The 57,671-nt window shown below is 56.7% G+C and carries 45 protein-coding genes and 10 pseudogenes (2 of these 55 cut by a window edge); 23 read left to right on the plus strand and 32 right to left on the minus strand.

The window, feature by feature from the left end; all coding sequences use genetic code 11:
* A protein-coding gene (locus tag AC0L7U_RS06155; RefSeq protein ID WP_473694617.1) for an ATP-binding protein crosses the window boundary here: on the plus strand, window positions 1-1,244 show its 3' portion. It extends 151 nt beyond the left edge of the window; 1,244 of the gene's 1,395 nt are visible here — the last part of the coding sequence; its start codon lies off the left edge, out of view; it ends in the stop codon at window positions 1,242-1,244.
* Between the two features lie 15 nt (window positions 1,245-1,259).
* Here the strand turns inward: AC0L7U_RS06155 and AC0L7U_RS06160 are convergent, their stop codons facing one another.
* From AC0L7U_RS06160 to AC0L7U_RS06180, 5 genes and pseudogenes are all read right to left on the minus strand, one after another.
* Complete coding sequence (locus AC0L7U_RS06160) at window positions 1,260-1,571, minus strand: tRNA-binding protein (protein ID WP_473694619.1); 312 nt, start codon at window positions 1,569-1,571, stop codon at window positions 1,260-1,262.
* A 166-nt stretch (window positions 1,572-1,737) separates the two neighbouring features.
* Window positions 1,738-2,463: a TetR/AcrR family transcriptional regulator gene (locus AC0L7U_RS06165; protein ID WP_473694621.1), complete on the minus strand. Its 726-nt coding sequence runs from the start codon at window positions 2,461-2,463 to the stop codon at window positions 1,738-1,740.
* A 152-nt stretch (window positions 2,464-2,615) separates the two neighbouring features.
* On the minus strand, window positions 2,616-3,437 hold the full coding sequence (proC, locus tag AC0L7U_RS06170) for a pyrroline-5-carboxylate reductase (protein ID WP_473694622.1): 822 nt from the start codon (window positions 3,435-3,437) through the stop codon (window positions 2,616-2,618).
* Window positions 3,434-3,936, minus strand: a pseudogene (locus AC0L7U_RS06175) (type III secretion system chaperone family protein). The gene proC and the pseudogene AC0L7U_RS06175 overlap by 4 nt, the downstream one beginning before the upstream one ends.
* Window positions 3,937-4,213: 277 nt before the next feature.
* Window positions 4,214-4,480: an accessory factor UbiK family protein gene (locus AC0L7U_RS06180; RefSeq protein ID WP_473694624.1), complete on the minus strand. Its 267-nt coding sequence runs from the start codon at window positions 4,478-4,480 to the stop codon at window positions 4,214-4,216.
* A gap of 191 nt (window positions 4,481-4,671) precedes the next feature.
* Here AC0L7U_RS06180 and lgt point away from each other — a divergent pair, with 191 nt between their 5' ends.
* From lgt to AC0L7U_RS06245, 13 genes and pseudogenes are all read left to right on the plus strand, one after another.
* Window positions 4,672-5,502, plus strand: a complete 831-nt coding sequence (gene lgt, locus AC0L7U_RS06185; RefSeq protein WP_473694625.1) for a prolipoprotein diacylglyceryl transferase — start codon at window positions 4,672-4,674, stop codon at window positions 5,500-5,502.
* Between the two features lie 5 nt (window positions 5,503-5,507).
* Window positions 5,508-6,620 (plus strand): class I SAM-dependent methyltransferase, encoded by a 1,113-nt coding sequence (locus AC0L7U_RS06190; protein WP_473695687.1) that lies wholly within the window; start codon window positions 5,508-5,510, stop codon window positions 6,618-6,620.
* 29 nt (window positions 6,621-6,649) lie between these two features.
* The gene (pgeF, locus tag AC0L7U_RS06195; protein ID WP_473694627.1) at window positions 6,650-7,426 is read left to right on the plus strand and encodes a peptidoglycan editing factor PgeF; all 777 of its coding nucleotides are present in this window, start codon (window positions 6,650-6,652) and stop codon (window positions 7,424-7,426) included.
* Window positions 7,423-8,581 (plus strand): annotated as a pseudogene (locus AC0L7U_RS06200) (M24 family metallopeptidase). Before pgeF ends, AC0L7U_RS06200 begins: the two are co-directional and overlap by 4 nt.
* A gap of 277 nt (window positions 8,582-8,858) precedes the next feature.
* Window positions 8,859-9,230, plus strand: a complete 372-nt coding sequence (locus AC0L7U_RS06205; RefSeq protein ID WP_473694628.1) for a hypothetical protein — start codon at window positions 8,859-8,861, stop codon at window positions 9,228-9,230.
* Window positions 9,231-9,467: 237 nt separating this feature from the next.
* On the plus strand, window positions 9,468-10,400 hold the full coding sequence (locus tag AC0L7U_RS06210) for a ribose-phosphate pyrophosphokinase (RefSeq protein WP_473694630.1): 933 nt from the start codon (window positions 9,468-9,470) through the stop codon (window positions 10,398-10,400).
* A gap of 292 nt (window positions 10,401-10,692) precedes the next feature.
* Window positions 10,693-11,316, plus strand: a complete 624-nt coding sequence (locus AC0L7U_RS06215; RefSeq protein WP_473694632.1) for a 50S ribosomal protein L25/general stress protein Ctc — start codon at window positions 10,693-10,695, stop codon at window positions 11,314-11,316.
* Window positions 11,317-11,422: 106 nt separating this feature from the next.
* A pseudogene (gene pth, locus AC0L7U_RS06220) lies at window positions 11,423-12,182 on the plus strand (aminoacyl-tRNA hydrolase).
* Window positions 12,183-12,305: 123 nt separating this feature from the next.
* Window positions 12,306-13,337, plus strand: a complete 1,032-nt coding sequence (locus tag AC0L7U_RS06225) for a ribonuclease T2 family protein (RefSeq protein WP_473694634.1) — start codon at window positions 12,306-12,308, stop codon at window positions 13,335-13,337.
* A 210-nt stretch (window positions 13,338-13,547) separates the two neighbouring features.
* Complete coding sequence (locus AC0L7U_RS06230) at window positions 13,548-14,414, plus strand: mechanosensitive ion channel family protein (protein WP_473694636.1); 867 nt, start codon at window positions 13,548-13,550, stop codon at window positions 14,412-14,414.
* A 151-nt stretch (window positions 14,415-14,565) separates the two neighbouring features.
* On the plus strand, window positions 14,566-15,666 hold the full coding sequence (gene ychF, locus AC0L7U_RS06235) for a redox-regulated ATPase YchF (protein WP_473694638.1): 1,101 nt from the start codon (window positions 14,566-14,568) through the stop codon (window positions 15,664-15,666).
* Window positions 15,667-15,709: 43 nt separating this feature from the next.
* Window positions 15,710-16,397: pseudogene (locus tag AC0L7U_RS06240) on the plus strand (fumarylacetoacetate hydrolase family protein).
* A gap of 152 nt (window positions 16,398-16,549) precedes the next feature.
* Window positions 16,550-17,453: pseudogene (locus AC0L7U_RS06245) on the plus strand (NAD-dependent epimerase/dehydratase family protein).
* Window positions 17,454-17,545: 92 nt separating this feature from the next.
* On the opposite strand, the gene AC0L7U_RS06250 reads toward AC0L7U_RS06245, so the two are convergent.
* From AC0L7U_RS06250 to AC0L7U_RS06295, 10 genes and pseudogenes are all read right to left on the minus strand, one after another.
* On the minus strand, window positions 17,546-18,031 hold the full coding sequence (locus AC0L7U_RS06250; protein WP_473694641.1) for a GNAT family N-acetyltransferase: 486 nt from the start codon (window positions 18,029-18,031) through the stop codon (window positions 17,546-17,548).
* 234 nt (window positions 18,032-18,265) lie between these two features.
* Window positions 18,266-18,814 carry an adenine phosphoribosyltransferase gene (locus AC0L7U_RS06255; protein ID WP_473694643.1) on the minus strand — a complete coding sequence of 183 codons (549 nt, stop codon included), beginning with the start codon at window positions 18,812-18,814 and terminating at the stop codon, window positions 18,266-18,268.
* 97 nt (window positions 18,815-18,911) lie between these two features.
* The gene (locus tag AC0L7U_RS06260) at window positions 18,912-19,730 is read right to left on the minus strand and encodes a phosphorylase family protein (RefSeq protein WP_473694644.1); all 819 of its coding nucleotides are present in this window, start codon (window positions 19,728-19,730) and stop codon (window positions 18,912-18,914) included.
* A 395-nt stretch (window positions 19,731-20,125) separates the two neighbouring features.
* Complete coding sequence (locus AC0L7U_RS06265) at window positions 20,126-20,983, minus strand: cytochrome c1 (protein WP_473694646.1); 858 nt, start codon at window positions 20,981-20,983, stop codon at window positions 20,126-20,128.
* A gap of 22 nt (window positions 20,984-21,005) precedes the next feature.
* Window positions 21,006-22,277 carry a cytochrome b gene (locus AC0L7U_RS06270; RefSeq protein ID WP_473694648.1) on the minus strand — a complete coding sequence of 424 codons (1,272 nt, stop codon included), beginning with the start codon at window positions 22,275-22,277 and terminating at the stop codon, window positions 21,006-21,008.
* 14 nt (window positions 22,278-22,291) lie between these two features.
* Window positions 22,292-22,852, minus strand: a complete 561-nt coding sequence (gene petA, locus AC0L7U_RS06275; protein ID WP_473694649.1) for a ubiquinol-cytochrome c reductase iron-sulfur subunit — start codon at window positions 22,850-22,852, stop codon at window positions 22,292-22,294.
* Window positions 22,853-23,379: 527 nt separating this feature from the next.
* Window positions 23,380-25,239: pseudogene (locus AC0L7U_RS06280) on the minus strand (ABC transporter ATP-binding protein).
* A 687-nt stretch (window positions 25,240-25,926) separates the two neighbouring features.
* A complete protein-coding gene (locus AC0L7U_RS06285) occupies window positions 25,927-27,246 on the minus strand; it encodes a methyl-accepting chemotaxis protein (protein ID WP_473694651.1) in 1,320 nt (439 codons plus the stop codon).
* Window positions 27,247-27,400: 154 nt separating this feature from the next.
* Window positions 27,401-27,805 carry a DUF2177 family protein gene (locus AC0L7U_RS06290; protein WP_473694653.1) on the minus strand — a complete coding sequence of 135 codons (405 nt, stop codon included), beginning with the start codon at window positions 27,803-27,805 and terminating at the stop codon, window positions 27,401-27,403.
* 68 nt (window positions 27,806-27,873) lie between these two features.
* Window positions 27,874-29,610 (minus strand): ABC transporter ATP-binding protein, encoded by a 1,737-nt coding sequence (locus tag AC0L7U_RS06295; protein WP_473694655.1) that lies wholly within the window; start codon window positions 29,608-29,610, stop codon window positions 27,874-27,876.
* Between the two features lie 552 nt (window positions 29,611-30,162).
* On the opposite strand from AC0L7U_RS06295, the gene AC0L7U_RS06300 reads away from it, so the two are divergent.
* On the plus strand, window positions 30,163-30,642 hold the full coding sequence (locus tag AC0L7U_RS06300; RefSeq protein WP_473694657.1) for a tRNA (cytidine(34)-2'-O)-methyltransferase: 480 nt from the start codon (window positions 30,163-30,165) through the stop codon (window positions 30,640-30,642).
* Window positions 30,643-30,752: 110 nt separating this feature from the next.
* Complete coding sequence (hemF, locus tag AC0L7U_RS06305) at window positions 30,753-31,691, plus strand: oxygen-dependent coproporphyrinogen oxidase (RefSeq protein ID WP_473694658.1); 939 nt, start codon at window positions 30,753-30,755, stop codon at window positions 31,689-31,691.
* 21 nt (window positions 31,692-31,712) lie between these two features.
* Here the strand turns inward: hemF and AC0L7U_RS06310 are convergent, their stop codons facing one another.
* The 5 genes from AC0L7U_RS06310 to AC0L7U_RS06330 all read right to left on the minus strand — a co-directional run bounded on the left by AC0L7U_RS06310 (window position 31,713) and on the right by AC0L7U_RS06330 (window position 35,734).
* Window positions 31,713-32,837: an HD-GYP domain-containing protein gene (locus AC0L7U_RS06310; protein ID WP_473694660.1), complete on the minus strand. Its 1,125-nt coding sequence runs from the start codon at window positions 32,835-32,837 to the stop codon at window positions 31,713-31,715.
* A gap of 136 nt (window positions 32,838-32,973) precedes the next feature.
* Complete coding sequence (locus AC0L7U_RS06315; RefSeq protein WP_473694662.1) at window positions 32,974-34,191, minus strand: CCA tRNA nucleotidyltransferase; 1,218 nt, start codon at window positions 34,189-34,191, stop codon at window positions 32,974-32,976.
* Window positions 34,192-34,231: 40 nt separating this feature from the next.
* Window positions 34,232-34,492, minus strand: coding sequence for a DUF6111 family protein (locus AC0L7U_RS06320; RefSeq protein WP_473695689.1), 261 nt, complete (start codon window positions 34,490-34,492; stop codon window positions 34,232-34,234).
* Window positions 34,492-35,142: a CoA pyrophosphatase gene (locus tag AC0L7U_RS06325; RefSeq protein WP_473694664.1), complete on the minus strand. Its 651-nt coding sequence runs from the start codon at window positions 35,140-35,142 to the stop codon at window positions 34,492-34,494. The genes AC0L7U_RS06320 and AC0L7U_RS06325 overlap by 1 nt, the downstream gene beginning before the upstream one ends.
* Window positions 35,135-35,734: a DUF1285 domain-containing protein gene (locus AC0L7U_RS06330; RefSeq protein WP_473694666.1), complete on the minus strand. Its 600-nt coding sequence runs from the start codon at window positions 35,732-35,734 to the stop codon at window positions 35,135-35,137. The genes AC0L7U_RS06325 and AC0L7U_RS06330 overlap by 8 nt, the downstream gene beginning before the upstream one ends.
* 284 nt (window positions 35,735-36,018) lie before the next feature.
* Between AC0L7U_RS06330 and AC0L7U_RS06335 the strand changes: the two are divergent.
* The 4 genes and pseudogenes from AC0L7U_RS06335 to AC0L7U_RS06350 all read left to right on the plus strand — a co-directional run bounded on the left by AC0L7U_RS06335 (window position 36,019) and on the right by AC0L7U_RS06350 (window position 43,052).
* Window positions 36,019-37,047: pseudogene (locus AC0L7U_RS06335) on the plus strand (AAA family ATPase).
* A 78-nt stretch (window positions 37,048-37,125) separates the two neighbouring features.
* On the plus strand, window positions 37,126-38,055 hold the full coding sequence (locus AC0L7U_RS06340; RefSeq protein WP_473694668.1) for a DUF58 domain-containing protein: 930 nt from the start codon (window positions 37,126-37,128) through the stop codon (window positions 38,053-38,055).
* A 1-nt stretch (window position 38,056) separates the two neighbouring features.
* Window positions 38,057-40,945: pseudogene (locus tag AC0L7U_RS06345) on the plus strand (DUF4159 domain-containing protein).
* 28 nt (window positions 40,946-40,973) lie between these two features.
* Window positions 40,974-43,052: a hypothetical protein gene (locus AC0L7U_RS06350; protein ID WP_473694670.1), complete on the plus strand. Its 2,079-nt coding sequence runs from the start codon at window positions 40,974-40,976 to the stop codon at window positions 43,050-43,052.
* A gap of 39 nt (window positions 43,053-43,091) precedes the next feature.
* On the opposite strand, the gene AC0L7U_RS06355 is transcribed toward AC0L7U_RS06350, so the two are convergent.
* Window positions 43,092-43,589: a GNAT family N-acetyltransferase gene (locus AC0L7U_RS06355; RefSeq protein WP_473694672.1), complete on the minus strand. Its 498-nt coding sequence runs from the start codon at window positions 43,587-43,589 to the stop codon at window positions 43,092-43,094.
* A gap of 391 nt (window positions 43,590-43,980) precedes the next feature.
* On the opposite strand from AC0L7U_RS06355, the gene AC0L7U_RS06360 reads away from it, so the two are divergent.
* Together AC0L7U_RS06360 and AC0L7U_RS06365 are read left to right on the plus strand one after the other, a co-directional pair.
* Entirely contained in the window at window positions 43,981-44,961 is a 981-nt protein-coding gene (locus AC0L7U_RS06360; RefSeq protein ID WP_473694673.1) for a glutathione S-transferase family protein, read from the plus strand.
* A 619-nt stretch (window positions 44,962-45,580) separates the two neighbouring features.
* A pseudogene (locus AC0L7U_RS06365) lies at window positions 45,581-46,511 on the plus strand (metallophosphoesterase family protein).
* Window positions 46,512-46,605: 94 nt separating this feature from the next.
* Here AC0L7U_RS06365 and AC0L7U_RS06370 read toward each other — a convergent pair.
* Together AC0L7U_RS06370 and AC0L7U_RS06375 are read right to left on the minus strand one after the other, a co-directional pair.
* Window positions 46,606-47,217: a hypothetical protein gene (locus AC0L7U_RS06370; protein WP_473694675.1), complete on the minus strand. Its 612-nt coding sequence runs from the start codon at window positions 47,215-47,217 to the stop codon at window positions 46,606-46,608.
* Between the two features lie 276 nt (window positions 47,218-47,493).
* Window positions 47,494-48,105 carry a GNAT family N-acetyltransferase gene (locus tag AC0L7U_RS06375; protein ID WP_473694677.1) on the minus strand — a complete coding sequence of 204 codons (612 nt, stop codon included), beginning with the start codon at window positions 48,103-48,105 and terminating at the stop codon, window positions 47,494-47,496.
* Window positions 48,106-48,175: 70 nt separating this feature from the next.
* On the opposite strand from AC0L7U_RS06375, the gene AC0L7U_RS06380 reads away from it, so the two are divergent.
* Window positions 48,176-48,505 carry a hypothetical protein gene (locus AC0L7U_RS06380; protein WP_473694679.1) on the plus strand — a complete coding sequence of 110 codons (330 nt, stop codon included), beginning with the start codon at window positions 48,176-48,178 and terminating at the stop codon, window positions 48,503-48,505.
* A gap of 57 nt (window positions 48,506-48,562) precedes the next feature.
* Here the strand turns inward: AC0L7U_RS06380 and flhA are convergent, their stop codons facing one another.
* From flhA to AC0L7U_RS06425, 9 genes and pseudogenes are all read right to left on the minus strand, one after another.
* On the minus strand, window positions 48,563-50,716 hold the full coding sequence (flhA, locus tag AC0L7U_RS06385; protein WP_473694681.1) for a flagellar biosynthesis protein FlhA: 2,154 nt from the start codon (window positions 50,714-50,716) through the stop codon (window positions 48,563-48,565).
* A gap of 95 nt (window positions 50,717-50,811) precedes the next feature.
* Window positions 50,812-52,171 (minus strand): annotated as a pseudogene (gene flbD, locus AC0L7U_RS06390) (sigma-54-dependent transcriptional regulator FlbD).
* A 17-nt stretch (window positions 52,172-52,188) separates the two neighbouring features.
* The gene (gene fliN, locus AC0L7U_RS06395) at window positions 52,189-52,524 is read right to left on the minus strand and encodes a flagellar motor switch protein FliN (protein WP_473694682.1); all 336 of its coding nucleotides are present in this window, start codon (window positions 52,522-52,524) and stop codon (window positions 52,189-52,191) included.
* Window positions 52,517-53,230 carry a FliH/SctL family protein gene (locus AC0L7U_RS06400; RefSeq protein WP_473694684.1) on the minus strand — a complete coding sequence of 238 codons (714 nt, stop codon included), beginning with the start codon at window positions 53,228-53,230 and terminating at the stop codon, window positions 52,517-52,519. Before AC0L7U_RS06400 ends, fliN begins: the two co-directional genes overlap by 8 nt.
* A 27-nt stretch (window positions 53,231-53,257) precedes the next feature.
* The gene (gene fliG, locus AC0L7U_RS06405; RefSeq protein ID WP_473694685.1) at window positions 53,258-54,307 is read right to left on the minus strand and encodes a flagellar motor switch protein FliG; all 1,050 of its coding nucleotides are present in this window, start codon (window positions 54,305-54,307) and stop codon (window positions 53,258-53,260) included.
* Window positions 54,308-54,309: 2 nt separating this feature from the next.
* A complete protein-coding gene (locus AC0L7U_RS06410; RefSeq protein WP_473694687.1) occupies window positions 54,310-54,453 on the minus strand; it encodes a hypothetical protein in 144 nt (47 codons plus the stop codon).
* Between the two features lie 19 nt (window positions 54,454-54,472).
* Entirely contained in the window at window positions 54,473-55,942 is a 1,470-nt protein-coding gene (gene fliF, locus AC0L7U_RS06415) for a flagellar basal-body MS-ring/collar protein FliF (protein WP_473694689.1), read from the minus strand.
* Window positions 55,943-56,521: 579 nt separating this feature from the next.
* Window positions 56,522-56,797: a CtrA inhibitor SciP gene (sciP, locus tag AC0L7U_RS06420; RefSeq protein ID WP_008194991.1), complete on the minus strand. Its 276-nt coding sequence runs from the start codon at window positions 56,795-56,797 to the stop codon at window positions 56,522-56,524.
* A gap of 329 nt (window positions 56,798-57,126) precedes the next feature.
* Window positions 57,127-57,671: the 3' portion of a flagellar hook assembly protein FlgD gene (locus AC0L7U_RS06425; protein ID WP_473694692.1), read on the minus strand. The gene runs 115 nt beyond the window's last position; 545 of the gene's 660 nt are visible here — the last part of the coding sequence; the start codon falls outside the window, past its right edge — the gene reads right to left on this strand; its stop codon occupies window positions 57,127-57,129.

The raw sequence follows: 57,671 nt of genomic DNA on the forward strand, positions 1-57,671 counted from the left end.
TGGTGATCCTTCAGTCCGTGCTCGTTCTGGTGTTCATGGATCGCCATTATGAACTGGTGTCGCGGCGGATGTCCGAGGCCATTGTCCGCGAGATCGCCGCTCTCGCTTTTGTGGCTGAAAATTATCCTCTTGATAAATCGCAAGACAAGCTCAACACGTTGGCAGGTCCGATCATGGAAATGTCAGTGTCGCTGCTGCCCTTGCAGCCTCTACCCCCGCCTGTGCCGAAGCCCTATTTCGACATCATTGATCAAGGCCTCAGCACCGCGATCCAGGAGAAGATCGGCAAGCCATTCTGGATCGACACAGTCGGTAGCTCCAGATATGTCGAAGTGCGCATCAAGCTGAAAGATCATGTCCTGCGTGTTGTCGCCAGACGGTCTCAGACCTATGCATCGAACTCACATATCTTCCTCGTCTGGATGTTCTCGACGTCGCTGTTCCTGATTGTCGTTTCGATCATTTTCCTGCGCAACCAGATCCGCCCGATTGTTCGCCTGTCCAGCGCGGCTGAGGCCTTTGGCAAGGGTCGCCCGGCAGAGAACTTCCGAGCCCAGGGCGCGCGCGAAGTCAGACAAGCTTCGCAGGCCTTCATTGAGATGCGACGACGTATTGAACGACAGATCGAACAGCGTACCACCATGCTGGCAGGCGTCAGTCATGATCTGCGCACCATCCTGACCCGCTTTCAATTGCAGCTCGCTCTTTTGGTCAAGACCCCGGAAAGCAAGGCGATGCAAAAGGATGTCGACGAGATGAAACACATGCTTGAAGACTATCTGGCCTTTGCCCGTGGGGACGTGGACGAAGAGGTCACGGAAACCGACATGGTGTTGTTGTTCGAGGAGATTGAAGAAGAGGCTGAAATTTCCGGCATCGACATTCGTGCCTATTTTGATTGCGAAGATCTGGTGAAGACCCGGCGCCTGTCGATGAAACGGTGCCTATCGAACCTGGTGACCAACGCCAGCAAGCACGGCACCAAAGTGCGTGTCGAGGGACTGATCGCAAACGGCTGGATGACGATTGTCGTGGATGACGATGGCCCCGGCATTCCCGCAGACAAGCGTGAAACAGCATTTCGAGCGTTTCAGCGTCTGGATACCGCACGCAATCTGGATCAACCGGGAAGCGGATTGGGTCTGGCGATCGCACGCGACATTGCGCGCGGCCACGGTGGAGACATTTTTCTGGAAGACAGCCCGATGGGCGGTCTGCGCGCCCGAATTCGCATTCCCGTCTGAGAGAGGATTTAAGCGCTAGAACAGACGCCCGCCAATCGGCACATCCTTGTCGGGAACCACCAGAACCACTTCACCATCCTCGTCAGGAACACCCAAGGTCAGAACTTCCGACATCATCGGCCCGATCTGGCGCGGCGGAAAATTGACAACAGCCATCACCCGGCGGCCAACCAGCTCTTCCGCTGAGTAATGTTTCGTGATCTGCGCAGAGCTTTTCTTGAGGCCGATCTCCGGGCCAAAATTAACCACCAGCTTGTAGGCCGGTTTACGTGCCTCGGCGAAGACAGCCGCCTGCTCGACAAGGCCAACACGAATGTCGACCTTCATAAAATCCCCAAAATCGATTTGCGTCGTCACAAGACACCTCGGCTATTTCTGACTATACGTCAGAGTGCATAACCTCTGGCGGCAAGGCAAGACAGAAGATCGGACGATCCGTTCCGCCAGCTGAAAAGGGTAGTGACTGCGAACACCCGACCTGAGACGAGCAGCGTCACAGCGCAGGTCCCTCGGTGGCGGCGGGCGTTTCTGCAGCAAATGGTGCATCTGCGCCGGGTCCTGAGCCACCGGGCGATCTATGAGATCGCTTTGAGCGCGCAAAACGCCCCAGACTGTCCAGACGATCGCAAACACGGCTCGCAAGTCCTTCAGCCCGGTCAAGCCGCTTCATCCAGGCCTCACCTTGCTCGATCTCGCGATCCAGCCGAGCCATAGTCCGTGGCATCCCCTCATCAGTCTCATGGATCCAGACACCAAGAACCCGCGCAAATGAAACAGCCAGGCCTTGCAGGATAATTTGTGTTCGCGGACCGGAAGCCTCAATGTCGGAGGCCACCAGCATCCAGCGCTGTGACCGCTTCGACAGGCAGTTCAACTCCAGCGCAAACCCAGGGTCACGACGCGCTGTCTGCATCAACGCCGCAATCGATTTCTTGTAAGGTGACAGCGCATCCAACCGGCTCATCAGCACGTCAAAGAGCCGCTCACGTGCTGGCTGATCCGCCATGGACGCGTCCTTCTCTGCCAGAACCTGCTGATCGATGCTTTCATAGAAACCAGCCAAAATAGCCATCTTCGAAGGGAAAACCTCCCGCAGCTCAGGTAGGGTCACATCAGCAGCTTCCGTCAGAGACGACAGCCGCACATGATGAAAAGAGGTTTCCTCAAGCTGAGACATGAACGCTGCAATAATCGAATTGCGCTTCTTCTGCGACACCATGGATTGTTCTCCCGAGTATGCGGATTTCTCTGGACTCTACATGGGGACCGGACAAGCGCCCGGCAAGCCGCCCTGTCGGAGCGACAAAAATAAAAAACCCCGCAATCAGGACTGATCGCGGGGTTCGAAAAACAGCGATGATACCCGGACACTCAATCCTTGGCCAACTCCTGAGAGCGCTCGACGGCGGCCCGCACGGCCTTTTCGACCAGCGGCTGCATCGCGTCCGGCGCCATCAGCACCTGAAGGGCGGCATAAGTCGTGCCATTGGGCGACGTCACATTTTCACGCAATGTCGACGGATCATCACCACTCTGGTGCATTAACTCTCCGGCACCGGTGACTGTAGCCTTCGCCAGTTCAAGTGCCATGTCTTTCGGCAACCCCATAGCTTCGCCAGCCTTGGCCATGCACTCCGTCATCCAGAAAACATAAGCTGGACCTGAGCCACTGACACCCGTGACCATGTCGATCTGCTCTTCGGCATCCAGAAGCACCACCTTGCCGACGGCTTCCATCAACGAAGTGATCGTGTCGCGCTGTTCTGCGGTGACATGCTCATTGGGACAAACGGCGGTGATGCCGCGGCCAACGGTTGCAGGTGTGTTCGGCATGATTCGGGCAATGGCGATGTCGCCAAAAGCCTTTTGAAAGGTTGCCATCGGCGTACCGGCGGCCACCGACATGACCACACAATCCGGCTTGATGTGCTTTACCAGCCCGGGCAGAACCTTCGCCATCATCTGCGGCTTCACTGCCAGCAGAACCAGAGCAGGCTCACAGTCGCCGGGAACCTGTGTCACGTGGCGCACACCCTTTTCCGCCAGCAGAGAGGTCATCTCTTCCGAAGGCGAGGGGTCACACACAACGAGCGAAGCCGGATCGATACCGTCCTTGATCCATCCAGCCAACATCGCACCCCCCATCTTGCCGGCACCGACAAGAAGAAAGGGACGTTCCTTATTGAAAATCATGCTTCTCCAGCTGTTTCGAACAGGGCCGTATCAATGGCATCAGCAGCGCTCTTGCCGGCCCAGACAACAAATTGGAACGACTGATAGTATCGTTCACAATTCTCAAGAGCGTTGTTCAGCATGGCTTCGATCTGCGCGGGATTGGCCTCAGCCCCACCTGCAAGGCTGAGAGACTGCCGAAACATCACGATCCCTTCCTTGCTCCAGATATCGAAATGTCCCATCCAGAGCTGCTCATTGGCGAGCGCCAGAAGGTGAACGATCTCTGTCTTGCGTGGTGCAGGAACTTTCAGATCAAAGGCACATGCCAAGTGAATAGCTTCCACTTCCATCATCCATGAGAAGGAAACGTGGTAGTCGCACCATAGGCTCCACTCAAAGAGATGGTAATTTCATCGTCACCAGAACGCTCGAACAGCCAGTCGTTCAAGGCGGCAACAGTTTCAATGGTATCAAGGGGGTTATCAGGTCGCTCGAATTCGAACTCTATAAGGCTCATATGCCTCTCCCTCTCTGTCGCCGGAGACCTCGTGAGGAAGAACGAGGTTTGTCGGCTGAAGGCCACGCCCCACAGTCTGTCTTCCCTTACAGAAACAACCAGACTTCAGGAAACCCTGTTCTTGACAGTATACGGGCAAGTACGATGAAAACGATACAACCTTACCGATTTAATTGATCTACTTGTGGAAGATCTAAGGATAGATAAAAAATCCGCAGAAAACTGCGGGTTTAATTCAAACCTGAAAGCTGCGTCTGCACCTGAAAAGTGCAAGATTTCACTTTTCGTCGTCACTGCCAACGGCTTTGCCTTCAAGCTGATCGAGGCGCGATTCCAACTGCTCAACCTTGTCGAGGGCACGAATAGCAATCGCCTTGACCGCTTCGTGCTCATCGCGCGTGACCAGGTCCAGATCCGCGATGAAGCGTTCCATCTGCGCCCGCAAAGCGGTTTCCACTTCGCGCCGGGCTCCCTGAGCCGCACCGGCAGCATCTGTCATCAACTTTGCAAAGTCATCGAACAAACGATTTGGGCCTTGGGTCATGTCACAGTCCTGCGAATTCGAGAGCGTCGCCTAACACGTATGAGGATTTTAACAGAGTTTCAAGCGCCCAGCGCCCCCTTAACACCATAAAGCGCTGCAAGAACTTGACGCCACTCACCAGAATGGGCAGCGTCCCTTTCGACTGCATGCCCGACCGCATCCCGTTGCCACCAATCGGAGACCCGCGCTGAATGCCGCTCTTTGTCATCCCCTTTCCGGGCATCGACCCAATCATTTTTCAGGTGGGGCCTTTTGCCCTGCGCTGGTATGCCCTTGCCTATATCGCCGGGATCCTCATCGGCTGGCGTTACATGCGTCACCTCGTCTTGACCGACAAGCTCTGGGACAGCCGCCCGAGACCCACATCGCAACAGCTCGACGATCTTGTGGTCTGGGCCACGCTCGGCATTATTCTAGGCGGACGCATCGGCTACATTCTGGTCTATGACCCGGTCTACTTCTTAAACAATCCTGCTCAAATTCCGCAGGTCTGGCATGGTGGCATGTCCTTCCATGGCGGGTTAACGGGCACAGTCCTCGCGCTGCTGCTGTTTTCACGCAAGAACAAAGTCTCCTTCTGGCGTCTGATTGATCTTGTCGCGTGTGCTGCACCGATCGGCCTGTTCTTCGGACGCATTGCCAACTTCATCAATGGCGAACTGTGGGGCCGGGTCAGCGATGTGCCGTGGGCTATGGTCTTTCCAAAAGGTGGACCTTTTCCGCGTCATCCAAGCCAGCTTTATGAAGCCAGCCTGCAAGGCGTCGTGCTCTTCATCATTCTGGCAGTGCTGTCTCTGCGCTATCACAAGCTCAAACAACCGGGTTTCATGGCCGGGGCCTTTACCTGCGGCTATGGCGTGTTCCGCACCTTTTGCGAGTTCTTCCGCATGCCGGATGCGCAACTCGGTTATTTCGATGGATGGCTTACCATGGGAATGTTGTTGTCGATCCCGATGATCTTCCTCGGCATCTTCATCATGGTCCTGAGAGGCCGCCACCCAGCGCAGCAGCCAGCAACGTGACCAGCATGAATCGCCTGGACGAGCGACTGAAGCAGCGAATTCGCGCATATGGCCCGATCACAGTGGCCGACTACATGACCGTCTGCCTGAGTGATCCGACAGACGGCTATTACATGAGTGCGTCACCATTCGGAAAATCAGGCGACTTTGTTACGGCACCGGATGTCAGTCAGATGTTCGGCGAACTGGTGGGGGCCTTCTGCCTTGGCGCGCATGATGCGCTGGGAGCGCCCCCTTCTTTTGACCTTATCGAGTTTGGTCCAGGTCGCGGAACACTGATGGCAGATGTTCTACGCACAGCCAGATTGCGCCCTGCGTTTCTGAAGGCGGCCCGCCTGACATTGATTGAGACCAGCGCGAAACTGCAAAGGCAGCAAGCCAAGGCTTTGCAACCGTTCTCCCCTGCCCCGACGTTTGCCGCCTCCTTGAGCGACGTCGGCTCAGACCGGCCATTGATTATGATCGGCAACGAGTTCTTCGATGCGCTTCCGATCCACCAGTATGTGCGTACTGATGCAGGCTGGCAGGAGCGCATGGTCGATCTCGACAAGCATGGCGACTTCCGCTTTAGTCTCGGCACATCAATGCTTGAGGACAGCGGCCTACCGCCCGCAGCCTCCAAAGCACCCACCGGTAGCATCCTTGAACTTCAGCCCGCCGCCAATACACTGATGCATGAGATCGCCAGCCGCATCATCGCGCAAGGCGGCGTGGCACTTTTCATTGATTACGGCTACCCCACAACCGCGCCCGGAGACACACTTCAGGCAGTCCGCAATCACAAATATTCCGAGGTCTTGCGAGACCCGGGCAAGGCCGATCTCACAGCACATGTCAATTTTGAAGCGCTGGCGAAAGCCGCCACGCGTCTTGGCGCATATGCCTATCCTTTGTTGACGCAAGGCACCTTTCTCCTGAACCTCGGACTTCTGGAGCGCGCAGGAACATTGGGTTCTGGCAAAGGGCATGCGTTTCAGGAAAGCCTGCGCAACGCGGTCGAGCGGCTCGCAGCCCCCAATCAGATGGGGGATCTGTTCAAGGTCCTGACCATCAGCGACAAGCCACGTCCCCTCGCCCCCTTCGAAACAACACACACAGACGCAACGCCCGACACGTGACGCCCGGCCTCAACAGTGGAGTATGCCAGATGATTACCGCCGATGAATTGAACCACCCCGGCCTGTCGCATGGCTTCTTCACCCGCGAGGGAGGCATCTCGCAGGGCATTTATGCAGGTCTGAACGCCGGTCTCGGCTCACGCGATGCCCGTAGCGATGTCGAGGAGAATCGGTCCCACGCCATGCAGCGGCTGGGGCTTACGGCCGACGCTCTGATGACACCGCACCAAGTGCATTCGCAGACCGTCCTCACCATCACGACGACAGACAAGAACGAAGCCCAGCAAAACGCCGACGCCCTTGTCACCGCCACACCAGCAGGCATCGCAATCGGCGTCGTTACGGCAGATTGTGGACCAGTCCTGTTCGCAGATGCAGACGCTGGCATCATCGGCGCGGCTCACGCCGGGTGGAAGGGGGCGCTCGGCGGCATTCTGGAAAACACACTTGCCTCAATGGAGGCCCTCGGCGCAAGGCGTCAGTCCATCGTCGCTGTTTTAGGCCCAACGATCTCGCAAGCCTCCTATGAGGTCGGCCCGGAATTTCAGCAGCGGTTTGTCAGCGAAGATGCCAATCACGCACGTTTTTTCATGCCATCGCAGGCCGCCGACCATTTCCTTTTCGATCTGCCCGCCTTCATCTTGCACCGCCTGAACGCGGCCGGAGTCGGACAAGCTCGCAACCTTGATCTGTGCACCTATCTGGACGAAACCCGCTTTTACTCCTACCGTCGCACCACACACAGAGGCGAAGACGACTATGGTCGCCTGCTGACCGCAATTTCCCTGAGAGGAGATGAGGCGTGACATTGCATTTCGAGGAAGCGGAATTTGCCGATCGCATAAGCCGTGTCACGGCCCGGATGAAGGCCGAAAAGCTGGATGCCATGCTGCTCTTTGCACAAGAAAGCATGTATTGGCTGACGGGCTATGACACCTTTGGCTTCTGCTTCTTTCAATGCCTTGTCGTAACTGCTGATGGAAAAACGATCCTGCTGACGCGCTCTGCCGACAAGCGCCAGGCCGAGCACACCTCCAACATCACCGACATTCGCATCTGGATGGATCAGGGCGGCGCATCGCCGGTCGGGCAGTTGAAAGATCTCTTGTTCGATATGGACTTGCTGGGATGCCGGATCGGCGTGGAATACAACACCCACGGCATGACCGGTCGGATTGCTCTCGACATCAACGAACATCTTGAACGGTTTGGCGATCTGCAAGATGCCTCGGGACTGGTATCGGATTTACGCGCAATCAAGTCCCCCGCCGAAATCGTTTATGTACGTGCCGCAGCCCAACTGGCCGACGAGGCTTATCTCTCCGCACTGGAGCATGTTCGGCCCGGCGTCAATGAAGGCATCATCCTCTCAGCACTCCAGTCCAGCATTCTGGACGGCGGCGGAGATTATTCCGGCAATGAATTCGTCATCGGTTCGGGACGTGACGCGCTCTTGTGTCGCTACAAATCCGGTCGACGCGTTTTGCAGACCAACGATCAACTCACCCTGGAGTGGGCTGGCGTCTATCGACATTACCATGCAGCCCTGATGCGTACGGTGATCGTCGGCACGCCCTCGCCCCGCCATCAGCAGCTTTACCGGGCAGCCGCAGATGGTCTGGACGCAGTTGAACAGGTACTACGCCCCGGCAAGACCTTTGGCGATCTCTTCGACGCACATGCCTCAGCCGTCGACGCACATGACATGATGCCTCATCGTCTCAACACCTGCGGATATTCTCTGGGAGCTCGATTTGCTCCAAGCTGGATGGACGCGCCGATGGCCTACAAGGACAACAAGACAGAAATTCAGGCCGGAATGGTCATCTTTCAGCATATGGTCTTGATGGATCTCGCAAGACGGTGCCGCGATGACATTGGGCCGGACATATCTGACAAAAGACGGGGATCCGGAGCCTCTGTCAAAGCTTCCCCTCGACCTCTCGATAAAGTCAGGCTAAACGTTATGGAAACACGGGCGGGGGTGAAAGGTTCCAACGGAGCTTCAAACTTGTTTGCCGTACCGACATTTGAAGCGCCAACCATTGATGAGCCGATGCAAAAGCCTGCAAAGCCCTTCGTCCTGTCCATGCTCGTAAAGCGCGTGCTGCCGTTTGCCCCATGCGGCCGGTCTGGCCGCATGTCAGGGACAGCCACCGCCGCCTGCCATGGTTGGCATCCCCAAGCCTGCCTTGCAGCCCGCCCCGGCCGTGGGAACGGGAACAGAAGACAAAAGCCATGGACAACGGTCAGGTGACCATTGCCTTTTCGCCATTTGACGGCGTTCCCGGCAATATCGCGGACTCTCTGTCCAGCAAAATTCTTGCAAAATCCCGCGATGAAGGCCTGCATGTTGTCCGTCGTCTGGGCGTACAGCCGACCTTTCACATCGACGGCTATCTGTCTGCCACCGGCGAGAATTCCTCGACGACCGTGTTCTACGTCTTTGATATTGTCGGAGAGCGCGGCCACCGCCTGAAGCGCATTTCCGGCATTGAAAAGACCAACGGCACCGATGGCGATCCTTGGAACGCTGTTGAAGAGACCGCTTTGAACCGGATTGCGACCCGCGCCGTTGTCGAAATCTCAGCCTGGATCAATGGCCGCTAGGGCTTTTCAGCCCTGAGCGTCGAGACAGGATTAAGGAAAAACGAAAAAGGCACTGATTCTTATCAATGCCTTGGTTGTCGAACACGGCATCGGTTGCTAAAACGCGGCGACCCACACGGGAGTACCGGCGCCTGGATGCGCACGGACAGAATAAACAGGGACCCTTTCGGACGCCGATACTAACGCACCTCCAGCGTTAGGGTGAAACCGACGTCGCACCAGAAGGACTTGCGGCCCATGAAAATCGTCGCGGGCAACTCCAATCGCGCCCTCGCACAAGAGATTTCCGACTATTTGGACGTGCCATTGGCCAAATGTCAGGTTCGGCGCTTTGCCGACCAGGAAATCTTTGTAGAAATTCAGGAAAACGTTCGCGGTGAGGATGTCTTTGTCGTGCAGCCGACAAGTTATCCGGCGAACGACCACCTGATGGAACTGCTGATCATTATTGATGCCTTGCGACGCTCCTCCGCGCGCCGCATTACCGCCGTCCTTCCCTATTTCGGCTACGCCCGTCAGGATCGCCGCGCCTCGGGCAGAACACCGATCTCGGCAAAGCTGGTTGCCAACCTCATCACCGAGGCGGGCGTCGACCGTATCCTGACCATGGATCTTCATGCCGGTCAGATTCAGGGCTTCTTCGACATCCCGACGGACAACCTCTTCGCCGCACCGGTAATGACCCGCGACATCAAGGAACGCTATGCGACCGAGAATGTCATGGTCGTATCGCCGGACGTTGGTGGCGTGGTACGAGCCCGAGCGCTTGCCAAGCGCATCGAAGCGCCCCTGTCCATCGTCGACAAGCGTCGCGAAAAGCCGGGCGAATCGGAAGTGATGAACATCATCGGCGAAGTAGCCGGCTACGATTGCATTCTGGTAGATGACATCGTCGACAGCGGCGGCACCTTGTGCAATGCCGCCGAGGCCATGCTGGCCAAGGGTGCAAAGTCGGTAACTGCCTACATCACCCACGGTGTTCTTTCAGGCGGTGCTGTTGCCCGTGTCACATCTTCAAAGCTGAAAGAGCTGGTTATCACCAACTCGATCGAGCCGACAGCCGCGATCACCGCAGCGCCAAACATCCGCGCTATCTCGATAGCCCCACTCATCGGCGAAGCAATCAACCGCACAGCGCTCGAAAAATCGGTCTCCAGCCTGTTCAATTGATCACGGCGCCCGACCTGATGTTCAAAGGCCGGTTCGAGATACTCGATCCGGCCTTTCTCTATCACTCACCAACCTTTGCGCCCAAACAGAACCGACTTTGTAAAAAGCGCAGCGGCCCGCGTGTTTTACCGGTCCGACCGGCTTTTGAACCTTGCCGAATGGCCGGACATCCGTTATAGACCACCGCGCGCCTGCACCCCTGGAGGAGGCGCGTGGGGTCGATTCCGGACATCTGAGCATTTCCGCTCATCCATCCGCCGACCCGTTTTTGATACATCCGAAGGAGTTTGCCATGGCTGACCGCTATGAGCTTAAGGCATTGGCTCGGGACCGGGTGGGCAAGGGGGCCGCACGGGCACTACGTCGTGAAGGTCTTATCCCCGCCGTTATCTACGGTGATAAAAAACCCGCTATGCCGATCACTATCCCGATCAAGGAAACGTCACTTCTGCTCCATAAGGGCGGATTTCTGACACACATTGGCAACGTTGAAGTTGATGGCACAACGCATAGCGTTATCGCCAAGGACTATCATCTGCACCCGGTTCGCGATGAACTGATGCACGTTGATTTTCTGCGTGTTTCCGCAAATGCAACGTTGACGGTTGAAGTTCCGGTTCACTTCTTCAACGAAGAAACCTGCCCGGGCATCAAGAAGGGCGGCGTGCTGAACATTGTACGTCATACCGTTGAGATGAACGTTCCGGCCAACGCTATTCCGGAATCGCTTGATCTGGATCTGTCCAAGGCCAATCTTGGTGACAGCCTGCACATTTCGGCAATCGATCTGCCGAATGGTTGCGAGCCGACAATCACCGACCGCGACTTCACCATCGCCACCATCGCAGCTCCAGCTGGTCTGAAGAGCTCCGGCGATGACGAAGTAGAAGAAGCAGAAGGTGAAGGAGAAGCCTAAGTCAGGCTGATTCCCGACCCGATTTGCGGGAGACGGTGACGTCATCGTCTCCCTGCGGGTCCACAAACCCGCACTTTCCAATCAGAAGCCAGAACGGGGCGCCTCCATGCACCTGATTGTCGGCCTCGGTAATCCCGGCGCAAAGTACGAGCGCAACCGTCACAACATCGGCTTCCATAGCCATTGATGCGATCTATCGGCAAAACGCGGGCTTCACGCCCTGGCGTAGCCGGTTTCACGGTCAGGTCAGCGAAGGCCGCCTTGGACGCGAAAAAGTTCTCTTGCTCAAACCATCCACGTTCATGAACGATTCTGGTCGTGCCGTTGGAGATGCGATGCGCTTCTTCAAGCTTGACCCATCAGATGTTCTGGTGATTTACGATGAGCTGGATCTGCCTGCCGCAAAATTCCGTATGAAATCAGGTGGCGGCCACGGCGGCCACAATGGCTTGCGATCAATCTCGGCTCACATCGGAACGGACTACCGGCGCCTACGCCTTGGCATTGGTCATCCCGGTGATAAGAAGCTTGTCTCCAATTACGTGCTGGGCGACTTTCCCAAGGTGGATGCGGAGTGGCTTGATCCCTTGCTGGACGAAGTCGCGCGCAACGCCGATCTTCTCGCCGAAGCTCAGGACAGCCAGTTCTCCAACAAGTTGACCCTTGCCTTGCAGCCAGAGAAGGCGCGCCGCGCCTCATCCGCAGAAGACGCGGCAGCACGCTCAGGCACAGCCAAAGCGCCCAGCAAGGCGCCTGCCAAAGGTCAAAGCCATATACGGCAGGCGCGACAGGGTCGACAGGCAGCCGTGCCGACCAAGGGCCCCATGGCCGACATGCTCAAGAAGCTGCTCGGCGACAAAGACTGAAACGCCAACTCCTGCGCACCCCGCCTCCTATCGGTTGGCCTCTGACTTGTCATGTTTTCCAAGTGGAAATGTCGTAGACTTCCGAAGCAGGATGATCGACTTTTCCAACTGGAAGACAGGCACATGTGCAATTTTCTCGGCAAACTGACGCTGGCTATTCCACTGGCTATTCTGGCAATGCCTCTGACAGCACACGCGGAAGTGCCCCTTTCTGGCTCGTTCGTAGCCAATAAGGCGTGCCCGGCCTTGCAGTCGATCCGCAAGCAAAGCAATCCCGGCAACATGACCACCCGCAAGGGCATGAGCTATCGCCTGTTGGCTACAAATAAGCCGAATGGCCCTTATCTACGCATTGTCATCAAGGGGGCCCCCTCAGAAACGCAGCGTTGGGTGAACCGTGAGTGCGGCACGGTGCTGCGGTCTGCGGCACAGGACACGGCAGCGGCACAAACCGGGCAGCCGTCGACGGACAACAGACTGGCTCTGAGTTGGGAGTCTGGTTTTTGTCAGGCTGCCTCACATGCAAACGCCGCCGAATGCAAGTTGCTCAATCGCGGCGAGCTGCCCAGCGCCGCGACACGTCTGACACTGCATGGCCTCTGGCCACAACCGGACACCAACTTCTATTGCACGCCTTTGGCTCAGCGCGAAAAATCGATGGATCATGCAAACACATGGCACAAGCTGACATTTCCGAAGCTTGATGCCGCTACGTTATCTGCTTTGAAGGCGGCAATGCCCGGCACTCGCAGTTTCCTGAACCATCACGAATGGACCAAGCATGGAACCTGCTATTATGCCAAGGGCGGCGCAACAGAATATTTCAACGACGCTTTATCCCTCCTCCACCAGATCAACGTCTCACCAATCGTGAAATTCCTGAATGCCCACCTCGGTGAAACGCTCAAGCTTGCCGACCTGCGCAAGGTTTTCAACGCGACCTATGGGGCGGGGACCGGCAACCGGGTGAAAATGGTTTGCACCAGCGGCCTCAAACCCGCGACCTTGCAGGAAATCCAGATTGCACTGAAAGGCGAAATCAAGTCGGACAGCAAGATCGCCGATCTCATCCGATCAGCAGCCCCCATCACTGGAGCCGATCTTCTGTCGTATGGCGGCTGCACGAGGGGTGTCATTGATGCGCCAGGGCGGTAACAGCGAACCGTTTTGACGACAGACGATGCAGACCAAGCGCTGGAGCGCGCAGAAACCACGCGGAAAACCGCAAGTTTTGCGTCAGATTGGCGACGAAGGCCTTGTCATGAAGGGGCGCCTGCGAAAGATTAGGGTCCATACCCTAAATGAACTTACCGACATCACCACCGTTAACTCGTCGAACGTTCTTCCAAGCAAAAAGGCTCCCACATGCAAGGCAGCATCGATCAAGTTCATCTCTATCTGCCCCTGCTGATAAATGCCGTTAAGGCCATCGTTGTTCTTATCATCGGATGGTTTCTCTCCGGCTTTATTGCAACACTGATCAAACGACGTATCGACGCATCGCCAAGACTGGACAAGACGCTCGGCGCATTCTTCTCCTCTGTGGCTCGTTGGGCGATCCTGTTGGTCACTGCGATCGCTGTTCTGCAACTTTTCGGCATTCAGGCGACCAGCCTTGTCGCCGTGCTCGGTGCCGCGTCTCTGGCCATTGGCCTTGCGTTACAGGGAACCTTGAGTGATCTCGCGGCCGGTGTGATGCTGGTGATTTTCCGGCCCTACAAGGTCGGTCAATATGTCAGCATTGGCGGCACATCGGGCACCATCAAGGACGTGAACCTGTTCATGACCGAGTTGTCGACGCCCGACAGCATTCAGATTCTGATGCCAAACGGCAAAGCGTGGGGTTCAATCATCACCAACTACTCTGCCCTGCCCCTGCGTCGCACGGAACTGGTTTTCGGCATCGACTATGATGATGACGCGAACAAAGCCATCGAGCTGATTACCGCGATTGCCACCGCCGATGAACGGGTTCATGAAGAGCCTGCACCTTGGGTCCGTCTGACCAATCTCGGCGACTCCTCTGTCGATATTACCCTGCGCGTCTGGAGTGCCTCCTCTGATGCGTTCGAATTGAAGCTGGGGTTGATGAAAAAGGTCAAGGAAGCCTTCGATGCCAACGGGATTACCATCCCGTATCCGCATATGGTGTCCATCCGCCCGCCAGAATCTGCAGATGCCGCCGCAACAGAAGGTGATTTGTCGCCAATCTCCGGGGATCCGCAGGCGTAGTAATCACGGGATGCAGGCTGGTGAGTGTCAAAGCGAACCGGCCTGTATCCGCACCATCGGTCGATCCAGCACACGGATCCCTTGACGTTGCCCCCCGCTTCCTGCACATAGCAGCCAACGTCTCGAACCGAATAAACGAAAGCGATCTCACATGGGTTTCCAGTGCGGCATCGTCGGACTGCCCAACGTCGGCAAGTCCACGCTTTTCAATGCACTTACCAAGACCGCAGCCGCACAGGCCGCGAACTATCCGTTCTGCACCATTGAGCCGAATACCGGCGAAGTGGCTGTGCCTGATCCGCGCCTCAACGCGATCCGTGATGTCGCGGGTTCCAAGGAGATCATCCCGACACGTATCACCTTCGTCGATATCGCGGGTCTTGTACGCGGCGCATCCAAAGGTGAAGGGCTCGGCAACCAGTTCCTTGCCAACATTCGTGAAGTTGACGCCATCGCCCACGTGCTGCGCTGCTTTGAAGATGACGACATCACCCATGTCGATGGCAAGATCGATCCGCTGGCAGATGCCGAGACGGTCGAAACTGAGCTAATGGTTGCCGACATGGAAAGCCTTGAGCGCCGTCTGGCTCCCTTGAAGAAAAAGGCCAACAGTGGCGACAAGGATGCCAAGGCCGTTGTGCCGATCATGGAAGCCGCTTTGGCGTTGCTGCAAGACGGCAAACCGGTTCGCCGGCTGGACCTTAGTGATGCAGACGAGCGTCGCATTCTCGAAGGCCTCAACCTGCTGACGTCCAAGCCGGTGCTCTATGTGTGCAACGTCGAGGAATCATCTGCGGGGACTGGGAACAGTCTGTCGGCAAAGATCGAGGAAATGGCCAAGGCTGAGGGGGCGGCTTCTGTCGTGATCTCCGCAGCTATCGAAGCTGAAATCTCGCAACTGGCCGCTGATGAGCAGGAAGAATTTCTGGAAACACTCGGTTTGGAAGAACCCGGTCTGGATCGCCTGATCCGCACGGGCTACGACTTGCTTGGTCTGATCACCTATTTCACTGCGGGCCCAAAAGAAACCCGCGCCTGGACGATCACCGAAGGCACAAAGGCACTTGGCGCAGCCGGTGTCATTCACACCGATTTCGAACGCGGCTTCATTCGCGCTCAAACCATTGCCTACGACGACTATGTAACGCTTGGCGGCGAAAGCGCGGCCAAGGAAGCAGGCAAGGCACGCGATGAAGGCAAGGAATACATCGTCAAGGACGGTGATATTCTGCTCTTCAGGTTCAACACGTAAAGGCTGCGACACACAGCCCCTGCCCAGGAAAGGCGGTTCGGTCATGTCTTCTTTTGTCATCCCTGCTCCCGTGCAGGTGTCTCTGCCCGTCAAGGACACTGACAAGCAGTTCCCGGTCAACCGGGTCTACTGCATCGGTCGCAACTATGCGGCCCACGCCGTGGAAATGGGACATGACCCCGACCGCGAACCGCCTTTCTTCTTTCAAAAGAACCCCGGCAATCTGGATGCCAGCGGCACCTTTCCCTACCCGCCGCAATCGCAAGACGTCCATCATGAGGCCGAGTTGGCCGTGGCACTACAAACCGGTGGCAGCGATATTGCCGAAGCCGACGCCCTTCAGCATGTCTATGGTTATGCCGTTGCGTTGGACATGACACGCCGTGATCTGCAGGGAGAAGCAAAGAAAGCCGGGCGCCCATGGGAAATCGGCAAGGCCTTTGAGCATTCTGCCCCAATCGGCCCGATCGTCCATTGCAAGGAAACCGGCCACCCGGTCAACGGCTCAATCCGCCTTCTCATCAACGGAGAAGAGCGCCAGACCGGTGACCTCAACCAGATGATCTGGAAAGTGCCGGAAATGATCTCCTATCTGTCCAGGGTTCTTCGAACTGCAGGCCGGCGACATTATCCTGACCGGAACGCCATCCGGCGTGGGCCCGGTTCACAAGGGAGATCGGCTCGAAGTACGGATCGAAGGCTTCGACCCACTTGAAGTCTCTGTCGTCTGATCGTCCAGGCGGATTAACAATTTTCATCTGGAGGTCAAATTTCCCGTTGGCGCTTGCGGCCTTGTGAGCCCTTTCGCCAGGCCCCATGTTGGGAGAACGTGAGGTCGGTGACGGGCCACGCCTGATTGAATGCAATGGAGGAAGAGCAGACAATGGCAAAAGCAAAACGCATCCTGTTTACAGGCGGAACCGGCAAGGCCGGGCGCCATGTCATCCCCTATCTGATTGATCAGGGTCATCAGGTGCTCAACATCGACCTGAAACCACTGGACTATCCAGGTGTCGACAACCTCGTGGCGGATGTGACCAATTCCGGCGAAATGTTCAATGCCCTGAGCGGCTATGCCAACATGGATGAATTGCGACCGGGTGGGGGCCCCAAGCCCTTTGATGCGGTCGTTCACTTTGCCGCCATTCCGCGCATTTTGCTACGTCCTGACAACACCACCTACCAGATCAACACCATCGGCACCTACAATGTGCTGGAAGCCGCCACCAAGCTTGGCGTGCGCAAGGTGATCATTGCCTCGTCAGAGACGACCTATGGCGTCTGCTTTGCAGATGGCACCGCAGACCCTGCCAGCCTGCCTGCAGATGAAGAGATCGACGTCAATCCGATGGACAGCTATGCCATGTCCAAGGTGGTCAACGAAGTGACCGCCCGCAGCTTTCAACGCCGCACCGGCGCCGATATTTATGCGCTGCGCATTGGCAACGTTGTTGAGCCGCATGAATATGAAGAGCTGTTTCCGGGATATTTTAAAAACCCCGAGCAACGCCGTCGCAATATCTTTTGCTATATTGATGCGCGTGATCTGGGTCAGATCGTCGACCTTTGTGTCGGCACGGATGGCCTTGGCTTCCAGATCTTCAATGCGGGCAATGACACCAATGGCATGAACATTCCAAACACGGAATTGCTGGAGCGGTTTTTCCCAAGGTGTGCCCGTGACGCGCGAGCTGGGCGAGCATGAAGCACTTTATTCCAACAAGAAGATCCGCGATATGCTGGGCTTCAAGGAACAGCACGACTGGCGCAAATACGTGAAAGGCTGATCACAGTGGCCCGCTAAGTCGTCACCGTGACACCATGACAAAAGGCGCCTCACCGGGCGCCTTTTGTTTATTCAGAGCATGAAACCATTGCCTTAAAGGTCAAACGAGAATGTCACTTCGTCGCGGATCGGAATGCCGTAGTCCCCTTTGAGCGGCAAGCTCGGATTAACTTCGCGTTCCTTGTCGATCACGCCTTGCGAGATGCTGTCAAAACGAAAACCACGCCGCTGATAGAAGCGGAAAGCATCCAGATTGTCATTTGAAGTGCGCACCAGCAAACGCTTGATGCCCGCATTGCGCGCCTCTGCAACAACAATCTTCAGAAGGTCCGTGCCGATCCCACCCCAGCGCGACAAGGCATCCAACGTCAGAATTTCCCAGTCGTGATCTCGCTGAATCAAGGTCACCAGACCGACCAGCGTATTGTCTTCGTCCTGCAAAGCGACAAAGCCCGGCAGCGCAGACGCATCGATGGTTTCGCCATCGAGCTGCATGTGCGGTCCATTCCAGCGTTCGGCCAGCACCTCATAGACCTTGTCCCGATCATCCGATTCCACTGGCTTGATCCGAATGCCCATTGGCATACTCCTCCCTTGGCGCGACAGAGGCGACCTCTTCGCTTGAGTGTCAGGCTAAGCAAGCCGATAACAGGTTGCAATATTGCAAATTTGAAGCAGGCTGGCTTGAGGGCAAATCAACAAGACGCTTGAAACGTCTCGTGCGACCATAACCGAGCTGACCTACCTTGGCAGATGTGCGATGGCTCTCCTCCAATGGCAAGCTGGACAGGGTAGAAATCGCAGGCTGCGACACTAGTCGCCAGGAAAAGAAATCAGAGTGCGCACTGGAATATCGAGCGCTTCGAGCTTGGCACGCCCCCCAAGATCTGGCAGATCAATGATGAAACAGGCCGCCAGAATATTGGCTCCAATGCCCTGCAACAACTTGCAGGCGGCCTCAGCCGTACCACCGGTCGCAATCAGATCATCCACCAAAATGACGGATTCACCCGGCTTGATGGCATCCTTGTGCATTTCCATTTCGTCGATGCCATATTCCAGCGAATAGGCAATGCGCACAGTTTCATAAGGCAGCTTGCCTTTCTTGCGGATCGGCACAAAACCCGCAGACAACTGGTGTGCAATGGCGCCCCCGAGAATAAACCCACGCGCTTCGACACCCGCAATTTGATCAACCTTGGACCCTGACCACGGCTGCACCAGTGCATCAATGGCAGCGCGGAACGCCTTGGCATCCCCCAGAAGCGTGGTGATATCCCGGAAGGTGATGCCTTCCTTGGGATAGTCCGGGATAGTGCGAATAGATGCGATCAGCGTGTCTTGCAGGCTCGGCGAATCCATGACGTCTCTCTTTTCGTGTCAAAATGCGCCGCGCAACGACGCCTGTCTTTTCAGATCTTTATAACAAGCAGGGCGGCTTGCGGGAATGGCTCTGTGGCTATTCCCTTGGCTCTTTTACCAATGTCCTTGGCTTTGTTGATCGACGCAAGCGTTCCGCCCACAAATGGCGTCCGGCCACCGCGTCCAGCTTTTGCAACATCGCGGCATCGCGGTCATCTGCCGCTGTGAGAATGGCGTGGTCCAATGCAGTGTCCGTACCAGCACGGCACGGCCGCCGCTCGTGCGGCATCATATCGATCAAACGCTCCAGCAGTACTTGCACCTGGTTTGTCGTCTGCCGAAGCATGGCATGCGCATCGACGACTGACACAGTTTCCTGCCCTTCTCGCCAGCGCGCATCCTCGCCGATCATAATCAAACTGGCGTAAGCAATCTCGGCCTCCCGTGCGAGCTTCGCTTCAGGCATGTTGGTCATGCCAACCAAATCCGCACCCCAACTGCGGTAAAGCACGCCCTCGGCATGCGATGCCCTCTGTGGCCCGTTCGTCACCAGACAGGTGCCGCCACGGCGACAGTCTATCGCGAGGTCTCGCGCACATGTGTCCAATAGATCGACCAGATGCGGACTGACGGGTTGCGCCATCGAGACATGCGCCACACAGCCACGTCCGAAAAAGGACGCTGCGCGGCCATGCGTCTGATCAATAAACTGATCGGCCAGAACAAGCTGACCCGGACACGGATCGTCGGCGAGCGATGCGCACGCAGAGACCGACACAAGGTCGGACACACCGCAACGCTTCAGCGCATCTATATTGGCGCGGTCATTGATATCGATGGGAGAAAGCGTGTGGTGACGCCCGTGACGCGGCAGGAACACCACCTTGAGACCTTTTATAAGCCCAATATGCAGCACGTCGGACGGCTCGCCCTAGGGACTGGAAACACTTACCCAATTGCCGTTTTCAAGACAGGACAAATCATAAAGGCCTGTTCCACCAACAACCCCAAGCACAGTGTTGATCATCGCGCGCCCCCTGCATTCCGACACATTGAATTCAAGACGACAAGGGAACGCAGAACGCTGCAACAAAAACCCGACAAAAACGCTGCGGCCGAGCAAAGCCACATGCTTTTGCCCCCCGAAAACCGCCCAAGGTTAAACCCTGAGGCCGAAGCATGGCCCCACGATCATGACCAAGCGCGATCCTGGTCCTCAAACAGACTTGGCCAAAGTGTCACGCGGCACTCCTTATGCTGCGACTCGGAGTCGCATCAGCCAGGGGCAGCGACAGTCAACCAGCGCGCCTTTCAGTGCTCGACGTTCTTCCAGATCTTGCGCTTGACCGCCAAAAGCAATCCGGCAAACACCAGCAGGAAGACAAACACCCGAAACCCGAGCTTCTTGCGCTCATCCAGATGAGGCTCAGCCGCCCACATCATAAACGCACTCACATCACGTGCGTATTGATCGAGGGTTTGCGGCGTACCGTCGGTGTATTCCACCACGCCATCCGACAAGGGTGGTGCCATCGAGATCACATTGCCATTGATATAATGCGGATTGTAATATTTTCCGGCTGGCACGGTGACGCCTTCGGGCGCCTTGGTATAGCCGGTCAGAAGGCCGTAGATATAATCAGGGCCATTTTCCTGATACTGGCTGAACATGTCGATGACGAACCAGGGGAAGCCACGATGAGCGGCCCGGGCCTTGGCAAGTGTCGAAAAATCTGGTGGCAACGCGCCCCCGTTTGAGGCCTTGGCGGCTTCATCATTGGCAAAGGGCGACGGAAAGTGATCCGACAGCCGCGCTGGTCGCTCAAACATGTCGCCACTGTCATCCGGGCCATCCTGCACCTGATATTCCGACGCAATGGCCTTGGCCTGTGCTTCCGTGAAATCCGGACCGCCCTCTTGCTCCAGATTGCGGAACGAGAGCTGGCGCATACTGTGACAGGACGAGCAAACTTCCCGATAAATCTTGAAGCCGCGTTGCAACTGAGCTGTATCGTAAATACCAAAAGGCCCGCCAAAGCTCCAGCTCTGACGCTCCACATGGGCTTTTTCGCCCGATTCACCCGCAGCGAAGGCCACCCCGCCCAGACAGGACACGAGGCTTACGGTCGCGGTCAAGACCAGAAGTCTTTTTGCTATGATCATCATCATGGTTCCCCCTTTCCCGATCCGCTCACGCATTGTCCGACGGCGCAGCGGAGGATGTGGCAACCGCCGCGCCTCCATTGCTTTGCAGCACAGCTTCCGAGATCGACGTGGGAAGCGGCAACGGCTCCTCGAAAAACCCGAGGAACGGCAGGATGATGAGGAAATGGCCGAAGTAATAGGCCGTACAGAACCGAGCCATCAGCACGTAGCCGCCAGAGGCCGGCTGCGATCCGAGGTAACCCAGCGCAATTGCATCAATGACGAAGAGCCAGAAAAAAACCCGGAACAAGGGCCGATAACTGCCCGACCGCACCTTGGACGTATCCAGCCATGGCAACACGAAGAGCACCGCAATAGCGCCGAACATGGCTGTGACACCGCCCAACTTGTCGGGAATAGCGCGCAGGATCGCGTAGAATGGCAAGAAATACCATTCAGGCACAATATGCGCCGGCGTCACCATAGGATTGGCTTCTATGTAATTGTCCGGGTGCCCCATGTAATTGGGCACATAAAAGACGAACCACGAGAATACCAGCAGGAAGACCACCAGTGCGAACAGATCCTTGACCGTGTAATACGGATGGAAGGGAACCGTGTCCTGCCTGGATTTCACCTGCACCCCGGTCGGATTGTTGTTGCCCGTCGTGTGAAAGGCCCAGACGTGCAGGATAGCGACGCCCAGGATCATGAACGGCAACAGATAATGCAGGGCAAAGAAACGGTTGAGAGTCGGATTGTCGACCGAGAACCCGCCCCACAGCCAGGTGCGAATGCCTTCGCCCACCACCGGGATCGCCGAAAACAGATTGGTGATGACCGTGGCACCCCAGAAAGACATCTGCCCCCACGGCAACACGTAGCCCATGAAAGCCGCGGCCATCATCAGCAAAAAGATGATCACGCCCAGGATCCACGAAATCTCACGCGGCGCCTTGTAGGAGCCATAGTACATGCCACGGAACATATGAATGTAGACGGCGACGAAGAACATCGAGGCGCCGTTGGCGTGGATATAGCGCAACAGCCAACCATAGTTCACGTCCCGCATGATCTTTTCGACCGAGTTGAACGCTCCCGCTGTGCTTGGCGTGTAGTGCATCACCAGAACGACGCCGGTGATGATCTGCACGATCAGAACGAAGAACAGAATACCGCCGAAGGTCCACCAGTAATTCAGGTTCTTCGGAGTTGGAAAATCAACGAATGACCCGCGCACAAGCGAGATAACCGGCAAACGGCTTTCAAGCCATCGGGCCGCTGCGCTCTGTGGCACATAATTATTGTGTCCTGCCATGATTCCCCCCAGCCCTACCCAATCTTGACCTTTGCGTCCGACACGAACTCATACGGCGGTATGAGCAGGTTCTCCGGCGCAGGGCCCTTGCGAATGCGGCCAGCCGTGTCGTAATGCGAGCCATGACACGGACAGAACCAGCCATCAAAATCGCCGGACTGACCTATGGGAATACACCCCAGATGCGTACACACACCCACCTGAATGAGCCACTGTTCCTTGCCCTTGGCCGCCCGGTTTTCATCCGTCGCCGGGGCATCTGCTGCCAGATTGGTGTTGCGCGCGATCGGATCGACAAGCGCCGTCAGCGGCACTGCCTTGGCCTCATCGACTTCCTTCTGCGTGCGATTGCGAACGAAAACAGGCTTGCCGCGCCATTTGACGGTAATCGACTGACCTTCCTCGATCGGCGCCAGATTGACCTCGATCGAGGCCAGCGCCAGCGTCGACGCATCCGGATTCATCTGATCAATCAATGGCCAGACAACTGCACCAACGCCCACTGCCCCCATGGCGCCGGTTGCAATATAAAGAAAATCACGGCGGGTGGGATCCGCCATATCAGAATCTGCCAAGGTCGCGTCCCTCTCGAAACCTGCTAAAGCCCAGCCAGCGACCGTCCTGCCTCTTCCTCCCGGATCGGTTCCCCGATCGTCAAGTCAGGACGGGCCTCAATCGCGCCCCGCGTCCACGTTCAACCTGCCCAACAAGGCATGAAGACCGCACTTTGGACGGATTGGAAATTCATATCAACCAAACAAACCAAAATTGACGTAGCGATAGTTTTCAGGATTCATTTTTGACCTGTTTTTAATCAAACATGCAACATGCTTTCACAGAACCGCCTCAAAACAGCGAGAATTACCAAGAAATAAACCGGCACAACATAAAGTGCCCTCGTTAAAAATGACACCGCTTAACGTTGCAGTCCAAAGTCCCTTGATCCTCGTCATATCAAAGCGTTAGCGCAAGCCCGGTCCGTTTGACAAACACCCCCGACCACGCGTTGAAACAGGCTGCCGCCGTTCCCTATGCTTCTCAAGACACATTTGCTTGTAGTGGAGCGCAGATCAGCATACGCCCCACGATAAGCACTGCACGATTACTTGGCCGCAGCCCGCTCAGGCGCTTTGGCGGCACTCTCCAGAAACCCGCCAGACTGATGAGACCACAGCCAGGCATAAAGACCGTCTTCGGACAACAGCTCGGCATGAGTGCCTTGCTCCATGATACGACCGTGATCCATGACCACGAGGCGATCCATCTCCGAGATCGTCGACAGCCGATGGGCAATGGCAATCACCGTTTTGCCCTGCATCAACGACATGAGACTGTCCTGAATGGCCTTTTCGACCTCGGAATCCAGCGCCGAGGTCGCCTCGTCGAGCACCAGAATCGGGGCGTTCTTCAACAACACACGAGCAATAGCCACACGCTGACGCTGGCCACCGGACAGCTTCACGCCCCGCTCACCAACATGAGCATCCAGCCCCATACGCCCCTTCTGATCACTCAGTGTTTCGACGAAATCCTAGGCGTGGGCCTTCCGCAACGCGTCGCGCACTTCTTCACGCGTCGCCTCGGGCCGCCCATACGAGACGTTTTCATAGATCGACCGATGCAGGAGAGAAGTGTCCTGACTGACGACGCCGATATTGGCACGCAGATCATTCTGCGGCACGCTGGCGATATTCTGACCGTCAATGCGGATTTCACCGCCTTCCAGATCATGAAAGCGCAGCAACAGATTGATCAGCGTCGACTTGCCCGCGCCAGACCGGCCAATGAGCCCGATCTTTTCGCCCGGTTTGATGACCAGATCCATATCTTCGATCACCCCACCCTTTTTGCCGTAGTGAAAGCGAATGTGATCAAAGTGAATCCCACCCTTGTCGATGGCAAGTCGCGCTGCGTTCGGCACGTCCTTGATCGCCCGATCCCGCGAGATCGTGGTAATGCCATCCTGCACGGTGCCAACGTTTTCAAACAGCCCCGCCACCTCCCAAAGAATCCACTGCGACATGCCTTGCAGACGCAACACAAGCGCCACGGCAATCGCAATCGAACCGGTCGTGACCACTTGCTGCTGCCACAGGATGATGGACAGGAGCCCCACCCCTGTCAAAAGGAAGAGATTGATCATCGTCAGGCAGAAGTTCATCACCGTCACGAAGCGCATCTGACGAAAGACCGTGTGCAAAAATCCGGTCATCGACGATCTGGCGTAATCTTCCTCGCGGTCCGCATGAGAAAACAGCTTCACCGTCGCGATGTTGGTGTAGGCATCAACAACATGCCCCGTCATCAACGAGCGCGCATCGGCCTGTGCCTTTGATGCATCGCGCAGCCGTGGCACAAAAATGCGCAGCACGCAGACATAAGCAGCCGCCCACACGATAAACGGCACTGCAAACACCCAATCCGCCGAGGCCACAACCACCACTGCCGAGGTAAAATACACCAGCACATAGACCAGAATATCAGCAACTTTGGTCACCACTTCGCGGATGGCCAGCGCCGTCTGCATCATCTTGTTGGCAATACGGCCCGCAAACTCATCCTGATAGAACGACATGCTTTGGCGCAGCAGATAACGGTGCACTCGCCAGCGAACCGACATCGGGAACGCGCCAAGAAGCCCCTGATGAAACAGGAACTCCCACGCCAGCGACACCACCGGATAAACCAGGAGCAAAAATGCCGCCATGCCGAGCAATTCGCGCCAGTTGCGCTCAAAGAAGCCTGCCCGCTGTTCCGACCCCAGCCAATCAACCAGCGCGCCGAGGAAGGTGAAGACGTAGACCTCCATCAAGGCGATGCAGGCTCCCAGAATTGCAACGCCCAGAAGCACCGGCCAGACAGGCTTGGTGTAATGCCAGCAAAACGCCAGAAAGCTGCGTGGCGGCCGGTCCAGCCCATCATCTGCAAACGGATCTACAAGCTTTTCGAACCGGTCAAACATCGGTCAGTCCCCTGTACCCACTTGGGCGTTGTCCTTTAATGAGGGCGGCACACTTGTCCCGTTGCCACCTGCGATAGTCTCCCCTTGCACGCAGATCAAGCCACGCCTGCAACAAAGGGCAAATAGATCTTCTGGCAAGACGCAAAGCAGACCTGCGGCCATATGCTGATCTCATGGATCTATGCCTCGTTTTGAAGACGCTTGTGCAAAGCCCGAAAGGAGGCCGGGCCAGCGACAAGCGCAGCACGAAGCTTCGCCGGGAGACCAGTAGCGTCGATTTGATGATTTGGAAAAGAGAAGAAAGCCCCGTTCGAAAACGGGCGTGTCAATTCTGGCTGGACATCCGTGGGATGGCGAGCTGATGCCCCAAGGGTGGAACACCAAACAGAAGAAGTTCGTAAGCACGATGAGAATTCATATAATGCACTCCTTCCTCTGCTGAAAATTGATCACAAATTTGATATAACGAAGACTACTCGAATTGACAGACCGGGCAAGACGTCTTTTCCAAAATGACGCAAAGATTGCTTGAACGTTGCTTTATCGCCACACCCGAGATCGCCAGAACTGTTCGTTTAACAAGGCAGACTGCCATAAAAAAACGCCTCCCCCGACGAACAGTCCGGGAAGGCGCGATATTTGAAATGTCTCTCAAACCGGGACTTGAGCCACGGCCAAGGCGGCTCGTCAGGCTGCACGAATGCTTTGCAGAAACTGATGCACCTGTGCCTGCAAGCTACTGGACAGACTCGTCAGGTCATCAGAGGCTTGCACCATTTCACCGGTCGCACTGCGGCTGGTGACCATGACTTCATGCAGGTGGCTGATGTTGCCGGCCACTTGATCCGAACTGCTGTTGGCAGTCGCAGCACTGTCGCTAATCTGATGAGTTGCGGACACCTGACCATCAATGGCATGGCGCACCGAGCCAGACAACTCGCTGACCCGATTGATGGTCGAGGCGATCTGACCAATCGCGCCTTCAGCCTGTGCGGCAACATCCTGCACCGAGCGTACCTGCGTGGAAATCTCGTCTGTCGCCTTGGTCGTCTGTTCGGCAAGCGCCTTCACTTCCGATGCCACGACAGCAAAGCCGCGTCCGGCTTCGCCTGCACGGGCGGCTTCGATGGTGGCATTCAATGCCAGAAGGTTGGTCTGGCTGGCAATTTGCGAGATCAGATCGACGATTTCGCCAATAGCACGCCCTGTATCAGACAGGCGGCTGACAATTTCGTCTGTCTTGCGAGCTTCTGTCACGGCGTCCTGAGCGATTTTCTCAGACTGTGCAACACTCTCCATGATCTCTGCAATCGAACCGGCCAGGGCTGTGGCAGATGATGCCACAAACTCAACCGAGCTGTTGGCAACGCGGCTGGCTTCATCCACTTCAGACAGAGCCGTCAACGAACTGCTGACTGCATCGCTCAACGTCACGGAATTGCTTCCGACTGACCGTGATGCTGTCAAAAGCCGCTCGACAACACCAATGACAGTGCGCTCAAAATCGCTGGCGACATCATTCATCAGGTCTTTGCGGTCGGCATCGGATTTTGCCTGATTGGCGGAAATGTTAGCCGCCTCCTGTTGCGCACGCTCCGCCAGTTTCTCGCGGAATTCAACGACTGAGCGGGCGATCTTGCCAATCTCATCCTTGCGGTTGCCGCCAGCGATCTCAATGTCCAGATCCCCTTGCGACAAATGTTCGAGTCCATCCTGCAAACGCCGCAGCGGGCGGATCAGGCCCATGGCGAGGAGGTAAGCCATCGCCAGAAAGGCCAGACCGAAAGGCAGACAGACCATGCTGATCTGCGCCATCTGGCCCATGATCAGGTGATCGATGCTGTTGGAAACGCCTTGATCAACGAAGGTCTGCGCCGCAACAGGGTCACCCAAACGGGCAATCAGATCCGATCGAAAGCTGTAAAAGGCATAGCCGGTGCCCGCCAACATGATCGAGACGGCTGTCACGACCATTGTGACAAAACGAGCGCGAATGGAAAGAATCATCTCAATCAACCAACCAAAGTTGCAATATCTTCGCCTCATTTGGCGATTGCCCTATAGTTAGATCTAAGCACGTAAAAACATTGTAACTTTTAACATGAATTTCCGAGCTTTTCCGCAGAAAGAAATGCGCCTGTCCGTCCCTTCAAGTCTGAAATCAGTTGGCAGCAATCTGCGCAATCTTGTAGCCGACACCTGCTGCAAATCCGGTGAGCACCGTGCCCCAAATCACATCAACAACAACAATGGCCACCGGCCAGTCGCGCAGGGTAGCAAAATTGGTCATGTCGTAGGTCGCGTAACAGAAGAAACCGAACAATGCCCCATAAAGCAGAGCCGTCCACATGCCGCCGCTACGCTCTGCCGGTGCAATAGCGAAAATCACAATGCCAACCACATAGACCAGATAGAACATCGCCGCCGCACCCAGATTGGGTTTGTCCATCATCAGATGGTCGAGCCGATCAAAGTAGAAGCGTGTTGCAATCTTTGACAGCCAAATCGAGTCAATACCAAGAAACACAACCACCGTTGCAAGATAGGACGTCAGGTAAAATTTCATGATGGCTCCAGCGTTCAGGCATTTGAGTGAATACGGGCATACCTGTCCGCTGGATCACCGCCCCAACACTAGCTCTCGAGAAATCCGCCCGATTGCCGGGCCCAGAGTTGCGCATACAGACCGCCTTCATCGGTCAACAATTGATCGTGTGTGCCATCCTGCACGATCTGACCGCCGTCCATAACCAAAAGCCGGTCCATATGGGCGATAGTGGACAGGCGGTGCGCAATGGCGACAACGGTCTTGCCTTCCATCAATTGCAACAGGTTTTCCTGAATAGCTGCTTCCACTTCGGAATCGAGCGCAGATGTGGCCTCATCCAACAACAGGATTGGCGCATTCTTGAGAAGCACACGGGCAATGGCAATCCGTTGACGCTGGCCGCCCGACAGTTTCACACCGCGCTCCCCGACATAGGCATCCAGCCCGCGCCGCTTCTGCTTGTCTTCCAGCATTTCGATGAAGTCGAGCGCATGTGCCTGACGCGCCACACGGCGGATCTGATCATCACTTGCATCAGTCTGACCATACCCGATGTTCTCGCGGATCGGGCGGTGCATCAAGGCAGGCTCTTGCGAAACCATGCCAATGGCCTGTCTCAGGCTTTCCTGTGTCACATCACGCAAATCGACACCATCGATCAGGACCTGACCCTTTTCGACGTCGTGAAAGCGCAAAAGCAGCTTGGTCAGGGTCGTCTTTCCGGCACCAGATGGCCCGACCAGCCCCACGCGCTGCCCCGGCTCAATCACGAGGTTAAGATCGTGAATACCACCGCTGCCGTCATCCTCATCTGGCCCGACAGTTCGAACCGTGCGACCATAAGTAAACGTAACGTTGTCGAAGACCAACCGTCCCTGACTGACATGCAGAGGTTTGGCGGATGCGCGATCAACCACCGTAACCGGTTTGATCAGTGTCTCCATGCTGTCCTGAAACACGCCAAGTTGACGGAACAGGCCATTCAACTGGTTCAAAAGCCGGTTCAGCATCATGGAAAGACGCAAGACCAGCGTCACAGCGATTGCAATGCTCCCGGCCGACAGCACGCCAGACTGCCACAAAACCAACGACATGCCCGTAATTGCGACGATTGCCAGACTGCTGAGACACAGCATGGTGATGCGCACCGAACTCAGCAGACGCGTAAAGACCATCAGGCGTTCCCGAAAAGTCTGAAAACTGCGCCGCACGCTGGAATTTTCCAACTCGCTTGAGCCGAAAAGTTTCACTGTCTGAATATTGGTATAGGTGTCAACAATATGCCCTGTTGCTCCGGAACTGCTGTTGGCCACCTGCCGCGATGCCACACGGATACGCGGCACGAAATATCGCGCGACCACCGCATAAACAGCCAACCAGACCACCGCCATCAGTCCCAAACGGAGATCAAGATGAAACAAAACCGTTGCCGTGGTGACGGCGAAGACGATGATCGACCAGGCTGTCTGCAACAGACCGACCATGAATTCATTGGCCGCCATGCCGGACTGCATGACCTTTTGCGCAAGACGACCTGAAAAATCCTCCTGAAAAAACGACAGGCTCTGGCGCATCATCTGCTGGTGCATCTGCCACCGCACCATGATGCTGAACTGCGGCACAACGCATTGTTCTTCGAGGATCGCCTGCGCGCCGCCGACAAACGTGCGAGCAAACAGGATGACACAGGCCATCCCTGCAAGCTCCAACCCGTTGCGTTGAAAGAAGGTCTCGCGTGGACCATTCCCCACCAGATCCACCAGCCCCCCGATAAAGGAGAAATAACCAGCCTCAATCAGCGAGAACAGCAGGCCGCAGGTCAAAAGGCCAATAAACGGCTAGGGATTTTGCGCCGCAAAATAACGCAGTCCTGCAAACGGGCTGTCTTTCGGTGGAACGCCCTCATGCGGGCGAAATGGATCAATGAGCGATTCGAAAAAACGAAAGATGCCAAGCAACGGAAGTTTTCCTCAGGAGGGCGGCACGGATACCGCAGGCTCAGGGGATGAGCCTTTTCAATCAAATCGGACAAGCAGAACCGCTTGCCTGTCTATGTCAGTGTCCGCTTTTGTGTCAGACAATTGTCGCGAGCCAATACGGCTTTTCGACGGGCCCGCACGCGAGGGTGTGGACCCGTAAATACGCTTTAAATGATGTCATAAAGCGCAAAGAGCAGCAAAGAAGGCGGCGAAGAGCCGGCTTTCGCCCGGTTGAGCCGCATGGCGCAGACGGATCGCAGCGGTTTTGACGTTCCAGAAAGATCGGGCCGATCATTTGAAACGCATTTATGGGTCCATATTCTAGCACGTCTTGCATTCAGTCTGAACACATGGCACTTGCAGCGCACAATTGGTTCCGCTCAGGCTCATATCCTCATGCCAGACATCGCCCTTTATCAGCCCGATATTCCGCAAAACACAGGAACAATCCTGCGCTTGGCGGCTTGCATGAATGTGACAGTCCATCTGATCGAACCGGCTGGTTTCCCCCTGTCTGACAAGGCGATGAAACGAGCGGGCATGGATTATCTGGACCGTGCGGCCCTGACGCGGCACCTGAACTTTGCAGCCTTCAACGAGTGGCGCAAAGCGGAAAATCGGCGTCTGTTGCTGATGACGACCAAATCCCGCTCCCCCTATACCGAGTTTGCGTTTCGCCCCAATGATCTGCTGCTCTTCGGACGGGAGAGTTCCGGTGCCCCAGAAGACGTCCATCAGCAGGCCGATGCTGGCCTGACTATCCCTATGGCCAACGGCATGCGCTCTCTCAATCTGGCGGTTTCTGTCGGCATGACACTGGGTGAGGCGCTGCGCCAGACAACAGGCTTTCCCGCTCCGTCTCCGGCGAACGGGTGACAATCTGGCCGCCGGGATGTACAGGGAAAGACGCGCTCGGGCTTTCTCCTCCTTGAGAAACATTCGAAGTTGCATTCCGTTTTCAAGACGAACGTTCAAGAGACCAGACCATGACTGCATCCTCCACGACGGCTGCCAAACAGGATCGCGGTGGTCCCATTCCAGAAAACCTGGAAGACAAACAGGCCCTGACCGCAACTTGGTTCGCCGAGCTGCGCGACCGGATTTGCGCCTCGCTGGAAACCCTGGAAGATGAACTCGCCGCTATCAACGGCCCCGCCAGTGATCTGCCCGCCGGACGCTTTGAACGCACCCCCTGGGAGCGGACCGATGCGAATGGCACAAAAGGCGGTGGCGGTATCATGTCCTTGTTGCATGGACGCGTCTTTGAAAAAGCCGGCGTTCATACCTCCACAGTGCATGGTGAATTTTCGCCCGAATTTCGCAGTCAGATTCCCGGCGCAAATGAAGACCCCCGGTTTTGGGCCGCAGGCATCAGCCTGATTGCGCATACGCGCAATCCGCACGTACCGAGTGTCCATATGAACACGCGCATGGTCGTGACCACCCGCCAGTGGTTTGGCGGCGGCGCAGACCTGACCCCTATGCTGCCAGATCGCCGCACACAGGAAGATGCTGACACACAGGCCTTCCACTCAGCGCTCCAACAAGCCTGTGACCGGCATGAAGGCGCAGACTATGCCCATTACAAACAATGGTGTGATGACTATTTCTTCCTGAAGCACCGCAATGAGGCGCGCGGCGTCGGTGGCATCTTTTACGATTACCACAACAGCCGGGACTGGGATGCTGACTTCGCTTTCACTCAGGATGTCGGGAAGACGTTCGCGGAGATTTACCCCACGCTCGTGCGGAACAACTTTGCCAAGCCGTGGAGTGAGGCGGAACGAGAAGAACAACTCGTGCGCCGCGGACGCTATGTCGAATATAATCTGCTGTATGATCGCGGCACGATCTTCGGCCTGAAAACGGGCGGCAATGTCGCCTCGATCCTGTCGTCCATGCCCCCCGTGGTGAAATGGCCATAAGGTCGCTTCACTGCGTCCCGATCAAGACACAACACGCTTTCGTAATTGCGGCTCTGGATCTTCGACCTTTTCCTTGAGAGCAGGCGCACCAGGCGCACTCTTGTAAGCCACTTTGCGAAACCGGCGCACGAGTTGCTGATCAAGCTTCGAGCCCATTTCCAGCAAAATGGAGTAGGCCTGACGCGGGCTGAAAGGCTCTTTGTAAGCGCGGCGTTCCGTCAGAGCGGCAAAAATATCGCAAATCGTCAGAGCGCGCACAAAAGGCATGATCTTCTCCCCGGAGATCCCGAAGGGATAACCACTGCCATCCAGATATTCATGGTGAGAAACCGCCATGTCACGGATTTGCTCGCAGACTTCCGGTCGCTCCTTCAAAATCCGCAAGGAAATCAAGGGATGTTCGTTAACCAGAGTGCGTTCTTCGTCGGTCAGCGGACCCGGCTTATCCAGCACGGCAATTGGAATGCCGATCTTGCCAATGTCATGCAGCATCGCCCCTTCGCACATCATTTCGCAGGTTTTGACAGGCAACCTCAGTTCAAGCGCAAAGGCAGCGACGAGACCAGCGACAGTCAGGGAATGCGTATAAGTGGCACTGTGATGGCTATAGACCGCTTTGAGCCACTCTTCCATGCCATCGACATCAATTGCTTTCAGCAAATCTTTTGCAGCAGTTTCGAGCTGCTTTGTCGAAAAGGGCCGCTTCAGCACGGTATCAATCGACAATTGCGACAGGAGTGCGCAGGACGATTTCACGGCTTCGCAAGTGGCTTGCGGTACGTCGTCAGCCAGTTCCGGCGCGCCATAGTCCCCAATATACCCTCCGACCTGAGCTAAAAGCTCGCTCAGTTCCATCTCCCGATCCCAGAAAATGGCGAACCCAAGCGACGTCGCTTGAACTTTGTCGCGGCGAGAGTTCATGTCAATCAATGCGATAGATGGCAGTTTGGTGCAGTTGCGCTCAGAGACAAACTGCTTGAGCACCTTAAAATCGTCGCTGCTGGCACCCTTGAAATCAACAAGAACCAGCCGCAGATCGGCTCCAGCCTGAGCACTCAACTCGCTTAAATTTAAAAATCTGGTGGGATGAAACGCCCCAATTTCACTCACCCCCGCGCCGCAGCCATGCCCGCCGGAAGTCGCCACTAATATTGCCACAGCGCCCGTCGTCCCTCGTATTTTTATCCCTGTCATCTTGAGAAGGAGACGTAAACAAACAATTGATCAGAATCGTAAATGGCAATCGTCACAACCGGATTTAACCGACAGTTGCAATTGGGCCTCACAACAATGCAAGCAGTTGTGCACGGTCCAGTTTAAACCCGCTGTCAATCCAGCGCTGCTCGAGCTGAGACAGACGTTTGCCCAGCCCCGGCCCCGGCTTTTCCCCTCGCACAATCAGGTCCGCGCCAGACACTGGAAACTGTGGCACGTCAACACCGGCAACCGCAGCCGTGCGCAATTTTCTCATCGCCTCAGCAGGGAGGTCGAATGTATTTCGGGCCGCTTGCAGCAGCAGGCCATCGCGGACGGCTTCACGTCCGAACCAATAGCCGAGGAGCCGCAAATCCCGGTTCTCGGGCAAAGCACGCACAACAGTCTCCGCTTTCATCACACGTTTGGTTTCCTGCCCGGACAAGCGTAGATGTTGACTGACTTGCAAACTATCACTGGCTGACGTCAACACGCAGGCCAACGCAACGCTCGGGGACAACTCCAGCCCGTCAAACCGAGCCACACCAACCGTGTCGCGCAGGACCTCAAGGCGAGCGACCTGATCCACAGCAACCGTTGCACGCAGAGCAATCGGCAAGACACCCGTGGTATCCATGGCCTGCAAGGCGGGCAAGGCGCTGGGTGCAACGAGCAAACGCTTCAACTCAGACCAGACCCGTTCAACTGACAAGCCCTCCAGCCCATCACCCTCGCTTGCACAGGCTGCCAGCGCGGCCGCATCCTGCTCACGCACCCCATACTGCGCCCAAAAACGGAAGTACCTTAAAATACGAAGAGTATCTTCCCGAATACGCGCAACCGGATCACCGATAAACCGGATCCGTCGGGCAACACAATCCGGCAGGCCGCCAAGCGGATCGTGCAAGGTCCCAGCCTCATCGACATAAAGCGCATTCATGGTGAAGTCGCGCCGTCTGGCATCCTCCAGCCAGTCCGAGCCGAAGCGCACCCGCGCCTGACGCCCGAATGTTTCAACGTCATCCCGCAAGGTGGTCACTTCAACATGACGCCCGCCGCTGACAAGCGTGACCGTGCCATGATCAATGCCGGTCGGCAGGGCCCTGAGACCGGCGGCCCGCGCCCGCTCCATCACGGTCGCAGGCAAGGCCGTTGTCGCCATGTCGATGTCATGCACCGCTTCGCCCAGCAGAGCATTGCGCACAGCGCCGCCAACGATCCGCGCCTCATCTCCGTCTTGTTGAACAGCTGCAAAAACAGCCCTCAACGTCGGATCGGCAAACCAGTCAAGCGCCGCAAAAGACAAGACCTGCCCTGCGTCTCCCGCCTCTTTAACAAGCGACGGCCTACTTGTAGGTTCCGGGCACAAACTTGCCGTTCTCCATATGAGCCGGATGATATTCCTCGTTCTGAGGAGCCTTGTGGAAATGCGCGAAGATGACAAAGCTGATCAGCACCAGCACGATCCCGCCCAAAGACAACCAGATTAATGGGCCTTGTCGCCAGTTTTCATAGGTCTGCATCTTGCGGTTCAGCCAAAGCCAGACGGCAAAGCCAAGAAACGGCAGGAGGAACAGGATCAACTGCGAGAAGAAAACGCGAGCCATCAACTATAAACCATCTCATAAAGGGACCGCAGAATACCCGCTGTCACGCCCCAAATGTATCGATCTTCAAAGGGCATAGCATAAAAATAGCGACGCTGACCCTCATGAATACGGCTTTGACGCTGATGATTTCCTGCACTCATCAGAAACGACAAGGGAACTTCGAAAATCTCATCGACCTCATCAGGGTTGCGCACCAGTTCCGCGGCAGGATTGACCAAACCGACAACAGGAACGATTCGAAACCCTGACCCACTGAGATAGACCGGCATCTCGCTCAGAAGGTCAACCTCATCTGGTCGCAAGCCGATTTCCTCATGAGCTTCACGCAGCGCAGCCGCGACCGGCCCCTCATCCTCCGGATCGATCTGGCCACCGGGAAGCGCGATCTGTCCGGCGTGCGAGCGCAAGGACGTTGCGCGCAAGGTCAAAATGACTGCCGGTCCATCAGGTCGCTCAACGATCGGGATCAACACCGCAGCGTCGCGTGGCGCACGGCGTGTCAATGCGTGCGGTCCCCACCCCGGGTTCATCATGTGATCACCGCGCTCCACTGTGGGATCTGCTGCGGCCAGAGCGTTCAAGAGTCTGACCCGAAAATCATCAAGATCAAAGTATTCTGTTTCTTGCAAAATCTTGTTTTTACTCACGATCTACCAACGCCTCGGCTGGCACCTCAAAGAATGTGCCGCCGCTCCATAGGCCAAGCACAGGGCCGGACGCGCTGTCTTGCTCTTCCAGACACTCCGCCAGCTCAAATACCAAGGGCCGTGCCAGCAGCGCGTCAAGCCGCCCGCGTACCCGCACATAAGGCTTCAAACCGCGATCCAGCGGACTTATTTTAAAGCGCAAGGGATGCTCTGCATCAATTGTCACGACGTCCCCCACGCCAGTGCGCAGCGTGATCTGACGCTCCGCGCCTTGCCCGTCAAAATGCAATTCAACACCCAGAAACGCTGCGTCTTCGACTGTAATGCGGATTTTTTCCACAGGCGTCACAAGATAGTGACACCCATCAGCGTCGTGTCGCAAGACGGAGGCAAACAACCGCACCAGCGCTTCACGCTGAATTTCCGAGCCTTGATAAAACCAGCGTCCATCACGGGTGATACGCATGTCCAGTTCACCGCAATGGGCCGGATTCCATTTTTCCACCGGGGGCTTGCCACGTCCGTTGCCATCGGCGCGTGCGATCAGCGCCTTCAACCCGTCCGACAATGCCATGTCCAAAGCCTCTGTCATACGCTGGCCCCTGCCATTTTTTGCCGCGCTCGTCTGCCATGACTGTGCCTTGCGAACATGCAAATGCATAGCAACCGCGCACCCGAGCTTGTTGAAATCCATCGAAACATTGCGTCTCGGCAGAATTATCGATTTATCTCCCATAAGATATGGTGCGACACTTGGAAAATGCGATGCTTAACCGTCCCATCGATGCATCCGGGAGTGGTGCGCCTGCAAGGTCGACAGGCCGGGGCCAAAACAGACAGCGAACGCCGCAGCAGATCTGAAAGCGAAGGTACACTATGAGCGTGATCAACCCTCCCCAGTCCTTGCAATCAGGCAATGACGCCGTAGCGATTGCAGAACTGGCAGACCAGGCACTGGCGCATATCATGGCCGCCAAGACCGAAATTGCCAGTCAGATTTTCGGGCAGGAAGCTGTCGTCGAACAGACTCTTGTGACCATTCTGGCTGCGGGCCATGGCTTGCTTGTTGGGGTTCCCGGTCTTGCCAAGACCAAGTTGGTAGAAACCCTCGGCACTGTGCTTGGCCTGAACGCCAGCCGAGTACAGTTCACCCCGGATCTGATGCCTTCCGATATTCTTGGGTCGGAAGTCATGGAACAGGCGGCCGACGGAACCCGCGCCTTTCGCTTTATTCCCGGACCGATCTTCTGCCAGTTGCTGATGGCTGATGAAATCAACCGAGCCAGCCCGCGCACCCAGTCTGCTCTCTTGCAAGCCATGCAGGAATACAACGTGACCGTTGCCGGACAGACGCACCAGTTGCCGCGCCCGTTTCATGTGCTGGCCACACAAAACCCGCTGGAGCAAGAAGGCACTTACCCACTGCCGGAAGCCCAGTTGGACCGGTTTTTGATGCAGATCGACGTGCTCTACCCTGATCTGGACGCAGAACGTCGCATCCTGATGGCGACCACTGGAGCCAAGACGGTTGCCCCCAAAGCAGTCTTGAGCGGCGACGATCTGATACGCTATCAGGATCTTGTCCGCCGTATGCCCGTGGGCAATTCGGTCGTGGATGCCATCTTGCAGCTGGTTCGCTCCGCAAGGCCTGGGGACGAGGCCACGCAGGACGATTTGCAGAAACTCATCGCCTAGGGACCAGGACCGCGTGCCAGCCAGGCCCTCATGCTGACCGTGCGTGCCCGAGCGCTGGTCGACGGCCGACTGGCTCCCTCGATTGACGACGTTCTGGCGCTCGCAGAACCGATCCTGCAACACCGCATGGCCCTGACTTTTGCTGCCCGCGCAGATGGTCACACGGTCAAAGGTGTCATTCAGCGATTGAAAAGTCGCATCGGCGGCTAGACCCGACAGACCTGACACCACTCGGTTCAAACGCAAAGACCACCACCCCCAAGGCCCACGCGCCGGAGACAGCATGTCATGCCTGCACCACAGGATATGAACGACCTGGACCAGAGCAATCTGATGGGAATGACCGGCGCGGCCCGCACATTGGCAGAAGCCTTGCCGGACCTCCTGGTGGATGCCTCGCATCTGGCTCAGACGATGTCGGCAGGCTGGCATGGTCGACGACGCGCTGGCCCGGGGGAGAATTTCTGGCAATTCCGTCCCTACAGCATGGGGGAGCCGGCAAGACGCATCGATTGGCGGCGGTCCGCCAAAGACGACCATCTCTATGTCCGGGAACGGGAATGGGAGGCTGCGCACACGGTCTGGCTTTGGGCAGATCTGTCACCGTCGATGGTGTATCGCTCACGCCTGTCGTCAACGTTGAAGCGTGATCGCGCGGTCGTGCTGCTGCTGTGCTTGGCCGACATGCTGTCCAAGACCGGGGAGCGGGTGGCGATGCCCGGTCTGACCCGCCCGACGAGCGACCGCAAGACGCCAGAGCGCATTGCCACGACACTCGCTCATCTGAAGGACATGTCTCCCCTGCCCGACCCGGCCCCGATCCAGCGGTTTTCAGATGTCGTTCTGTTTGCCGATCTGCTGGACCCGGCCGACAATCTTCTCAACTGGATCACGCGTATCGCCGCGACCGGCGCGCGCGGCCATATTGTGCAAATACTTGATCCAATGGAAGAAACCTTTCCCTTTTCTGGGCGTGTGGAATTCGAAGATCCAGAAAACGGCCTGCGCCTGACCACAGGACGCGCAGAAACCTGGCGTGAAGAATACCAACGCATTCTGGCCGAGCACCGGGACACATTGCGCAATGCCGCTAGGCAGGCTGGATGGACGTTCATTGTTCACCACACCGACAGATCCGCGGCTGATCCGCTGCTTGTTCTGCATAATGCTCTAAGTGGCGCAGGCAGCACAGGCGGACAGCCTGAAGGAAGGATCTAGCATGGGTGGATTTTTGCCGATTGCTTTCACATCCCCCTTTATTCTGCTGGGCCTTCTGCTGCTGCCCGCGATCTGGTGGCTGTTGAAGCTGACGCCGCCGCGTCCGAGACAATTGCTGTTTCCGCCAACCCGCCTGCTGCTGTCGATCAGCAAAAATGAGGAAACCCCGCAACGCAGTCCCTAGTGGCTCACCTTGCTCCGCCTTCTGCTTGCAGCCGCCGTGGTCATTGCTCTGGCTGGCCCCGTCTGGCAGCCGGACCAGCAGCTTCAAACCGGCAGCAAGACACCGCTATGGATCATCGTCGACAACGGCTGGAGCGCGGCAACCGATTGGAAGACCCGACAGGAAACCGCTCAACGCCTGCTTGATGAGGCCGAGCGAAAAGGCCAGCCCGTTCTGCTGGTTGCGAGCGCCGACGGTTCCTCTCAGGACATCAAGACCACCGACGCCAAGACAGCCGCAGACCGCCTGCGCAGTCTGGCCCCGCGGTCGTGGCCAGATCGGCGCAACGATCTGGTGCAAGGGCTGAACGACAGCGCCGCGATCAAAGCTCCGGCCACGATTTACTGGCTCACCGATGACACCCGCCAGCCCGGCGACCAGCCTTTTGAGGCAGCTCTTGCCAAACTTCGCGACGGGGCCCCCTTACAGGTCTTGTCTGGCCTGCCCGTGCCGCGCGGATTGAAGGATCCGCAAAATGATGCCGACAGCCTGACGGTCAAAGCTTTGCGGCATCCGAGCGACAGCCGCTCTGAAGTCACGGTCAAAGCGCTGGACGCAAAGGGGCTGAGCGTTGGCGAAACCCGCGCAACCTTCGCACCCGGAATGCGCGAAGCAACGGTCACATTCAAGCTGCCCAGCGAATTGCGCAACCAGATCACCCGTCTTGTCATCGAGGGCGACACCGCCGCTGGCGGCGTGTTGATGCTGGACGATCGCTGGCAGCGCAAGCTGGTCGGTTTGATTGCCGGTCAAGGCGGAGATCAGGTGCAACCGCTGCTGTCGCCGCTCTATTATCTGACACGAGCGCTCTCGCCCTTTTCCGATCTCCGCGAGCCGCGTGACAGCAATCTGGACAAGGCCGTGCCATCTTTGTTGCAGCAGGGTCTGTCAGTCATTGTCATGGCCGATGTGGGCCGACTGCCTGATCAGGCAGAACAAGCGCTTTCGACCTGGATCGGCAATGGCGGCACATTGGTGCGCTTTGCCGGACCACGCACCGCTGGCGGCACGGATGACCTGATCCCGGTACAATTGCGCTCAGGCGAAAGAGCCCTTGGCGGCAGTCTCTCTTGGAACAAGCCGCAGAAGCTGGCAAGTGTCAGTCCCTCCTCGCCCTTCGCCGGACTGGAAATCCCTAAGGACATAACCGTCAACCGGGAGGTTCTGGCCGAACCGACACCCACTCTTCCCGACCACACATGGGCATCGCTGGAAGACGGCACGCCGCTTGTCACCGCGCGCCGCATGGGCAAGGGCGAGATTGTGCTGTTTCACGTCACCGCGGACACAAGCTGGTCCAATCTCCCGCTTTCCGGCAGCTTTGTGAACATGCTGCGGCGTATTCTGTCGGTGTCTCACACAGCGGGCACAACCAGCACGGCATCCGGAACGACAAAGGCCGTCGCAGACAACGGTGCCAGTGCACAAGAAACCGTGATGCTGCCACCGATGCGACTTCTCAACGGCTTCGGAGATTTCACGCCGCCACCGCCAGAGGTGCGCCCCATCGCCGCCCGTGACTTTGCCTCGCATCACGCCAGTCAACAAAGCCCACCAGGGCTTTATGGCACCGAGGATGGCTTCCGCGCGCTCAACCTGCTGCGCCCCGACAGCCAACTGGCGCCCCTCAACCTACAAGGTTTTGGCGGAGCGGCAACAGCCCTGACCTATCCCACGACCAACCAGATCGATCTTAAAGGCGGCTTCCTGATGCTGGCCCTGCTGTTGATCTTACTGGATTCTCTTGTGGTGTTATTCCTCTCCGGTCAACTCGCCGCCTTGTCACGCAAACGTCGGGCGACCTCTGCCGCAGCATTTGTGCTTGCCATCGGCGTCACCGCCACCGCTGCTTTCATCACGCCCCAGCACGCCTATGCTCAGGACAACAATGAGGATGGCCCGGCGACACTCATCGCCAGCCAGACCAGCAACCTGAAGCTTTCGCTCAGGACACACCTCGGCTACGTCATCACTGGCAATTCCGAGATCGACCAGATCAGTGCGGACGGTCTCGTCGGCCTGACCCGGTTTTTGAGTGAACGCACGGCGTTGGAGCCGGGTAAGCCTGTCGGCGTAGATCTGTCGAAAGACGAACTGGCGTTTTACCCGCTTCTGTACTGGCCGATTGACGCAAGCGAGGCAAAACCGACTGATGACACCATGGCGCGGATCGACAGCTATATGCGCAACGGCGGCACCATCCTGTTCGACACACGGGATGCCCTCATTTCCAGCAATCCGGGTTTTGACACAACGCCCGCAACCTTGAAACTACGCCAGATCCTTGCCGGCCTCGACATTCCGCCGTTGGCCCCTGTGCCTGCGGATCACGTCCTGACCAAGACGTTCTATTTGTTGAACAGTTTTCCGGGACGCTATGCAACCGGCGACTTATGGGTTGAAGATACACAACAAGCCGCCTCTTCCGGGCGACCCGTCCGCGCCAGCGACGGTGTCTCGCCAATCATGATCACCAGCAACGACTTGGCCGGAGCCTGGGCCATCGACCAGAACGGCTCGTTCGAGTTTCAAACGGTGCCTGACGATGGCCGCCAGCGCGACTTTGCCTTTCGAACCGGCGTCAACATCGTCATGTACACTCTGACCGGAAACTATAAAGCCGATCAGGTGCACGTGCCGGATCTGCTGGAGCGACTGGGCCAATGACAGACACAGCGAACACGCAGGATAGCCGATGATCTGGTCCGTCTCCTTTGATCCGCTGATCCCATTCTGGGGACTTGTCGCGGCGGGTGTCGCCGCCGCCTTGATCCTTGTGGCCATTGCTGCTCTGCGCAACAGAGGCTGGCCATTGCGAGGGCTGGCGCTTGTTCTGGTGCTTCTTGCCATCGCCAACCCCTCCGTCGACCGCGAAGACCGGGAACCGCTATCCAGCATCGTGTCGGTGATCGTTGACCGCAGCCAGAGCCAGGATCTCGGAGACCGAACCGACACCACCAACAAGGCGCTGGCGCAAGTCAAACAACAGCTCGCCAATTTGCCGGGCTTCGAGACCCGCGTGACCGAAAGTTCCAGCGACGCATATGATGATGGCACCCATTTGTTCGCGTCCTTGCGTCAAAGCCTCTCTGATGTGCCGCCGGAGCGCGTAGGCGGTGCTATCTTCATTACCGATGGACAGGTCCACGACATCCCCAAGTCCGCCAAATCGCTTGGCTTCAATGCGCCCTTGCAAAGTCTGATAACCGGCACACAAGACGAGAAGGACCGCCGCCTTGTTTTGCAAAAATCGCCCCGCTTCGGGCTTGTCGGATCGCAGCAGACCATTCGCGTCCGCGTTGAGGAGCATGGAACCGGTCTTCCCAAGGGCACACGCATTGACCTGAAGGTGAGTCGCGACGGCGATGTCATCAACGAACGGCAAGTTGTGACCGGGCGCAGCATTGATGTTCCGGTACAGATCAACCACGCGGGCGACAATATCTTCGAAATCTCGGCAGCACCCCTCGACGGTGAACTGACAACGCTCAACAACCGTGTCGTCGTCACCATAGACGGTGTGCGGGAAAACCTGCGCGTGCTGCTGGTGTCAGGCTCGCCCAACGCCGGCGAACGTACCTGGCGCAATCTGCTGAAGTCGGATGCCTCGGTCGACTTGGTGCATTTCACAATTCTGCGCCCTCCGGAAAAACAGGACGGCACACCCATCAACGAATTGTCGCTCATCGCCTTTCCGACGCGTGAACTTTTTTCCGTCAAGCTCAACGAGTTTGATCTGATTATCTTTGACCGTTACGTGCGCCGCCGCGTTCTGCCAATGTTGTATTTTGACAATATTGCCCGATTTGTCGAAAAAGGTGGCGCTGTGCTGATCGCCGGTGGCCCGGATTACGCCAACAGCGGCACCCTTTATCAAACGCCGTTGGCACCGGTTCTGCCTGCCGCTCCAACCGGCAATGTGCTGGAACAGCCCTTCAAGCCGGAGCTCGCGAAACTCGGCAAGCGTCATCCAGTTACGAGAGGTTTACCCGGTGCAAACAGCACCCCGCCGCGCTGGGGCGACTGGTTCCGCATGGCCGAAACCCAAACGGAACCCGGCGCAGAAACCCTGATGCATGGCCCCAACAACCTGCCCCTGCTGGTTCTCAACCGCGTTGGAAAAGGCCGGGTCGCCATGCTGCTGTCGGATCAGGTGTGGCTGTGGTCGCGCGGTTTCGATGGCGGTGGCCCGCATGTTCAACTGCTGCGCCGTGTGGCCCACTGGCTGATGCAGGAACCCGATCTTGAAGAAGAGGCCTTGCGAATCAACCACACAGGCCGAGATCTGACCATCGAACGGCAGACGCTGGCCGACACCATTGATCCCGTCACTCTGACCAGTCCGACAAGCAAGAACCGCACGGTTGCCATGAAACAATCCGAACCCGGATTGTGGCGCGGAACCGTTCGCATTGCAGAGACCGGGCTTTTCACGGCGCGCAATGGCGACAAGACTGCACTGGTGCATGTCGGCCCGCAAAACCCGCGTGAATACACAGACGTCCTGTCCAGTACCGGTAAGCTGATGCCAGTGTCTATGGCAACTGGCGGCACAAGCCGCAGGCTGCGTGATCTTGGGGGAACTCTTGAGGTGCCACGTATTCTGGCCCTGTCGGATGCTGCCAACTACGCTGGCAACGGCTGGATCGCATTGAAAAAGAACGACGCCAGCGTTTTGAAAGGCATCGACCGATACCCGCTGATGGCAGGTCTCCTCGGTCTCGCGCTTCTGCTGGGGGCAATCTCCCTGACCTGGTTCCGGGAAGGCCGCTAGATATCATGCAGCGCAAGGAGCGTGAGACATCCGCGGTGCCTAACCACGCCCGCCGCGCACAGTTCCTGATGGCATTGCGGCTCCGTTCAGCCGCGCAATCAGCAGACGCGCGGGATCGACCGGCCCCGGCATGGTGACCGAGCCAAACGGCACGACCTCGAACCCCAGCGGACCGTAATAAGGTGCATCCCCAACAAGCAGCACGGCTGTTTCACCCTGACGAGCCGCCTCCTCGAGCGCCGTTTTCATCAACAACCGGCCAAGGCCGCGGTTCTTGTAAAGGGGTGTCACGGTAAGAGGACCGAGAAGCTGGGCCTGCGTTGCGCCGATACGAATGGGTGTCAGCCGGACCGATCCTGCCAGATCTTCGCCCATAAGACCGACAAAGCTCAACGACGCATCATGCGGCACACCTTCGCGCAATTTGAATGCCGTGCGCGCAAAACGACCGGGCCCGAAGGCATCGGCCTGCATGGCTTCAATTTCAGCGACGTCGCAAGCCTGTTCGGCGCGGACAAACCATTTTACGGATTTCATTGAATTGGACACTTTCACAGCAAGGCTCGGGAGTGCTTGCCGGTGTCCAGACCCCATCGGGTGATCCTGCTAACCGGTCAAGCGCAGACAAACGCACGAGAGCTTTCTCGTCGCTGGCTTCGTCGTCGCAATGTCGAACCGATGGTCACAGAAGAGCCTCTAGGCAAAAGGGTATTCAAAATGTAGTCCAAAGTCCGATACAGGTCTTTGCGATGAAGGTCCAGAAGATTTTGCCCAGGGCTTTTAAAAAAGCCGACCGTTTCCAATCCCGACATCTGCCGTCAACGCAGAGTGAACAGTCCTTCCATGCCGTCTCTCATGAAATTCCACCGCCAACGCCTTATCTAGGAGAAAAGGCGTGAAACGACACTGCACTTCGAGGAGACGAAACATGGGCTTGCTGGTTGACGGCGTCTGGAAAGATCAATGGTATGATACGAAGTCCACGGGAGGCCGTTTCGTGCGCTCGACCTCAGCATTTCGCAACTGGGTCACATCCGATGGGTCTGCCGGACCAAGCGGTGAAGCGGGTTTCAAGGCGCAAGCCGGTCGCTATCACCTCTATGTCTCCTATGCCTGCCCGTGGGCGCATCGCACCCTGATTTTCCGGCAGTTGAAGAAGCTGGAGACCCTGATCGACGTTACCGCAGTCGAACCCCTGATGCTTGAAAAAGGCTGGACTTTCGAGACACCCGAGCCGCTCTTCGGCAAGGATTATCTGTGGCAGATCTACACCACCGCTGACGACCAATATACTGGTCGCGTTACGGTACCAGTGCTGTGGGACAAGAAAAACAAGACGGTGGTCAGCAATGAATCCGCCGAGATCATCCGCATGTTCAACAGCGCCTTCAACGGGATCACCGGGTCTGGCCTCGATTTCTATCCGGAAGATCTGCGCAGCGATATCGACGCTATCAACGACAAGGTCTACGCCAACGTCAACAACGGTGTTTACAAGGCCGGGTTTGCCACGGAGCAAGGCCCCTATGAAGAGGAAGTCAGCAAGCTGTTTTCAATGCTGGATGAACTGGAAGAGCGCCTTGCGACCAATCGCTATCTTGTTGGCGAGCGCATGACCGAGGCCGACTGGCGGCTGTTCACCACGCTCGTGCGCTTCGATGCGGTGTATGTCGGCCACTTCAAATGCAACATTCGACGGATCGAGGACTACCCCAATCTGTCAAACTATCTGCGCGAACTCTATCAGGTGCCTGGCATCGCCGAGACAGTGCAGATCGACACGATCAAGACGCACTATTACGGCTCGCATGCCACGATCAACCCGACCGGTGTCATTCCGAAAGGTCCGATCCTTGATTTCACGCAGGCCCACGACCGCGATCGCCTGCCCGGCAAACCTTTAGAATAAGCCGCGGAGCATGAAAATCGCTCCGCGTAAAGGACGTACCAACTGATTTCAGAGCGTAACGTCGCAAGACCGTTACGACGCAACTGTCCGCCTGGACAAGCCGGAGCCTCTTTAATGAGCTCCGGTTATTTTTTGCTCAAAATCAGCAGTGTTTTTCACGATATTTTCCATGCCGACAATTTGAATCTAAAAAAGATCCAAATACCGATGCAGCATTCTCACTCAGCCATACCGGAAACGCAGGGCTGCTCCCCACCAGATTGCACAGCTAATCCGCATTTTATCGACTATATTATAGGCATAACGGCTGCTTTTTAATCAATCATGTTCAGCCGATTTTCAAATCCTACTCTAACTCCTGTGAGTGAAATCAATGTTCCGTTCCATGTTCGCCCATCGTCGCAACAAGAAGCAGTTCCAGTGGAAGCCTGCGCTTGAAGTGCGCAGCGGCCGTCTTGCAGCAACGCTGATGACCTTCCCTGGAACTGAGACCGCGCTGGCGCAGTACGCCAGCCTGATCCCGGCGCATTCGGGTGCCTTTCCCCAAATGATCCGGCCCATCGGCCGGGTCGGGGCATTTTTTCTTGACGCACAGCATGCAGACGTGATGATGCCCGGCATGCTGAAACTCGCACATCTTTCGGACCCGCATCTCGGGCCCCTGCCGGACCCAAAGCTTCTACAGCTTTTCTCCAAGCGTATTCTGGGCTATCTCAACTGGCGCCAGAACAGGTCCGGCAACATGTCTGGCACCCAGCTTGACAGGCTCCTGGACGATATCAAGGCACAAGATCCCGACCACATCGCGGTCACGGGAGATCTGGTCAATATTGCACTTCCTCTGGAAATCAACGGTGCTCGTGCCTGGCTTGAAGATGTTGGCGACAGCCACAAGGTCTCGCTCGTTCCTAGCAACCACGATGCCTATGTTCCCGGTGCGATCAAGCGTGCCCGAGCCGCATGGCGGCCGTATATGCTGGATGACGGCATCGACATCGAAAGCCTGACGCCACCGCAGCGTGGCGATGATGGCGTGACGTTTCCTTACGTCCGCCGACGTGGCAAGGTTGCGATCATTGGCGTGTCCACCGCCCGTGCCAGTGGCCCCTGGTTTGCCACAGGCCGTATTGGCAGCGAACAGACAAAGCGCCTGCGCGTCATTCTTGAAGATATGGGTAAGGAAGACCTGTTTCGGGTGATCCTGATCCATCACCCCCTTCAAGCACGCGACCAAGTGGCATAAGCGCCTATCGGATTCCTCACGGTTTCGCACCGCGGTCAAGCGAGCTGGCGCCGAGCTGGTACTGCACGGCCATACCCATATCGACAGCCTTGCCTATATCGATGGTCCGGACGCCCCGATCCCGGTGGTCGGCGTCCCATCCGCAACAAACGCGCCAGGAGGCAAAAAACCGGCGGCGCGTTACAATCTCTTCACCATCGACGAAACAGCCCAAGGCTGGACCTGTCGTCAGCAAGAGCGCGGCTTCACGGACAAGGAAAGCCCGGTCTCGCAAATTGGTGACCGGATGCTGAAAGTGCCGCGCTGACGGCAGCCAATCAACACGAAAAGCGCGACCTCAACAGAAGCCGCGCTAAGTATAAGTGTATGATCATAAATGGCGTTTTAGAGTACCGAATACTTTAGGATGTGGGGCCACCAAACCACGCATAAGCGATCAGAGCACCCACGCCCGCGGTCAGGCCAATCACGAAACTGAGCAAGATACTGACCCATAGCAGCGCCGGGCGACCGCGTGTCTGACCGGCGACCTGCGATGCATTTCTGCCAGATGCACTGGTGACCGGCCCCTGACGCAGGCGCGCATTGAGCCAGTCGCTTTCAAGCGCCTTTTCCCGCTCTAAAATACGTTCCGCAATATATTCGGTCACGCAATCTGCCATATCGTCAATTTCCGGTGTCTCCAGAATAACGGTACGCCCCAGACGCGTATCCTTCAAAAAACGATAAACCCGGCGGTCTCCACCCATCGTCACATGGCTGGTCACATCAATCCAGAGCCGCGGAGTAGCGCCGCCCGCAATCTGCAAACGGAACTGGTCATCATCTTCAGGGATCTCCTTGAAGATGTCTTGAAGCTCTTCTGACAGGAGCTCCAGCCGCGCCCTTTCCGTATCCTGCAGTTCGACGACAACGTCGGACCGCTCAACCTCACCCATCTGCACGCGGCGAATGGCATCGCGCAAAGAGCGCACGCGCGAATGGGAAACAACATTGTCCTGCGTTTGAGACATTAGCTGCCCGAACTCCATCGTGTTTTTTGCAAAGCGCCCATACCGAGACTCACCGGTAGAACCTTACCTGCCAGGATCAAGCCACGCAGGACGAACAACCGCTCATCCACTGGCATTCCGAGATCTATAGTTAACGGACTTTAAGGTATTTCTGCGACACTCGCTAGGAGGCAGGTAAGGTTGCTTGCTCACCAACAGTCAAATTGAAGAGACCAATGACAAGCGACGCATGAAGGCGTCCGAAGGTGTTTAGCATCCTCAGGCGATTTGCACGCCTTAGTCTCCCAAATAGGGGATGTGACGACCAGCAGACTTGGGCAGATAGCCATTGGCGCGCGGATCGTCCACAACTTCAACCCCGCGCTTGAAGGGTACGAAGCCACAAGAGCGGTAGAACCCAAGCGCCTGCGGGCTGTCGCCCGTACAGGTGTGCAGCGACACACGTTGCACATCAGGCCGCGCCCAGATCTCCTGCAAGCCACAGAACATCAGATATCGGCCAGCACCTTTGCCGATCATGGTAGGAGCCAGTCCGAAATAGGAAATTTCAACGTCACGGGCAGACGTGAAATCAATCTCAAGCAGGCCGGTACGACGCCCCTCGACAACAGTGGTGTAAATCTCGACAGTCTCGGCTTTCAGTCGTGCTTCCAGACTGGCGCGAGAAATCTTCAACCGCGTTGACCAAAGCCAGTCTTCGCCAACCTCCCGAAACAACGACAGAAATGTCTCAGAGTCTGGATCGCGCCAACGCTCGACGGTCACACCATCCGGCGCGCTCTTGTCCCATTCAGGCCGCGTCTTCATCTCCAGATGGGTCACGACATAGGCAACCTTATTGTCGGGAATATCGGCGTAATTCGTCGTAGTGACATCAATGACAGACATGAAAACTCCTGGAACCAGACCCTCCGATGCTTGTCTATTTTCACCAGCCGTCTGTCAATGCACTGCGCTCATGAAAGACAAGGCGAGGAAGAAGCGTTCACGCTCTCTTGAGGGCAGAATTTACCCTCCATTAACCATAATCAAACAGCATCAAGACATGAAAGCAGTCGGCAACAACCACGCGAAACGCAACGAGCGTCCTTCCATCAAGGATTTCAACGACGCGTGGTCAGCGAAACGGCGAAATGCAATTGAAGCCTCGCAAACGCGCCGGGCCAATCTCGCGTCTGCGGTGATGAATATCGGTGTCACAGTGGCCCAACAGCAGGCAGCCAACGCCGTGCGCGGCAATACGTCGTCGATGGCCTCTGCGCTTTCACGAGTCAATCTTCTGGTATGAAGACACTTGAGCAGGCAGCAGAGTGCTTTGTTCAAGTGCCCCTCCCACACCTTTAAATTACACTGATCCGATGGTCTTGAGCTTGATACGCGGGTGAACTTCCGCCTGGCTCATCACTGTCGTATGGGCTCTGAAGCGCTCAACGATGGAGCGAACGAAAGGCCGTGTCTGAGGACTTGTCAAAAGAACTGGGACCTCGCCCTTTTGCGCCGCAGCTTCAAAGGACTCTCGCACCTTAGAGACAAATTCCTGCAACTTGCTCGGCTGCATTGCCAGTTGCTTGTCATCGCCTTCCCCAACGATGGCTTCCAGGAACGCCTGCTCCCACTTCGGTGACAGGGCGATGAGCGGCAGATAGCCCCCCGGCGCCAGATTGGCGGCTCCGATCTGACGACCGATGCGACTGCGGACATGCTCGGCGATCATGTTGATATTGCGCGTTGCCCCCGCCACTTCCGAAATACCTTCCAGAATTGTTCCCAGGTCCCGCACCGAGACTCGCTCGGTCAACAGGGCCTGCAACACGCGCTGAACCCCGGATACAGTGATGTGCGACGGAATCAGATCATCGACCAGCTTGGCTTGCTCGCCCTTGAGTTCCTTAAGCAGCTTCTGCACATCGCCATAGGTCAGAAGCTCGCTGATGTTGCTCTTGATCGTCTCGGTCAGATGAGTCGACAGTACAGTAGACGGGTCGACCACGGTGTAACCGCGCAGGGAGGCTTCTTCTCGGTATTGCGCTTCCACCCAGGACGCCGGCAAACCGAACGTTGGCTCGGTCGTGGTGGTGCCCGGAATTTTCACTTCGCCGCCAGCCGGATCCATGACCATAAAATGGTTGGGATAAAGCAGCCCTTTGCCCGCCTCGACTTCCTTGACCTTGATGACATAGTCGTTGGAGCCAAGCTGGATATTATCAAGGATACGCACCGGCGGCATGATGACGCCCATATCGCCCGCGATCTGACGTCGAAGCGCCTTGATCTGCTCGGTCAACTGATCCGAGCCATTGCTTTCCTTGCCATTGATCAATGGCAACAGCGAATATCCAAGCTCGATGCGCAACTCGTCCATCTTCAGCGCTTCGGTCACCGGCGGTTCTGCCGGAGGCTTCGGCGCAGTTGCAATGGCCTTCTCTTGCACGGCAGCAGCAGCTTCTGCCTGCTTCGCAGAACTTGTGCGTACCGCCAGATACGCAGCGAGGCCAGCCAGCCCAAGGAATGGCACCATCGGCATACCCGGCAGAAGCGACAGGACCACCATCACCGTAGCCGACATGCCAAGTGCCTTGGGATAGCCGGTGAACTGCTTGGCCAAGGCTTTGTCGGCAGACCCTTGAACACCGGCCTTGGACACCAGAATACCGGCGGCAGTCGACACGATCAGCGCCGGGATCTGTGAGACAAGACCATCCCCGATCGTCAGAAGCGTGTAGTTGTTGGCAGCTTCCGAAAACGACAATCCCATCTGGGCAACGCCAATGAAGATGCCACCCAGAATGTTGATAAAGGTGATCAAAAGGCCGGCAATGGCGTCCCCGCGAACGAACTTTGACGCCCCATCCATGGCCCCGAAGAAAGCGCTTTCGTCTTCCAGCGTACGTCGCCGGGTACGCGCCTCGCCTTCGTCAATGAGACCCGCGGACAGGTCGGCATCAATGGCCATCTGCTTGCCAGGCATGGCATCAAGGGTAAAGCGGGCCGCGACTTCCGCGATACGCCCAGATCCCTTGGTGATAACGATGAAGTTCACGATCACCAGAATGGCGAAAACAATCACCCCGATGACAAAGTTGCCGCCCATAACCAGATGCCCAAACGTCTGAATGACGTTGCCGGCAGCCGCTGTGCCCTCATGACCGTGCGACAGGATCAGACGGGTAGACGAAATGTTCAGACCCAGCCGCAGCATGGTCGAAATCAGCAGAACAGTCGGGAAGGACGAGAATTCCAGTGGTTTCTGAATGAACAGGCCTGTCATCAAAACCAGAACGGAAAAGATGATCGACACTGCCAGGAACATGTCCAGCACCATGGCAGGCATCGGCAGGATCATCAGCGTCAGGATAACCAGGACGCCAAAAGCCAGACCCGTGTCACCACGCTTCAGATGCGAGACAAGGTCGTTGATGCTTGGAATATTGAAGGGCACGGCCGGTTTCACGGGACCAGAGGCGGACGCAGGCACGCCGCCCTCCGGAGCTTTCACCATGTTCCGATTGTTTCCTGCCGATGTGTCCGACATATCCAACCCCTAGCCGCATCTGCTGGACGGCAGGGCGGCACTATCGGTTTCTACTTAATACGTTAAAGAGCCGAACGGACTTCGCCCGGCCCCGGAACATCCAGACCTTCATCTGTATATTGATTCAGCTTGTTGCGGAGCGTGCGAATGGATATTCCCAAGATCTTTGCGGCATGGGTCCGATTGCCCAGGCAATGGTCCAGCGTATCGAGGATCAGATCGCGTTCGACATCAGCCACCGTGCGCCCGACAAAGTTGCGGGTGATGACTTCGGCAGCCTCTGCAGCCTGCTGGGCAGGACTGCGGCTCGACTGGATTGGACTGCCATCCGGCATGCGAATGGCTTCCACACCGATCTCGACACCCTGCGACAGCAAGATGGCACGGTGCATGGTATTTTCCAGTTCGCGCACGTTTCCCGGCCACGAATTGACCAGCAACGCCTCTCGCGCTTCCGCCGATAAGGGCCGCTTGGGAACACCGTTGGCTTCCGCATAGCGCTTGGCAAAAAACTGTGCCAGTTCAAGAATATCATCGCGGCGCTGGCGCAGCGGCGGAATCTTCAGGTTGACCACATTCAGGCGGAACAGCAGATCTTCGCGGAATTGACCGCTGCGCACACTTTCCGCCAGATCCCGGTTTGACGTTGCCAGAATGCGAATATCAACCGGCACCGGTTTTGTACCGCCCAGACGATCGATGACGCGCTCCTGAATGGCGCGCAATAGCTTGGCTTGCAGGCGCACGTCCATCTCGGAAATTTCATCGAGCAGCAATGTACCGCCGTCGGCTTCCTCAAACTTGCCGACACGACGGGCAACGGCGCCGGTAAACGCTCCCTTCTCATGGCCGAACAGTTCAGATTCCAGCAAATGCTCCGGGATCGCCGCGCAGTTGATCGAGATGAACGGCTTGTCCGCCCGGTTGGACGACCGGTGAACATGGCGGGCGATGACTTCCTTACCCGTCCCTGATTCACCGGTGATCAGAACCGATGCATCCGAAGGAGCCACCTGCTCGGCAAGCTGAACGACGGTCGCCATGGCCGGATCGCGGTAGATCAGGTCACCCCGCTCTTGCGCCACAGCCGCCAGAACAGCCGCAATCATCTCCGGATCAGGCGGCAGCGGAATGTATTCCTTGGCACCTGCACGAATGGCGATCACAGCAGCGCGCGCGTCTGCCTCAACACCGCAGGCGACGATAGGCACATGCACACGCTCGTTTTGAAGTTGCAAGACGAGACTGACGATGTCGAGATTGACGTCGATCATGAGCAGATCTGCACCGCGCCCCGATCGAAGCACCTTCATGGCGCCATCGACATCATCGGCACTGGCTGACGCGCGCGCCGCGTTGCATCGCAATCTGGCTCGCCGCCGTCAGCTGTCCCCCAAGTGTTCCAACGATCAATACTCTCATGACGGTCTTCCTGTCTCCTAGCGGTCCGTCTTGATGATTTCCGTCATCGTCACGCCGAGTTTGTCTTCAACCAGCACCACTTCACCGCGGGCCACGAGGCGGTCATTGACATAAATATCGATGGCCTCCCCCACTTTTCGGTCCAGTTCCAGAACCGTGCCGGACGACAGTTTCAGCAATTCCGAAACATGCATCCGCGAGTGTCCAAGTACCGCGGAAATCCGCACGGGAACATCAAAGACCGCTTCAAGATCGGCTGCAGATTGGGGCTCCTTGCCCGTATCCTGCTGTCCTGATCTGCTGGGCGCTTCCAGCTCATCGAGCGGAATGCCGGTGTCATTCGTATCACTCATTATTCAACGTCCCTAGCGCCTGAGGGGCCCTGCCTGCTGCTTTCTGCGTGTCTTTCACGCGGGCGGCGAGATAGGCTCGAATTTTCAAATCAATCTGCTTTTCCATGTCTTTGCGGTTGCGCAACAGACCACCGTCCGCCCATTCGATCTGGCAGTCGCCGCGCGCCACCTCATCTTCCCCCAACACCACCAGACGGCCTTCAAAGCCCTTTTCGTTTACCAGCGGGTCGAGTTTCTTTTTCAGCGGTTCGACATCTCCAACCGCCACGCGGATCACCAGATGCGGCGCCTGACGCAATGGGCCAAGACAGTCATTTACCAGCGCAACGACCTCGGCCAGAGGTTGCATCGCAATCAGATGCGCTGACAGCCGCCGCGCAATCATGAAAGCAAGCTCTGCAGCATCCTGATCACGAACGGCCGTGCCCCGGTCCAACTCGTCCAGAATGGCGCTGACCCGGCCCGCAAGATTAGACACTTCATCGGTTAGCGACTTTTCCTGGCTCGTTGCCGTTTCGCGCACGCCCTGCGCCCGTCCCTCTTCGAAGGCAGACTTCCGCGCGATCTCCAATGCTGCCTGATGCTCTGCCACCGTCATCATCGGGATCTGAGGCTCCAGGTCTTCGGCCACCGGCCGGGCCGAGGCGTCAGGTTCTGAGAAATCCGTATCGAAGAGAAACTTCGAAAGCGGTGTAATCTTCGCCATTAGTTAGAACTTTCAATCGTTCTGGTATCAGTAGATGATTTCGTCATCGCTCTTGGACTTGGAAATCATGATCTCGCCCTTGGCCGCGAGATCCTTGGCCGTGTTCACCATGCCGCTTTGCGCTTCATCAACATCGCTGAGCCGAACCGGCCCCAGCGCCTCCATGTCATCCAGAAGCAGCTTGGCAGCACGCGACGACATATTGCTGAAGAAGAACTCCCGCGCCGTATCGTTGGAGCCCTTGAGCGCAATGGCCAGACGGTCTTTCTCGACATTGCGCAAAAGCGTCTGACAACTGGCAGCATCCAGCTTCATCAAGTCATCGAAGGTGAACATCAACGTCTTGATCCGCTCTGCAGATTCCCGATTTTCCTCTTCCAGCGCCGCCATGAAGCGGGCCTCCGTCTGACGATCAAAGTTGTTGAAGATGTCTGCCATCATTTCATGGCTGTCCCGACGCGACGTGTTGGTCAGGTTGGACATGAACTCGACGCGCAAGGTCTGCTCGACCTTCTCCAGAACTTCCTTCTGCACCGCTTCCATGCGCAACATGCGGCTGACGACTTCCAGTGCCAGCTCTTCAGGAAGTATCCCCAGAACCCTTGCTGCATGATCCGAATTGATCTTCGACAAAACGACCGCCACGGTTTGCGGGTATTCGTTCTTGAGGTAATTCGCCAGAACGTTCTCCTGAACGTTGGAGAGCTTCTCCCACATATTACGACCAGCCGGCCCGCGAATTTCTTCCATGATCAGCGAGACACGGGAATCTGGCAGGAACGAGTGCAACAGCTTTTCTGTCGCATCCACGTTGCCGGTGATGGCCCCCTTGGAGGTCAACCGCTTGACGAAATCGACAAAAAGGTTTTCCAGCATCTTGGGAGTCACAGGCCCGAGCGAAGCCATGGCTGCCGAAATCTGTCGGACTTCCATCTCATCAAGGCGGTCCCAGATCGGCTTGCCGTGTTCTTCACCCAGGGCCAGCAGCATCACGGCAGCGCGCTCCGCACCACGCAGTTCACGCTCCTCATGTTGATTGCCGACCGTAAGCTGGTTCTGAAGTTTGTCAGCTGCCATTCTTACGCCGCAGCCTCATCCAGCCAGCCGCGGATGATATTCACCGCTTCGCCGGGTGTTTCTTCAATCATTTCACCAACCTTGGCAATTGAGTTGGCCTGAAGGGCACCTTTTTGACGAGCCTCTTCGATCCACTCAATCTGCATCTCTTTTTCCTTATCGGCCTCATCTGCCGGAATTTCCGTTTCGGCGACTAAGGCTCCCATCCGGGCCTATAACCAACTCCTGTGGCGACTTCTCTTCCGGCGTAACGATCCGCTTCAAAAGCGGGCGGACCACGAAGAGCAGCAGCAGGATCGAGATCAGGAGCAGAACACCCAGTTCAGCGAACCGCATGATGTCGTCACGTGTGAAATCGAGAAGGCCCGGCTTGTCGACCCCCAGATTGTCGGCGGTCGGCGGCGCTGCAAACCTCAGATTCACCACATCGACGACATCCCCGCGGGCTTTGTCGTAGCCGACAGCGGAGCGAACCAGCGTCTGAATGCGATCCAGCACGTCCTGCGGACGAGGCGTGTAGACGACTTCGCCGCTTGCATTCGGTGCATACGTCCCATCGACAAGAACGGCCACCGAAAGCCTGCTGATCTTGCCAGCCTCAACCACTTCGGTTTTGGTCGACTTGGAAATCTCGTAGTTGGTAACCTCTTCAGAGTTGCTCTTCTGCTCGCGGTCGCCCTGCTGCGGGTTGCCACCCTGATTGTTTGGCAATTCGTTGCCAACCGTCACCTGATCCTGACCATCGACGCTGTTGGAGCTTTGCTCCTTGGTCTGCGTCGAGCGCACGACCTGACCATCCGGATCATAGGTTTCCGTCGTCTGGGTCGAGTGATTGAAATCAACATCGGCCGCAACGCGAACCCGGGCCCGTCCCGGGCCGACAACACTGTTCAGGATCTCCTGAACCTGATTGCGCAAGCGATTTTCAATCGCAACCTGTCGTCCCTGAAGCGATGACGATACCATACCTTTCTGGTTTTCGTCAGTGCCAGAGGCCAACAGCTGTCCCGTTTCATCAACGATCGACACACGTGAGGGCGTCAGCCCTTCCACCGATGTCGCCACCAGATGCTGGATGGCCCGCACCTGATCATCGGACAACGAGCCACGAACATGCAACACAATCGACGCAGATGGCGTCTGTTGATCTTTCTGGAAGAGCTGCTTCTCCGGGATCACCAGATGCACCCGCGCCGACTTGATCCGGTCGAGCGAGGTGATGGTACGCGCAAGCTCGCCTTCAAGGGCGCGCAATTTGTTGATGTTCTGAACGAAGCTGGTCGCACCGAGGGTATCGCTGCGATCAAAGATCTCATAGCCGATGGAGCCACCGGTGGGCAGTCCGTCCTCCGCGAGTTGCATACGCAAGCGGGCAACGCGTTCGCGCGGCACCCGGATGGACGTTCCATCGTTGCTCAACTCGTAGGTCACGCCCATGGATTCGAGCTTGTCGACGATGGATCCGGAATCCTCCATCGAAAGATCGGAATAAAGCTGCGTCATCTGCGGAGCCGTCACCCGCATGATGATGAAGGCGAAGACCCCGATGAGGATAGCCGCAACAGCCCCCATCGCTGCGATGCGCGCCGGCCCTAGGGTTTTTACAAATTCGATCAGCCCGTTCACAGATGACACCCGCGTTCGTTTTTCAAAGGACGCCAGGAGGCGGAACCTTCCAAACATCAATGCGTTAGATACTAGGCAAGTTTTGCCGCTCAAATGGTTAACAAGAAGTTAACAAGCGACCCCAGAGACACATAAACGTCGGTTTTTTGCCATTTTTACTTAGGCAAAATGCAATGCAATCAGTGGAAAATGCGCAAGGGCTGTTCATAAACAGGAAACCTTTTGCCGATCAGCGTGTCAAGCACGCTGACAATCCAGACACATGAAGGGGCATGCAGCCTTCTTCAGAAAGTCTGAGGCATCACAGGAAGTGTTCAGAACACAACTCAGTTGCCCGCCGAAGCAAGGTTAACATTTTGTTAAATAAATGATTTTGGAAATCCGGGCATGAAAAAGGCGGCCTTGCAGCCGCCTTCCTCGAAGCCTTGAGAATCACGCAGGCCAGCGAATCTCTTCACATCGACCTGCGCATTCCGAAAGTCAGCCGTCAAACATAGACGGCTGATGCGTGCATTCCTGCCACGGCATAGCCAACACTGACTCTTGCAAGACCAAGGCCGCCGCGCTTTAAAGACCGGCACCCTGAGACTAGTTTCGATACTGCTGTATTCGCGTGGCACGAAGCCCCGCTAGGCCGTGTTTCTCAATGGAACTTTGCCACGAGAGAAACTCTTCGACCGTCAGCGTATATCTCTGACAAGCCTCTTCCAGAGACAGCAAGCCACCACGGACAGCTGCAACCACTTCTGCTTTTCGGCGTATGACCCATCTCTTTGTCGATGTTGGCGGAAGATCCGCAATCGTCAAAGGACTGCCATCTGGACCGATCACATATTTTACACGCGAACGAATTTGTTCGGTCATTGTACTCTCACACTAACCATGACCTAGGTTGAGTTTGAGACTACGTCGTCCGGTTTAAAATTTACCTAAACTGCCATACAGCCTTTATTAACTATAACGAAGACCACTCAATCAAATCAATTGGCTAATACTGGGTGAACAAGTCGAGCACAGTTAAGGAACGAGGCATGTTTTCTTAACCATAGCTGCCCTCTTTCGCATTCTGCGAGGCATATGATGGCCACAGCCCCACAAGATTGCCGCTCAAAAGCAACAAAGGCGCCGCCTTTTTCGCAGGCGACGCCAAAAAATCTGCTTATTTTCAATATTTAGGGCGACTTCGGGGCAAATCAGGTCGAACTTGGGACAGAAACCGTGTTCACATTCTCGACCGGAACCCGCAGATCTCCGATTTTCAGGATCGCCGTATCACCAGACAGGTCAAGGCCGTCGACCTCTCCTTCAATGGCCGTCGAGACCACCTGACGCTTTCCGTCTTCATCCTGAACGTTGAAAGACACCGTATAGACCCCGTCAGACGCCGTGCCGCCATTGTCGGTCTCACCATCCCAGGTATAGGTACCCGAGCCCTTGGCAAGCGTCACATCGCCCGAATAGATCAGGGACCCGGCAGAGTTACGCACCTCGACAGTGCCACTCGACGCCGCCCCGACGTTGTACGGCCAGGTCGCAGTGCCTTCCTTCAGGGAGGCCACATCCCCATCCGCCGTGATCCGCGTCCCCAGATAGCCGACATAATTCGACGACTGGCTCTTCTCGACCGCGCTCACCAGCTCCTGGAGGTACTGGTTTGACTGGATTGACTGCTCAACCGAGGAATATTGCACCAGCTGGCTGGTGTAGTCCTGCGAATTCATCGGATCGAGCGGATCCT

The sequence above is a fragment of the Roseibium sp. 10G30-5 genome, assembly GCF_055809635.1.

What these genes read in the sequence shown, in the direction of transcription:
- AC0L7U_RS06190 (WP_473695687.1), top strand. Translation starts at nt 5,508, where the DNA reads ATGAATCGCCTGGACGAGCGACTGAAGCAGCGAATTCGCGCATATGGC.
- AC0L7U_RS06380 (WP_473694679.1), top strand. Translation starts at nt 48,176, where the DNA reads ATGAAAGACAAGGCGAGGAAGAAGCGTTCACGCTCTCTTGAGGGCAGA.
- AC0L7U_RS06370 (WP_473694675.1), bottom strand. Translation starts at nt 47,217, where the DNA reads ATGTCTCAAACGCAGGACAATGTTGTTTCCCATTCGCGCGTGCGCTCT.
- fliG (WP_473694685.1), bottom strand. Translation starts at nt 54,307, where the DNA reads ATGGCAGCTGACAAACTTCAGAACCAGCTTACGGTCGGCAATCAACAT.
- ychF (WP_473694638.1), top strand. Translation starts at nt 14,566, where the DNA reads ATGGGTTTCCAGTGCGGCATCGTCGGACTGCCCAACGTCGGCAAGTCC.
- AC0L7U_RS06410 (WP_473694687.1), bottom strand. Translation starts at nt 54,453, where the DNA reads ATGCAGATTGAGTGGATCGAAGAGGCTCGTCAAAAAGGTGCCCTTCAG.
- AC0L7U_RS06215 (WP_473694632.1), top strand. Translation starts at nt 10,693, where the DNA reads ATGGCTGACCGCTATGAGCTTAAGGCATTGGCTCGGGACCGGGTGGGC.
- AC0L7U_RS06265 (WP_473694646.1), bottom strand. Translation starts at nt 20,983, where the DNA reads ATGATGATGATCATAGCAAAAAGACTTCTGGTCTTGACCGCGACCGTA.
- AC0L7U_RS06330 (WP_473694666.1), bottom strand. Translation starts at nt 35,734, where the DNA reads ATGACAGAGGCTTTGGACATGGCATTGTCGGACGGGTTGAAGGCGCTG.
- sciP (WP_008194991.1), bottom strand. Translation starts at nt 56,797, where the DNA reads ATGACCGAACAAATTCGTTCGCGTGTAAAATATGTGATCGGTCCAGAT.
- AC0L7U_RS06350 (WP_473694670.1), top strand. Translation starts at nt 40,974, where the DNA reads ATGATCTGGTCCGTCTCCTTTGATCCGCTGATCCCATTCTGGGGACTT.
- AC0L7U_RS06180 (WP_473694624.1), bottom strand. Translation starts at nt 4,480, where the DNA reads ATGACCCAAGGCCCAAATCGTTTGTTCGATGACTTTGCAAAGTTGATG.
- AC0L7U_RS06255 (WP_473694643.1), bottom strand. Translation starts at nt 18,814, where the DNA reads ATGGATTCGCCGAGCCTGCAAGACACGCTGATCGCATCTATTCGCACT.
- AC0L7U_RS06225 (WP_473694634.1), top strand. Translation starts at nt 12,306, where the DNA reads ATGTGCAATTTTCTCGGCAAACTGACGCTGGCTATTCCACTGGCTATT.
- AC0L7U_RS06250 (WP_473694641.1), bottom strand. Translation starts at nt 18,031, where the DNA reads ATGGGCATTCGGATCAAGCCAGTGGAATCGGATGATCGGGACAAGGTC.
- proC (WP_473694622.1), bottom strand. Translation starts at nt 3,437, where the DNA reads ATGATTTTCAATAAGGAACGTCCCTTTCTTCTTGTCGGTGCCGGCAAG.
- AC0L7U_RS06340 (WP_473694668.1), top strand. Translation starts at nt 37,126, where the DNA reads ATGCCTGCACCACAGGATATGAACGACCTGGACCAGAGCAATCTGATG.
- AC0L7U_RS06320 (WP_473695689.1), bottom strand. Translation starts at nt 34,492, where the DNA reads ATGGCTCGCGTTTTCTTCTCGCAGTTGATCCTGTTCCTCCTGCCGTTT.
- AC0L7U_RS06205 (WP_473694628.1), top strand. Translation starts at nt 8,859, where the DNA reads ATGGACAACGGTCAGGTGACCATTGCCTTTTCGCCATTTGACGGCGTT.
- AC0L7U_RS06230 (WP_473694636.1), top strand. Translation starts at nt 13,548, where the DNA reads ATGCAAGGCAGCATCGATCAAGTTCATCTCTATCTGCCCCTGCTGATA.
- AC0L7U_RS06290 (WP_473694653.1), bottom strand. Translation starts at nt 27,805, where the DNA reads ATGAAATTTTACCTGACGTCCTATCTTGCAACGGTGGTTGTGTTTCTT.
- flhA (WP_473694681.1), bottom strand. Translation starts at nt 50,716, where the DNA reads ATGGTGAAAGCTCCGGAGGGCGGCGTGCCTGCGTCCGCCTCTGGTCCC.
- AC0L7U_RS06400 (WP_473694684.1), bottom strand. Translation starts at nt 53,230, where the DNA reads ATGGCGAAGATTACACCGCTTTCGAAGTTTCTCTTCGATACGGATTTC.
- pgeF (WP_473694627.1), top strand. Translation starts at nt 6,650, where the DNA reads ATGATTACCGCCGATGAATTGAACCACCCCGGCCTGTCGCATGGCTTC.
- AC0L7U_RS06210 (WP_473694630.1), top strand. Translation starts at nt 9,468, where the DNA reads ATGAAAATCGTCGCGGGCAACTCCAATCGCGCCCTCGCACAAGAGATT.
- AC0L7U_RS06360 (WP_473694673.1), top strand. Translation starts at nt 43,981, where the DNA reads ATGGGCTTGCTGGTTGACGGCGTCTGGAAAGATCAATGGTATGATACG.
- fliN (WP_473694682.1), bottom strand. Translation starts at nt 52,524, where the DNA reads ATGAGTGATACGAATGACACCGGCATTCCGCTCGATGAGCTGGAAGCG.
- AC0L7U_RS06375 (WP_473694677.1), bottom strand. Translation starts at nt 48,105, where the DNA reads ATGTCTGTCATTGATGTCACTACGACGAATTACGCCGATATTCCCGAC.
- AC0L7U_RS06165 (WP_473694621.1), bottom strand. Translation starts at nt 2,463, where the DNA reads ATGGTGTCGCAGAAGAAGCGCAATTCGATTATTGCAGCGTTCATGTCT.
- AC0L7U_RS06355 (WP_473694672.1), bottom strand. Translation starts at nt 43,589, where the DNA reads ATGAAATCCGTAAAATGGTTTGTCCGCGCCGAACAGGCTTGCGACGTC.
- AC0L7U_RS06270 (WP_473694648.1), bottom strand. Translation starts at nt 22,277, where the DNA reads ATGGCAGGACACAATAATTATGTGCCACAGAGCGCAGCGGCCCGATGG.
- lgt (WP_473694625.1), top strand. Translation starts at nt 4,672, where the DNA reads ATGCCGCTCTTTGTCATCCCCTTTCCGGGCATCGACCCAATCATTTTT.
- hemF (WP_473694658.1), top strand. Translation starts at nt 30,753, where the DNA reads ATGACTGCATCCTCCACGACGGCTGCCAAACAGGATCGCGGTGGTCCC.
- AC0L7U_RS06285 (WP_473694651.1), bottom strand. Translation starts at nt 27,246, where the DNA reads ATGATTCTTTCCATTCGCGCTCGTTTTGTCACAATGGTCGTGACAGCC.
- AC0L7U_RS06160 (WP_473694619.1), bottom strand. Translation starts at nt 1,571, where the DNA reads ATGAAGGTCGACATTCGTGTTGGCCTTGTCGAGCAGGCGGCTGTCTTC.
- AC0L7U_RS06300 (WP_473694657.1), top strand. Translation starts at nt 30,163, where the DNA reads ATGCCAGACATCGCCCTTTATCAGCCCGATATTCCGCAAAACACAGGA.